Origin of the sequence: Amycolatopsis acidicola (assembly GCF_007713735.2) — a bacterium.
Lineage (GTDB): Bacteria > Actinomycetota > Actinomycetes > Mycobacteriales > Pseudonocardiaceae > Amycolatopsis_E > Amycolatopsis_E acidicola.
Map to the genome: position 1 here is coordinate 283496 of NZ_VMNW02000001.1, position 46798 is coordinate 330293.

General features: G+C 70.1%; 38 protein-coding genes and 1 tRNA gene (1 of these 39 only partly in view). 21 read left to right on the forward strand and 18 right to left on the reverse strand.

Going from position 1 to position 46798, the window contains the following annotated elements; genetic code table 11:
• On the forward strand, positions 1 to 619 hold the 3' portion of the coding sequence (locus FPZ12_RS01400) for a hypothetical protein (protein ID WP_144746422.1). 1013 nt of this gene lie to the left of the window's left edge; 619 of the gene's 1632 nt are visible here — the last part of the coding sequence; the start codon falls outside the window, past its left edge; its stop codon occupies positions 617 to 619.
• A 20-nt stretch (positions 620 to 639) separates the two neighbouring features.
• Here the strand turns inward: FPZ12_RS01400 and FPZ12_RS01405 are convergent, their stop codons facing one another.
• Entirely contained in the window at positions 640 to 1197 is a 558-nt protein-coding gene (locus tag FPZ12_RS01405; protein WP_144746424.1) for a bacterial proteasome activator family protein, read from the reverse strand.
• 131 nt (positions 1198 to 1328) lie between these two features.
• On the opposite strand from FPZ12_RS01405, the gene FPZ12_RS01410 reads away from it, so the two are divergent.
• Complete coding sequence (locus tag FPZ12_RS01410) at positions 1329 to 2528, forward strand: cysteine desulfurase-like protein (RefSeq protein WP_144746426.1); 1200 nt, start codon at positions 1329 to 1331, stop codon at positions 2526 to 2528.
• A 49-nt stretch (positions 2529 to 2577) separates the two neighbouring features.
• Here the strand turns inward: FPZ12_RS01410 and FPZ12_RS01415 are convergent, their stop codons facing one another.
• Together FPZ12_RS01415 and ypfJ are read right to left on the reverse strand one after the other, a co-directional pair.
• On the reverse strand, positions 2578 to 3555 hold the full coding sequence (locus FPZ12_RS01415) for an NAD(P)H-quinone oxidoreductase (RefSeq protein WP_144746428.1): 978 nt from the start codon (positions 3553 to 3555) through the stop codon (positions 2578 to 2580).
• 59 nt (positions 3556 to 3614) lie between these two features.
• Positions 3615 to 4535: a KPN_02809 family neutral zinc metallopeptidase gene (ypfJ, locus tag FPZ12_RS01420; protein WP_150980163.1), complete on the reverse strand. Its 921-nt coding sequence runs from the start codon at positions 4533 to 4535 to the stop codon at positions 3615 to 3617.
• Positions 4536 to 5013: 478 nt separating this feature from the next.
• Between ypfJ and FPZ12_RS01425 the strand changes: the two genes are divergently transcribed.
• Both FPZ12_RS01425 and FPZ12_RS01430 read left to right on the forward strand, forming a co-directional pair.
• Positions 5014 to 5472 (forward strand): MarR family winged helix-turn-helix transcriptional regulator, encoded by a 459-nt coding sequence (locus FPZ12_RS01425; protein WP_144746432.1) that lies wholly within the window; start codon positions 5014 to 5016, stop codon positions 5470 to 5472.
• Positions 5473 to 5492: 20 nt separating this feature from the next.
• Positions 5493 to 5577, forward strand: a tRNA-Ser gene (locus tag FPZ12_RS01430).
• A gap of 33 nt (positions 5578 to 5610) precedes the next feature.
• On the opposite strand, the gene FPZ12_RS01435 is transcribed toward FPZ12_RS01430, so the two are convergent.
• Both FPZ12_RS01435 and FPZ12_RS01440 read right to left on the reverse strand, forming a co-directional pair.
• On the reverse strand, positions 5611 to 6471 hold the full coding sequence (locus FPZ12_RS01435; protein WP_144746434.1) for a 5-oxoprolinase subunit C family protein: 861 nt from the start codon (positions 6469 to 6471) through the stop codon (positions 5611 to 5613).
• Positions 6471 to 7076: a 5-oxoprolinase subunit B family protein gene (locus FPZ12_RS01440; RefSeq protein WP_144746436.1), complete on the reverse strand. Its 606-nt coding sequence runs from the start codon at positions 7074 to 7076 to the stop codon at positions 6471 to 6473. The genes FPZ12_RS01435 and FPZ12_RS01440 overlap by 1 nt, the downstream gene beginning before the upstream one ends.
• Positions 7077 to 7202: 126 nt before the next feature.
• Between FPZ12_RS01440 and FPZ12_RS01445 the strand changes: the two genes are divergently transcribed.
• Positions 7203 to 7901 carry a GntR family transcriptional regulator gene (locus FPZ12_RS01445; RefSeq protein WP_144746438.1) on the forward strand — a complete coding sequence of 233 codons (699 nt, stop codon included), beginning with the start codon at positions 7203 to 7205 and terminating at the stop codon, positions 7899 to 7901.
• On the opposite strand, the gene FPZ12_RS01450 is transcribed toward FPZ12_RS01445, so the two are convergent.
• Complete coding sequence (locus FPZ12_RS01450) at positions 7891 to 8160, reverse strand: hypothetical protein (protein ID WP_144746440.1); 270 nt, start codon at positions 8158 to 8160, stop codon at positions 7891 to 7893. The genes FPZ12_RS01445 and FPZ12_RS01450 overlap by 11 nt on opposite strands.
• Positions 8161 to 8379: 219 nt before the next feature.
• Here FPZ12_RS01450 and FPZ12_RS01455 point away from each other — a divergent pair, with 219 nt between their 5' ends.
• Positions 8380 to 9261: a hypothetical protein gene (locus FPZ12_RS01455; protein ID WP_144746442.1), complete on the forward strand. Its 882-nt coding sequence runs from the start codon at positions 8380 to 8382 to the stop codon at positions 9259 to 9261.
• Positions 9262 to 9275: 14 nt separating this feature from the next.
• On the opposite strand, the gene FPZ12_RS01460 is transcribed toward FPZ12_RS01455, so the two are convergent.
• Entirely contained in the window at positions 9276 to 10223 is a 948-nt protein-coding gene (locus FPZ12_RS01460; protein WP_243769613.1) for a sigma-70 family RNA polymerase sigma factor, read from the reverse strand.
• Positions 10224 to 10465: 242 nt separating this feature from the next.
• Here FPZ12_RS01460 and FPZ12_RS01465 point away from each other — a divergent pair, with 242 nt between their 5' ends.
• The gene (locus tag FPZ12_RS01465; protein WP_243769614.1) at positions 10466 to 11611 is read left to right on the forward strand and encodes a type VII secretion protein EccE; all 1146 of its coding nucleotides are present in this window, start codon (positions 10466 to 10468) and stop codon (positions 11609 to 11611) included.
• Positions 11608 to 12657 (forward strand): hypothetical protein, encoded by a 1050-nt coding sequence (locus FPZ12_RS01470; protein ID WP_144746444.1) that lies wholly within the window; start codon positions 11608 to 11610, stop codon positions 12655 to 12657. Before FPZ12_RS01465 ends, FPZ12_RS01470 begins: the two co-directional genes overlap by 4 nt.
• A 21-nt stretch (positions 12658 to 12678) precedes the next feature.
• On the opposite strand, the gene FPZ12_RS01475 is transcribed toward FPZ12_RS01470, so the two are convergent.
• Entirely contained in the window at positions 12679 to 13002 is a 324-nt protein-coding gene (locus tag FPZ12_RS01475) for a hypothetical protein (RefSeq protein WP_144746446.1), read from the reverse strand.
• On the reverse strand, positions 13003 to 16983 hold the full coding sequence (gene eccCa, locus FPZ12_RS01480; RefSeq protein ID WP_144746448.1) for a type VII secretion protein EccCa: 3981 nt from the start codon (positions 16981 to 16983) through the stop codon (positions 13003 to 13005).
• Between the two features lie 122 nt (positions 16984 to 17105).
• On the opposite strand from eccCa, the gene eccD reads away from it, so the two are divergent.
• Both eccD and eccB read left to right on the forward strand, forming a co-directional pair.
• Positions 17106 to 18506 (forward strand): type VII secretion integral membrane protein EccD, encoded by a 1401-nt coding sequence (gene eccD / locus FPZ12_RS01485; RefSeq protein WP_144746450.1) that lies wholly within the window; start codon positions 17106 to 17108, stop codon positions 18504 to 18506.
• Positions 18507 to 18516: 10 nt separating this feature from the next.
• Positions 18517 to 19914, forward strand: coding sequence for a type VII secretion protein EccB (eccB, locus tag FPZ12_RS01490; protein WP_144746452.1), 1398 nt, complete (start codon positions 18517 to 18519; stop codon positions 19912 to 19914).
• A gap of 371 nt (positions 19915 to 20285) precedes the next feature.
• Here eccB and FPZ12_RS01495 read toward each other — a convergent pair whose 3' ends face one another.
• Positions 20286 to 21965, reverse strand: coding sequence for a right-handed parallel beta-helix repeat-containing protein (locus FPZ12_RS01495; RefSeq protein WP_144746454.1), 1680 nt, complete (start codon positions 21963 to 21965; stop codon positions 20286 to 20288).
• A 36-nt stretch (positions 21966 to 22001) separates the two neighbouring features.
• On the opposite strand from FPZ12_RS01495, the gene FPZ12_RS01500 reads away from it, so the two are divergent.
• The 4 genes from FPZ12_RS01500 to FPZ12_RS01515 all read left to right on the forward strand — a co-directional run bounded on the left by FPZ12_RS01500 (position 22002) and on the right by FPZ12_RS01515 (position 30193).
• The gene (locus FPZ12_RS01500) at positions 22002 to 22868 is read left to right on the forward strand and encodes an SseB family protein (RefSeq protein ID WP_144746456.1); all 867 of its coding nucleotides are present in this window, start codon (positions 22002 to 22004) and stop codon (positions 22866 to 22868) included.
• Between the two features lie 116 nt (positions 22869 to 22984).
• Positions 22985 to 25771, forward strand: a complete 2787-nt coding sequence (locus FPZ12_RS01505) for an AfsR/SARP family transcriptional regulator (RefSeq protein ID WP_144746458.1) — start codon at positions 22985 to 22987, stop codon at positions 25769 to 25771.
• 173 nt (positions 25772 to 25944) lie between these two features.
• Entirely contained in the window at positions 25945 to 29235 is a 3291-nt protein-coding gene (locus tag FPZ12_RS01510) for a tetratricopeptide repeat protein (protein ID WP_144746460.1), read from the forward strand.
• A 703-nt stretch (positions 29236 to 29938) separates the two neighbouring features.
• A complete protein-coding gene (locus tag FPZ12_RS01515; protein ID WP_243769615.1) occupies positions 29939 to 30193 on the forward strand; it encodes a hypothetical protein in 255 nt (84 codons plus the stop codon).
• Positions 30194 to 30289: 96 nt separating this feature from the next.
• Here the strand turns inward: FPZ12_RS01515 and FPZ12_RS01520 are convergent, their stop codons facing one another.
• Complete coding sequence (locus tag FPZ12_RS01520; RefSeq protein WP_243769616.1) at positions 30290 to 31480, reverse strand: hypothetical protein; 1191 nt, start codon at positions 31478 to 31480, stop codon at positions 30290 to 30292.
• 113 nt (positions 31481 to 31593) lie between these two features.
• Positions 31594 to 32367 (reverse strand): FadR/GntR family transcriptional regulator, encoded by a 774-nt coding sequence (locus tag FPZ12_RS01525; RefSeq protein WP_144758341.1) that lies wholly within the window; start codon positions 32365 to 32367, stop codon positions 31594 to 31596.
• Positions 32368 to 32565: 198 nt separating this feature from the next.
• Between FPZ12_RS01525 and FPZ12_RS45430 the strand changes: the two genes are divergently transcribed.
• The 4 genes from FPZ12_RS45430 (at position 32566) to FPZ12_RS01540 (ending at position 34643) form a co-directional block, all read left to right on the forward strand.
• The gene (locus tag FPZ12_RS45430; protein ID WP_166462513.1) at positions 32566 to 32724 is read left to right on the forward strand and encodes a hypothetical protein; all 159 of its coding nucleotides are present in this window, start codon (positions 32566 to 32568) and stop codon (positions 32722 to 32724) included.
• Between the two features lie 151 nt (positions 32725 to 32875).
• A complete protein-coding gene (locus tag FPZ12_RS01530; protein WP_144758339.1) occupies positions 32876 to 34117 on the forward strand; it encodes an aKG-HExxH-type peptide beta-hydroxylase in 1242 nt (413 codons plus the stop codon).
• Between the two features lie 43 nt (positions 34118 to 34160).
• Complete coding sequence (locus FPZ12_RS01535; RefSeq protein ID WP_144758337.1) at positions 34161 to 34361, forward strand: hypothetical protein; 201 nt, start codon at positions 34161 to 34163, stop codon at positions 34359 to 34361.
• 93 nt (positions 34362 to 34454) lie between these two features.
• The gene (locus FPZ12_RS01540) at positions 34455 to 34643 is read left to right on the forward strand and encodes a hypothetical protein (protein ID WP_144758335.1); all 189 of its coding nucleotides are present in this window, start codon (positions 34455 to 34457) and stop codon (positions 34641 to 34643) included.
• Here FPZ12_RS01540 and FPZ12_RS01545 read toward each other — a convergent pair.
• From FPZ12_RS01545 to FPZ12_RS01560, 4 genes are all read right to left on the reverse strand, one after another.
• Complete coding sequence (locus FPZ12_RS01545; RefSeq protein ID WP_144758333.1) at positions 34618 to 34851, reverse strand: hypothetical protein; 234 nt, start codon at positions 34849 to 34851, stop codon at positions 34618 to 34620. The genes FPZ12_RS01540 and FPZ12_RS01545 overlap by 26 nt on opposite strands.
• Before the next feature lie 64 nt (positions 34852 to 34915).
• The gene (locus FPZ12_RS01550) at positions 34916 to 36172 is read right to left on the reverse strand and encodes a hypothetical protein (RefSeq protein ID WP_144758331.1); all 1257 of its coding nucleotides are present in this window, start codon (positions 36170 to 36172) and stop codon (positions 34916 to 34918) included.
• Positions 36169 to 37965 carry a dynamin family protein gene (locus tag FPZ12_RS01555; protein WP_424923564.1) on the reverse strand — a complete coding sequence of 599 codons (1797 nt, stop codon included), beginning with the start codon at positions 37963 to 37965 and terminating at the stop codon, positions 36169 to 36171. Before FPZ12_RS01555 ends, FPZ12_RS01550 begins: the two co-directional genes overlap by 4 nt.
• Positions 37966 to 38108: 143 nt before the next feature.
• The gene (locus FPZ12_RS01560; RefSeq protein WP_144758328.1) at positions 38109 to 39809 is read right to left on the reverse strand and encodes an IniB N-terminal domain-containing protein; all 1701 of its coding nucleotides are present in this window, start codon (positions 39807 to 39809) and stop codon (positions 38109 to 38111) included.
• Between the two features lie 212 nt (positions 39810 to 40021).
• Between FPZ12_RS01560 and FPZ12_RS01565 the strand changes: the two genes are divergently transcribed.
• Together FPZ12_RS01565 and FPZ12_RS01570 are read left to right on the forward strand one after the other, a co-directional pair.
• A complete protein-coding gene (locus FPZ12_RS01565; RefSeq protein WP_144758326.1) occupies positions 40022 to 41152 on the forward strand; it encodes an Hsp70 family protein in 1131 nt (376 codons plus the stop codon).
• A complete protein-coding gene (locus tag FPZ12_RS01570; RefSeq protein WP_144758324.1) occupies positions 41149 to 43386 on the forward strand; it encodes a helix-turn-helix transcriptional regulator in 2238 nt (745 codons plus the stop codon). Before FPZ12_RS01565 ends, FPZ12_RS01570 begins: the two co-directional genes overlap by 4 nt.
• Here the strand turns inward: FPZ12_RS01570 and FPZ12_RS01575 are convergent.
• The gene (locus FPZ12_RS01575; RefSeq protein WP_243769617.1) at positions 43371 to 43880 is read right to left on the reverse strand and encodes a L,D-transpeptidase; all 510 of its coding nucleotides are present in this window, start codon (positions 43878 to 43880) and stop codon (positions 43371 to 43373) included. The genes FPZ12_RS01570 and FPZ12_RS01575 overlap by 16 nt on opposite strands.
• A gap of 255 nt (positions 43881 to 44135) precedes the next feature.
• On the opposite strand from FPZ12_RS01575, the gene FPZ12_RS46805 reads away from it, so the two are divergent.
• A complete protein-coding gene (locus FPZ12_RS46805; protein ID WP_166462514.1) occupies positions 44136 to 46280 on the forward strand; it encodes a rhodanese-like domain-containing protein in 2145 nt (714 codons plus the stop codon).
• A gap of 5 nt (positions 46281 to 46285) precedes the next feature.
• On the opposite strand, the gene FPZ12_RS01590 is transcribed toward FPZ12_RS46805, so the two are convergent.
• On the reverse strand, positions 46286 to 46798 hold a 513-nt coding region (locus FPZ12_RS01590; protein ID WP_208025696.1), incomplete at its 5' end, for a cytosine permease.

Consider the following 46798-nt stretch of genomic DNA (forward strand, 5'->3'; position numbering starts at 1 on the left):
CGGGGTGGCGCCGTGGGTGGCGGCCCAGCCGGAGGAGTGGCGGCACGCGCACCAGGCCCCGGCCTACTGGGTGCTCGGCGGTGTCGTCCTGCTCGGCTGCGTCCTGGCCGCGGTCGAGCCCGCGCGGGCCGGCGGCAGGCCGATGCTCGTGGTGCCCGCGCTGGTGACCGTGGCCGCGCTGTCCGTGCAGGTTTGGCCCAGCAGCCCGTATTCCTTCGACTTCAGCGCCGCCGACAGCCGCAACACCGACCGCGTCAACATGACCACCCGGCTCGCCGGGCAGCTCCCGGCGATCCGTGACCGGATCGGCGCCGACACGGAAGTGCTGTACCTGGCCTTCGGTGATGTGCCGTACTTCCTCGGCAACCCGACGCCCTGCCGCTACCCGTCACCGACGTTCCTCGCGCGCAGCACACAGCTTCCGGAGCTGCGTGGCCTCGAAAGCTACGCCGAGAACGCCGCCTGCCTGACCGATCCGCGCGTGCGCTACCTGGTGTGGGTGCGCGGCTGGCTCGACGTCGACAAGCTGGAACCCCGGCTCGCCCAAGCGATCCGGGACATCTACGACTGTTCGCACCCGCTGCGGACCGACGACGTCGAGGTGTGCCCGCACCGCTGACCGTCCCGTGTGGACGTTCGCTACAGGTACTGGCCGGTGCCGCTGATCCCCGGCGTCGGGGCTTCGCCACGGGCCGCGGAGGCGCCAGGCGGGAGGCCGCGGCGCATCTGCTCCAGCTGCACCCTGGCCGCCATCTGCTGGGCGAACAGCGCCGTCTGGATGCCGTGGAACAGGCCTTCGAGCCAGCCGACGAGCTGGGCCTGCGCTATCCGCAGCTCCGCGTCCGACGGGGTGGAGTCCTCCGTGAACGGGCGCACGAGGCGCTCCAGCTCGCTCTGCAGCTCCGGCGCGAGCGCCTGCTCCAGCTCCTTCACCGACGTCTGGTGGATCTCGCGCAGCCGGGCCCGGCTCGCGTCGTCCAGCGGGGCGGCGCGCACCTCCTCCAGCAGCTGCTTGATCATCGTGCCGATGCGCATCACCTTGGCGGGCTCTTCGACCAGGTCACCGACCGACTCCTGCTGCTCGTCGGAGTCCGAACCGATCCGTGCCGTGCCCACCGGGGAACCATCGGGGCCGACGACCACGACGTGGTCCGGCTGCTCGTCCGAGTGGTTGCTGTTGTAGTTCGGCTGGGTCATTGCTCCATCCTGGCCTGGTCGGCGTCACAAGGGTCTGACGAGTCCGAGCCTAGCCTGATTCGCGGGGTCACCGCCGCGCGCACGCCAACCCCGAACGCGCAGCGAAATTACCCCTCCGTACGGTGTCTCACATGGCGTTCGACGTCGCTCGAATTCGTGGGTTGTTCCCCGCGCTGGGTGACGGCTGGATCCACTTCGACGGCCCTGCCGGAATGCTGGTACCCGAACAGGTGGCCTCAGCCGTGTCCACGGCGATGCGTGCCCCGGTTTCCGGACCTGGCGGCGCGTTTCCGGCATCCCAGCGTGCGGAGAGCATCGTGACCGCGGCACGGCGCGCGGTGGCGGATCTCGTCGGCACCGACCCGGCGGGTGTCGTGCTCGGGTCGAGCGCGGCCGTGTTGCTGCGCCGCCTCGTCGACGCGATGTCCGAGCGCTGGCAGCTGGCCGACGAGGTCGTGGTGTCCAGACTGGACGAGAACGCCAACCTGGCCCCGTGGCGGCACGCGGCGAAGCGGATCGGCGCCATCGTGCGCTGGGGCGAGATCGACATCGAGACGTGCGAACTGCCGGCGTGGCAGTACGAAAACCTGGTCGGACCACGCACGAAAGCCGTCGCCATCACCGCGGCGTCGGGTTCCGTCGGCACCAGGCCGGACGTGCCGACGGTGGCCGAGTTCGCGAAGCGGGTCGGCGCGATGGTGGTCGTCGACGCCAGCTACGCGGCCCCCTTCATTCCGCTCGACGCGCAGGCGCTCGGCGCCGACGTGGTCGTGGTGTCCGCGCAGGCATGGGGTGGTCCCGCGGTCGGCGCGCTGGCCTTCCGCGACCCGGAGATGTTGGAGCGACTGCCTTCCGTGTCGCTGGAGCCGAACGCCCGTGGCCCCGCGAGGCTCGAGCTCGGCCCGCACGCGTACCCGTTGCTCGCCGGCCTCATCGCCTCGATCGACTACCTCGCCGGGCTCGACGACGCCGCGACGGGCTCCCGTCGCGAGCGCCTGGTGACCTCGCTCGGGTCCGCGAAGTCGTACCACGCGGGACTGTTGCAGCAGCTGACGACGGAACTTCGGTCGCTGCCGCACGTGATGGTGATCGGTGACGCCATGCGACGGATCCCCGCGCTGGCGTTCGCGGTGGCGGGCAAGAAGGCGTTCGAGGTGGCGGATTACCTGGCGTCCCAAGGCCTGTGTGCGTTCGCCGACGACGGCACCGACGGCGTGTTCGAGGCGCTCGGGGTGGGCGAGGTCGGCGGCGCGGTGCGCATCGGCCTCGCCCACTACTCGAACGTCTTCGAGATCAACCAGCTCGTCCGCGTACTGGAGGAACTCCGCTAATCCCACCCGCCGGCCCGACCACCACCCCTGACGGACACGCTGCGCGCGGCTAGCCCCCCGCCGTAAGCAGAACCTTCCCGAACACTCCGCCTTCATCCAGTGCGCGGTGCGCGTCGGCGGCCTCGGCGAGCGGGATGGCCTGGCCGATCACCGGCTGCACGGAGCCTTCCTTGACCAAGGGCCACAGCCGTTCCCGCACGTCCGCGACGATCCGGCCCTTGTCGTCCACCGGGCGGGCGCGCAACGTGGTCGCGCCGACGCGGCCGCGTTTGCCGATCAGCTTGGCGATGTTCAGCTCGGCCTTGATCCCGCCCTGCATCCCGATGATCGCGAGCCTGCCGTTGGTCGCGAGCGCGTCGATGTTGCGGTCGAGGTACGCGGCGCCCATGTTGTCGAGGATGACGTCCGCGCCGCCGGTCTCCTTCTGCAGCTCGGCGACGAAGTCCTGTTCGCGGTAGTTGATCGCGATGTCGGCGCCGAGCTGGCGGCAACGCTCCAGCCGTTCCGCCGAACCCGCCGTGACGGCCACCGTCGCGCCGAGCGCCTTGCCGACCTGGATGGCGTGTGTGCCGATGCCGCCCGCGCCGCCGTGCACCAGCAGCACTTCGCCCTCGCGCAGGCCCGCTTCCATCACGACGTTCGACCAGACAGTGCAGGCCACCTCGGGCAACGCCGCGGAAGCGACGAGGCTTACTTCGCCGGGCACCGGCAGTAGTTGCACCGCGGGAACCGCGACCTTCTCCGCGTACCCGCCACCCGCGAGCAGCGCGCACACCTCGTCGCCGACCTGCCAGCCCTCGACGCCTTCGCCGAGCTCCGCGATCGTGCCCGAACACTCGAGGCCCAGGATGTCGCTGGCGCCCTTCGGCGGCGGGTATTTGCCTTGCCGCTGCATCAGATCCGCCCTGTTGACAGCACTGGCGGCGACGTTCAGCAGCACCTCGCCCGTGCCGGGGACCGGATCGGGCACCTCGGTCCACTCGAGGTTTTCGGGGCCGCCGGGTTCACGAATGGTGATCGCACGCATGGGCCCGACCCTATCCGCGGCCCGCGTCCGACCGCAGTCTTGACGTCCAGCAGTGGCTGTCAGCCCAGGTTCTTCGCGTTGAAGGTGTCGCATTTGGTGGGATCGCCTGTGGAGAACCCGGTGTTGAACCACTTCTCGCGCTGCGCGGACGTGCCGTGGGTGAACTGCGAGGTGTCCACCTTGCCGTTGCCGAGGTTCTTCTGGATGTAGTCGTCGCCGATGCGGGAGGCGGTGTCGAGGGCCCGCTGCACGTCGTCCTGGGTGACGTCGGTGATCAGCGGTTTGCCGCTGGACGACGGGGTTGTGGTGGCGTGATTGCCCCACACCCCGGCGTAGCAGTCGGCCTGCAGCTCGAGCCGGACCGAGCCGGACGTCGGCCCGGAGCCGCTGCCCGCGCGGTTCGAGGTGCCCAGGAGGTTCTGGATGTGGTGGCCGTACTCGTGGGCGAGCACGTAGGCCTCGGCGAAGGGACCGCCATCGGCGCCGAAGCGGGTCTGCAGTTCCTGGAAGAACGACAGGTCGATGTAGACCTCGGAGTCGGCGGGGCAGTAGAAGGGGCCGGTGTCGGAGGTGGCGCTGCCACAGCCCGTGCGGACGCCGCCGTTGAAGAAGTTGGTGGTGGCCTTGCGGTAGGTGCGCCCGGAGCGGGCGAACTGGCCGTCCCAGTAGTCCTGGATCGAGTTGATCATGGCGACCACGGCGCAGTCGTGGTTGCGGTTGGCGTCGGCGCCGGTGCGGCATTCGGAGGCGAGCGAGCTGTTGCTGACCTGCTGGCCGGAGCCGAGCTGGCTGAGCCCGGCGGCGTTGCTGGACGGGCCGATGCCGCCGACCTGGCTGAGCACGAAGTAGATGATCACGCCGACCACGCCGAGCCCGCCGCCACCCAGTACGACCCGGCCGCCGATACCCCCGCCACCTCCGCCGCCGCGGAGATCGGAGACCTCGGATGCGTCGAGCCCTGCGTCGTCGTCGAACCTCACGAGGCGGGAGCATACCGACACGACCCTGGGTGCGGTCCACGTCGGAACCGCACCCAGGTTTCTTCGAGGTTGTCATCGTGTTCGGCGGTTGGCTGCCTCTCGGGCCGGCGACTCGCATTGCCGGTGCGTGCACGGAGACAGCACCTGGAGGCAGGCTAGAACGTCGCCGTTGATGCGCGAGAGGTTGATCGAGCGCATGGCGTTGACACCCGTGCTGCTCGCATTCGCGACCGGGCTGGACTCACCCCATCCCGGCCGTGGGTACACAGCCGGCAGTCAACCGCGAGGGATCATTCGCCATTGAATCACCTGGCCTCTCCCGGTGGACGGCCCCGCGCGGCACACCTCGGTGATGCGCCCCTGTCCTGGGGTCGATCCTTCCGTTGTCAACCAGGATGCGCCTTCTCTCGGCGAGTCTCAACCATTCCGTTATCCCTCTTCCGGGCCTATTCTGGGTCGGCGGATAGGGTTCCCTGTCATGGGCGATGTGCGCTGGTTGAGCGAGCCGGAGATGCGCGCCTGGCGGTCCTACATCGTGGCGACGATGGGGTTGCGCCAGCGGCTGCACCGCGAGATGAGCGAATCCCACGACATCTCACTGACCGACTACGAGGTGCTCGTCGTGCTCGATGAGGGCGGGCGCGTGCGGATGTCGGAACTGGCGAGCCTGCTCGGCTCCACGAAGAGCAGGCTGTCGCACCAGATCGGCCGGATGGAAGACGCCGGCTACGTACGCCGCGTCGCCGACCCTGAGGACAAGCGCGGGGTGGCCGCCGAACTGACCGACACCGGGCACGCCATGCTGGAAAAATGCGCCCCCACCCACGTCGAAGGCGTGCGGACACACCTGATCGACCTGCTGACCACCGAGGAACAGACGCTGCTGGCGAAGGCCTTCCACCGGGTCGAGGAACACCTGCACCAGCTGGACGAGTGACGGGCTACCCTGCACTTTAGGGAAGCGTGGCAGAGCGGCCGAATGCACTCGCCTTGAAAGCGAGCGTCGGGCAACCGACCGGGGGTTCAAATCCCTCCGCTTCCGCTTTTCTTACGGCTCTACATGGGCCGCCGCGCATCAGTTCATGGCGAAGTGGATCACCATCCCCGGCCGAGCTTGCGCGGCGCGGTCGACGTCGGTGGACAGGACTACTCCGATGACCGGGTAGCCGCCCGTGACGGGGTGGTCCGCGAGGAACAGCGTGGGCTGGCCGGAGGGCGGCACCTGTAGCGAGCCGAGCACAATGCCTTCGCTCGGCATCTCTTCGCAGCGGGTGCGGCTGAGTACCTTGCCGGACAAGCGGATGCCGATCCGGTTGCTCTCCGACGTCACGGCGTACGGCTCGGACACCAGCGTCCGCAGGGCGTCCTCGGTGAAGAAGTCGGCGCGAGGGCCCGGCGTGATTCGCACGGTTAGCTCGTCCGCGGGCGGCGGGGCCACGGGGGCGATGCCGACAGGGGACCACAGGCCGGCGGTCCGCCCGACGGGCAGGACATCGTTGCGGCGCAACGGCGGCGGGCCGAGGCCGGACAGCAGATCCGTGGACCGCGAGCCCAGCACGGGCTCGACATCGAAACCGCCGTGGGCGGCCAGGTACGTGCGCAGGCCGGTGTGTGGCGTGCCGAGGCGCAGGACGGCGCCGGCGGGGAGACGCAGTACCGAGTTCATCGCGCCGCTGCGCTCGTCGACGGTGATCGGGCACGGCGCGCCCGTGATGGCGACCGTCGTGTCGTGCAGGGCGCGTGCGGTGAAACCGCCGAAGGTGATTTCGACGGCGGCCAGCCCTTCTTCGTTGCCTGCCAAGCGATTCGCGAGCCGGAACGACGCGCGGTCCGCCGCGCCGGAGGTGCTCACGCCGACATCGGCATAGCCGGGCCTGCCCAGATCCTGCACTGTCGCAAGTGGACCGGTGTCGACGATCTCCAGACCAGCACGCATCAAACGGTCTCCTGGAACCGCACCCGCACCCCGGGCCGCAGCAGCGCGGGCGGATCGCGGTCGGTCCGCCAGACCTCCAGGTCGGTGTGCCCGATCAGCTGCCACCCGCCGGGCGTGTCCCTCGGATAGATCCCGCTGAAAGTTCCGTTCAACGCGACCGATCCGGCGGGCACCCTGGTCCGCGCCACCGTGCGGCGGGGCACGTCCAGCCTTGCGCGATCTCCTGACAGGTAACCGAAACCCGGGACGAAGCCGCCGAAACTGACTGTCCACTCTGTACTCGTGTGCGCGTCGACGACCTCGAACTCCGTCAGCCCGGTCAACTGGGCGACCGCGCGCAGATCCTCGCCGTCATAGGCCACCGGCACGCTCACCAGCTCCCGCTCGGCCGCCCGCCTGCCGGGCAGCGCGCGGACCAGCGCCTCGATCTTCTCGATGTCGGCGTGCTCCGGATCGAGCCGCAGCAACAACGACCGCGCGGCGGGGACGAGTTCGGTCACGCCCTTCGGCAGTTCGGCGGTCAGCGCGGCGTGCATGGCCAGCACCTCGGGCAGCTCGCCGAACTCGACGAGCAATCCTGAATCGGCGCAGCGCAAGAGCTTCATCGCCGATCACCGCCTTCCATGGCGCGGGGCTCCGGTGACCAGGGCCACCCTAGCTAATTGTTGAACAATCCTGCAAGGATCTTGTGCAACTTTCTTGTTAAACTCGCCCCGACGAGTGGAGGCCCGATGACCACGGCGGAAGATCCCTGGGCGGATCTGCTGGCAGGCGACCGCGCGCTCCTCGACCGGACGAGTACGGCCGAGCGGGTGGCGGATGTGCTGCGACAGCGCATCATCGACGGCGTGCTCCTGCCAGGGACACGGCTGTCGGAAGAGAGTGTCGGGCGCGCGCTCGCGGTCTCCCGCAACACGCTCCGCGAGGCGTTTCGCCTGCTGGTGCACGAAAGGCTGCTGGTGCACGAGTTCCACCGCGGCGTGTTCGTGCGGGTGCTCTCGGCGGAGGACGTCGTGGACCTTTACCGCATCCGGCGGATGCTGGAGACCTCCGCGGTGCGCTACGCCGAAGGGGCCTCGGCCGAGCTGGTCAGCGCGGTGGGGGAAGCGGTGACGGTCGGCGAGGAGGCCGCGAAACGGGAGAGCTGGCTCGAAGTCGGCACAGCGAACATGCGGTTCCACGAAGCGCTCGCGGCACTGGCCCGCAGCCCCCGCGTGGACGAGATCATGCGGCAGCTGCTGGCCGAGTTGCGCCTTGCGTTCCATGTGATGTCGCGACCGCGTGAGTTCCACGAGCCCTACCTCGGGCTCAACCGGTCCATCGCCGATCTGATCGCGGCCGGACAGCTCGCCGACGCGGAGCGCCGGCTCGACGAGTACTTCGACGGTGCGGAAGAGCAGTTGGTGCAGGCCTACCAGCTCACGCGCTGATCCTGGTGCCGCGCGACTTGCCGCGCAGCCAAGCCTCGACGAGACGGGTGCGACGGCGGGCCGGGGTGCGCTTCTTCTCGACGCCACGGCGGCGGTTCTGGCGCAGCGGCGTCACCGGCACGCCGCGGTCACGGCACGCGTCGCAGTCGACAACCCGCGAAGAGATCAGTCCGGTCTCGTGGTCGAACACCGGCTCCACGAACCAGCCGTCCGCGCCGGTCCCGCCGCACAGGGCACAGGAAGTGGAAGTCTCGGGCATAGTTCAGCCGTCCATTCCCCCCAGAATGGTTTTCCCTCGTGCGGGTCCGATTCTGCCGGGGCGCACTGACCGATCGACTACCGTGAGCTGACCGCGCTCCGACCCGGAAATCGCAGGTCAGCGACCAGGTACGGGAGCCGGTACGGGTGCCCGTACGGAACACTGTCCAGAGTGGACACCCCAGGTACGGGGATTGACACGCGTTTGTAGCTTTGGGGCGTGGACACACTCGACCCCACCCGCAACTTCATCATCTTCCTCCGCGGTGACGACCTGGACGACGCGCTGCACGTGGACACCTACGCGCAGGACGAGACAGCCGTCCGGAATTCGTGGCGGGAGCTGGGGGAGCGCGTGGGAGCGGGCGAGATCACCGGGATCTTCGCGCTCTGGAAGCCGTCCGCGATCGACGAGGTCTTCATCCGCGACACCTTCGCCGACATCGAGGTGCGCCACCAGTTCGACCGGCCGCGCGCGGGAAACTGGGAGGCCGCGTTCGCGCACGCGCGTGAAGTGCTGGAAGCCCAGCAGGCGGAAGCGGAACTGCCGCGGCGCGGCGAGGAACTGCCGGTCCTGCGCAGCGCTTCCCTGCCGGACAGCGCCACGATCAAGGAACTGATGCCGTGGGTCCCGGTCGTCGGCGACCACATCTACGCCACGCTCGCGCAGGTCGGGCCGACGCCGCACGGCACCATCGGCATGCATCACCTGCTGCGCAACCAGCTCGCCGGCCCGGACGAGTTCCCAAGGCGGATGGCCGACGCCGTGCACGCGGTCCGGACCGGGCTCCGGTTCGAGCGCTCGGACAGCGAGCACGGCCCGTTCACGCGCATCAGTCGCCAGGACGGGATCAACGCCGCGGCCGCCATCATGCTGCCCGATTTCCCCGCCTGGATCGAAAAGATGACCGGCGGGTGGACCGATCTCGCCGTCTGCATCCCGTCGCCGGACTTCGCGCTGATCGAGCAGACCGGCTCGTTCCGGGCGCGCAGGATGGAGCAGGAGATCCGCGAGAGCGGACCGGTCGCGGAGCTGCTGCCCAGCCTGCTGCGGATCACCGCCGACGGCATCGAGCTGATCGCCGAGGGCAGGCTCCGGTAATCCACTGTGGACGGTCAGGAAACGTAGGCCTGTAACCGGGCCACCCGCGAGGGATCGCGCAGTTTGAGCAGCGTGCGGCGTTCGATCTGCCGGATCCGTTCCCTCGTGACGCCGAGTTCGCGGCCCACTTCGTCGAGCGTCCGCTGCCTGCCGTCGTCGAGCCCGCAGCGCAGCCGGATCACCTGCTGTTCGCGTTCGCTGAGCGTGGTGTCCAGCAGCGAGTCGATCTCGTGCCGGAGCACCTGCCTGGCGACCACCTCGCCGGACCGGGCGTACGGCGTGCTGTAGCGCAGGAAATCCGCGAGGACACTGCGCCCGTCACTGCCGACGGCCTGGTCGAGGCTGACCGGTTCCTGGTTGTAGGAAAGGAGTTCGATCACCTGGAACGTGGACAGGCCGAGCTCCTCGGCGGTCTCCTCGTGCCGTGGTTCGCGGCCGAGCCGCAGCGAAAGCTCGCGGCGGGCACGGCTGACCTTGTTGACCTGCTCGGCCAGCCGGACCGGGATCCGGATGGTGCGGGACTGGTCGGCCAGCGCGCGGCTGATCGCCTGCCGGATCCACCACGTCGCGTACGTGGAGAACTTGAAACCCGGGGTGTAGTCGTATTTTTCGACCGCGTGGATGAGGCCGAGGTTGCCCTCCTGGATGAGGTCGAGCAGCGACATCCCGCGGTTCGTGTAGCGCTTGGCGATGCTCACGACCAGCCGCAGGTTCGCTTCCAGCAAGTGGTTCTTGGCCGCCCGGCCCTCTCCGGCGATGACGCGGAGATCGGCGCGGCGGCTGGGTTCGACATCGGGGTTTTCGGCGAGCAGATGCTCCGCGTACAACCCGGCCTCGATCTTGCGGGCCAGGTCCACTTCCTGCTCGACCGTGAGCAGCGCGGTGCGGCTGATTCCGTTCAGGTACGCGCGGACCAGATCCGTCGTGCCGTCCGGCTCGATGTCGACGAGTGGTGGCGCCACCTTTCCTTGCCCCTCCGGAGGAACTGCTACGGCCAGATTGCCCCCTCAGCGTGACCGACGACGCTGGCACCCGGCCGACGGTTTTCCGGAGGTGAAAACGGGGTGAACACCCTGGTCGAGAGCGCCGGGCGGGTAAGGGGGTGCGGACGGGTGCGGGTGGACTACGGGAGCACCGGCTTCCGCGGTGTTTTCCCGCGGATCGAGCATGGGCGTTCGCCGGGTGAATCGTTTAGTTTGAGCGAGTGGTTACCCCCATGATGTCGGGCCAGCTCCCGCAGGCCGCCACGCAGTTCAAGGCGCCCGAAGCGCCGCGTGGCCGCCCCCGTGGTGCCGCCTGGTTCCGGCCTCGCCGCAACCCGGGCAGGCTCGGCGTGCTCAGCCTCGCGAGGCTGCTCGTGTTCGAGATCGTCCTGGTCGTCGTGTTCTTCGTGCTGTTCCAGGAAATCTGGTCGATGATCCTCGGCGGGGTGCTCGGGCTGGTCGCGTTGGTCCTCGTGTTCGGCCGGGCAGGCGGGCGCTGGTGGACGGAGAGTTTCCTGCTGTGGCTGGGATTCCGCGCGCGCGACGGGTCCGCGGGCGAGTCGCGGGACGATCCGCGGCTGACCGCGTTGTCCGAGCTGGCCCCGGATCTGGTCGTGGAGAACGTGGCCGGCCCCGGGGATTCCGAGCTGGGCATGGGAAGTGACGGCGCGGGCTGGTTCGCCGTGCTCGAGGTCGCCGTCTCCGGTCCGCTCCCGCCGGTGCCGCTGAGCGCGTTGTCCGCGATCGCGGCGGAGGCGGAGCAGGCGGGCGTGGTGATTCAGGTCGTCTCGCACCGGGATCCGCGCGGGAACGTGCTGTGGGTCGCGGTGCGGTTGGACGCGCGTCAGGTCGCCGAGTCGATGATCGACCGGCCGGGCGACGACGTCGACGTGCCCGTGGTGCTCGCCGAAGTGACCAGACGCGCGGAAAGGGCGTTGCGCCGCCGGGGTTTGCAGGCCACGGTGCTGGACGCGGACGGGGTGGTGGAAGCGCTTTCCCGATCCTGTGACCTCGTGCCGGGCGCGCGGATCAGGGAGAACTGGCAGGCCTGGCATTCCGCCCGGCTCGCGCACGGATGCTTCTGGGTCGAGGCGTGGCCCGACTCCGAGCGCGGCACCAGCCTGCTCGCCGCGTTCCTCGAAGTGCCCGCGGCGCTGGTGAGTGTGGCGCTGCTGTTGGAGCCGGCGGACGAGGGCACGAGCCTGCGCTGCCTGGTCCGCACGGCCATCCGGCCGGACCGCTACAAGCAGCTGAGCGAACTGGTCACGCAGATCGCCGTGCGCGCCGGCGCGCGGCTGTCCCGTTTGGACGGTCAGCACGCGCCGGCCGTCTACGCGTCGGCGCCCAGTGGAGGAGGTGCGCGATGAACCAGCCCAACCAGCCGCCCGCACGTCCGATGCCGCCGGGCCCGGCAGCCGCGGCGCCCCCGCCGCCGCAACAACAACCCGTACAGCAGCCTCAGCAGCAGCCGTATCCGCCGCAACAGCCGATGCCGCAGGGCAGGCCGGTACTGGGCGCGCCGTATCAGGGGTACGCACCGCCGACCACCGCTGTCGCGCCGCCTCCGGCGCAGCATCGTCAGCAGGCCGCCGCGCAGGCAGTGGCCACGGTGGAAACCGCGCGCCCGCTCGGGCTTTCCGTTGCCGCGCCGCCTGCTCCGCCCGGGCACCGGCCGAACGGTGGTGGCCCGCCGCCAGTCGTTCCCGAGCAGCGCGAGTGGCGGCAGCGCAGGCACAGGTCGATCCCGCGGCTGCGGATCGGCTGGCACCAGGCGTCGCCGACGGACCTGGACAGGCTGCAGGTCGCCGGTGCTTCGTTCGGACTTCGCCTGGGCCGCAACCAATCCGGCTTCCCGGTGGCGCTCGCGCTGTTCCAGCCGGAACCGACGACGGTGTCGCTCATCGGCGGTTCGTGGGCCGCGCGCCTGCTCGCGTACCGCGCGCTGGGCTACGGCGCACGTGTGCGCGTGCTGACGTCGCATCCGGCGGGCTGGTCCGACCTCGGCCGCTGCGCGACCGGACGGACGGACCGGGTCGCCGTGCTGCCGCCCGGATCCCCAGTGGAGACAACGGCTTCCGCGGACGCGCCGGTGCTCGTCCTCCACGACACCGACCAGCCGCCGTCGGCGACGGAACCGGTGGCGTGGGAGACGAGGCTGACGGTGTTGCGGCGGCTGACGCCGGACCGCGTGGCCGCCATGCCGCACGCGAGCATCGTGATGATGCAGCGGCTCACCCCGAACGAGGCGCAGATCCTCGCGTCCGCCCTGCGGCTCACCCCGCGCACTTCGCAGCAGCTGCCGATGCTGCGCGACGACATGATGGCGATCATGTCCGACACGGGGAACCACTACGTGTGGCTCGGCCCCGGCAAGGCCGAACTGGACCTGCTCGGGCGCCCCGGCCGGTACTGAACCCGGCCGGGGCCGCCCGGCTCAGTGCGTGAGCGCGACGATCAGCGCGCCGACGCCGGCGAGCGAGGCGATCGGGCCGCAGTACTGCATGGGAATCCAGAAGAACCGGTGCCGGTTGCGCACCTCGGTGGGCCGACCGTCGAGCGGGCTCGCGACCGTCACCGGCCGGTTCAGCCGTTGGCCGACGAACCAGATCACCACCCCGGCCAGCATCAGCCCGATCCCCGTGCCGACGTTCGCGTGGTCGCTCGGGCCGCCGAACGCGACGCCGATCCCGCTGCCACCGCCGCCACCGGCGGCCGCGATCAGCAGCGTGAGAAATCCCAGACCGGACCAGACGATCACTTACCGGGCCTCCATTTCGGACTGTGGCAGGTGTGCCAGCTGCACGAGCCGCGCGCCCTTGTTGCGGGTGACGAGCCAACCCCGGCCCGGCGGCAGCTGCTGCGGGCGCAGGTTGCCCAGCAGCGGGCCCTCTTCCCGGTTGCCGGACATCAGGATGCCCGGCGAGGCGAGGTCCCGGACGCGCGAGAGCACCGGGTCGAACAGCGCGCGGCCGGCGCCGCCGGTGCGCCGGGTGATGATCAGGTGCAGGCCGATGTCCCGGCCCTGCGTCATGAACTCCAGCAACGGCGCCAGCGGGTTCTGGTGCGCGTTCGGTGCCACCAGGTCGAAATCGTCGACGAGGAGGAACAGTTCGGGCCCGCTCCACCAGCTGCGCGTGCGGATCTCCTCGGGCGTGATGTTCGGACCGGGCAGCCGTTTCGTCATCGCGTCGACGGTCAGCTCGACCATCTCCTTCGCCGCCGAGGACGTCGCGGCGTAGCCGATGAGATACTCGTCGGGGACCAGCCCGAGCAGGCTGCGCCGGTAGTCGATCACCGCGAGCTGCACCTCGTCCGCCCGGTAGCGCGCCATCAGGCTCGCCGCGGTCGCGCGCAGGAAGGAGCTCTTCCCGCTCTCGACGTCGCCGAGCAGCAACAGGTGCGGTTCGGCGGTGAAGTCGAGGTGCACCGGCTGCAGGTCCTCCTCCGAGATGCCGATCGCGATCCCGCGCGGGTCCACCCGGTTCACCGGCGGCAATGCCCGGTACGGCAGCTCCGGCGGCAGCAGCCGGACCGCGGGCGCGGCTTGGCCGGGCCACGCGTCGTTGACAGCCTTGATGAACTCCGCGACACCCTCGGCCAGATCCACGTCGGTCTGCCGTCCGTCGATCCGCGGCACACCGGCGAGGAACTGCATCGCGTCCGGGGAAAGCCCGCGCCCGGGAGACTGCTCGGGCACGGTCGCGGCCTGGCGGCGGCCGAACACCGAGTCGGCAGGGTCGCCGAGCCGCAGCTCCACCCGGCTGCCGAACATGTCCCGCACCGTCATCCGCAGGTCCATCCACCGGTTCGCGGCGCCGACCACGTGCACGCCGAACGCGAGCCCGCGGTTGACCAGCTCGATCACCTTCGGTTCGAGGTCCTCGAACTCGGTGCGCAGCGTGGACCAGCCGTCGATCACGACGAAAAGGTCGCCGAACCGGTCCTCCGGGAAATGCCCTTCCCGCAACAGTTTCCGGTAGCCGGCCATGCCGTCGACGCCGTGTTCGGAGAACCGCTGCTCGCGTTCGGTGAGCAGGTTGTGCGCTTCGCTGATCGTGCGCCGCACCTGGTTCACGTCGCGCCGCGTGGCGACGCCGCCGACGTGCGCGAGGTCCCGCATCGCGGTGAGCCCGCCGCCGCCGAAGTCCAGGCAGAAGAACTGCACTTCACGCGGGGTGTGGGTGAGCGCGAGACTGCCGATGAGCGTGCGCAGCACGGTGCTCTTGCCGCTGTGCGGCCCGCCGATGACGGCGACGTTCCCGCCCGCGCCGGCGAGATCCACCCAGCACACGTCGCGGCGTTGTTCGGCGGGGCGGTCGATGATGCCCGTCGCGGCCCGGAGCGCGCCGCGGTGCTCGACCGCCTCGGTGGTGAGCCCGCGCTCGGGGTCGACGACCAGCGTGGACACGAGGTCTTCGAGCGTGGGCGGTTCCGCGAGCGGCGGCAGCCACACCCGGTGTGCCGGCGCGCCCTTGCCCTCCATCCGGTCGACGAGGACGTCGAGCAGGGTTTCCGCGAGCTCGTCCGGGGTTTCCTCCTGCTGCGGCAACGCTTCCGCGAGCCTTGGCCGCAGGTAGCGCGTCGAGTAGTCCTGCACCGGGTCGATCTGGCGGCCCTCGTCGTCGGTGCGGCGGACCGACCCGCGCCGGTGCACGCCGGAGACGTAGGCGGCCTTGAACCGCACCAGGTCCTCGGTTCCGGTGCGCAGGTAACCGTTTCCGGGCGCGCGCGGCAGCTGGTACGCGTCCGGCGAACCGAGCACCACGCGGCTTTCCATCGCGGAGAACGTACGCAGCCCGACGCGGTAGGACAGGTGTGAATCCAGGCCGCGCAGCCTGCCCTCTTCGAGCCGTTGCGAGGCGAGCAGCAGGTGCACGCCGAGCGACCGGCCGACTCGTCCTATTTGGACGAACATGTCGATGAAGTCCGGCCGTGCGGTGAGCAGTTCGGAGAACTCGTCGACGATCACCAGCAACGCGGGCAGCGGATCCAGCGGGGCGCCCGCGATGCGGGCCTTCTCGTAGTCGCGCTGGGAACCGTAGTTGCCCGCCTTGCGCAGCAGTTCCTGGCGCCGCAGCAGTTCGCCCTGGATCGCGTCGAGCATCCGGTCCACGAGGTGCAGCTCGTCGGCGAGGTTCGTGATCACCGCGCTGGTGTGCGGCAGCCGGTCCAGTTTGGTGAACGTGGCGCCACCCTTGAAGTCCACCAGCACGAAGTTGAGGATCTCCGAGTCGTGCGTGACGGCGAGCGCGAGCACGAGCGTGCGCAGCAGCTCCGACTTGCCCGAACCGGTCGCGCCGACGAGCAGGCCGTGCGGGCCCATGCCGTCCTGCGCGGACTCCTTGAGGTCCAGTTCCATCGGCCTGCCCTCGGCGTTGATGCCGATCGGCACCCGCAGCCGGTCGCGGTTGGACCGGGCGGCCCAGCTCTTGGTCAGGTCGAACTCGTACGGATCGCCGAGGCCGAGCAGATCGGTCAGCTCCAGCGAGCCCGAGAGCGGCTGTTCCGTGGAGGACACGTTCGACAGGCGCATCGGCGCCAGCGCGCGGGCGAGGCCGAGCATCCCGGCTCCGTCGAAGGAATCCGCGGTGCCGACGCTGCCGCCGCCGTCCATCGTGCGGCTGGTCATCGCGCCGTTTTCGTCGATGTCGAGCACCAGCGTCACGGGGTCTAGTACGCGCGGCGGTTCGTCGGCGAGGTTGATCAGGGTGACGCCCTCGACGCCGCCCTCGATCATCAGGTGCTCGGAGCTGCGGGTGTCGCCGCCGTCGAGGAACACCACGAGGTGCGTGGAACCCTCCGTGGGCACGGCGCCGGGGTTGAACCGCGGCCGGTTGGCGACGACGTCGTCCAGCATCGCTTCGAGCGCGGTCACGCTGTTGGCCACCAGGCGGATCGGGCCGACGGCGTCCACTTTGGTCGGATGCAGCGCCTGCGGCAGCCATTTCGCCCATTCCCAGATCTTCCGGTCCTGGTCCGGCACGCAGCAGGCCATGAGCACGTCACCGGGGGCGTGGAAGGTGCCGAGCTGGGCGGCCATCGCGCGTGCCAGCGCGCGGGCGCGCTCGCGGTCGCCGGCCAGGTAGATCTGCGAGAACCCGCGCAACGCCACCGCGACCGGCAGGTCCGGCACCGTCGAGTAGGTGGTGACGAACTTCCGCAATGCCATGGCGCACAACGGTTCCAGCTCGTCGATCGGTTTGGTCTCCGGTGGCACCAGCCGGGTCGCCAGCTCCTGCGGGCCGAGCCCGATCCGCACCACCGTGTAGTCCCAGTCGCCGGGCCGCCGTTCCCACAGGCGCGCGCTGTGAGCCGTCGACCACAGGCGGGCGGGATCGGGGTGGCGATAGAACATCGCGTGCCGCTGGGCCTCGATCGTGCCGCGAACCTGCGCGCGCAGCTGGGAAAGCCGCCGCATGTACTGCCGCCTGCTGGCGATCATCTCCTGTTTGCTGGCGCCCTGCCCGCTCTGGCTGAGGATCTGGAACAGGATCATGCCCAGCACGGCGACGCCGTAGAGCCCACCGGCGACGTACATCAGCGGGCCCGACGCGCGGCCGCCGCCGATGAGCAGCGCCATCCCGCCGGTGCCCGCCACCATCGGCAGGATCATCAGGACACGGGTCCAGTTCTTGCCGCTGGGCGGCGGGTTCTCCGGCGGCGGGTCCAACATCAGCTCGCCGGACGGCAGTTCCGGCGCGGGCCTCCGCAGCGGACGCTTGACTACGATCGTGCCCAAGATCCGACCCCTCCCCGAAACTCCGCCGGGCGAAGCGCGCTCAGCACTGGCGCGGTGGTGCTTGTATTGGTGCGCAGGGCGATCATGATCGGAACCGCCCCGGCGAAAGGGGAGCACCCGCGATGACATCCGCGATGGGCATGGCGCTGGCCAAGGTCACCATCACCACGCCGAAACGCGGGATCGACGTGGCGCTGCCGGAAAATGTCACTGTCGCCGAACTCCTGCCCTACCTGCTCCGCCATGCCGGTGACGACGCACCGGACGCCGGCGAGAGCCACGGTGGCTGGGCACTGCGGCGGCCCACCGGCGAGCAACTGGACCCCAAGCAAACACTCGGCGGTCAAGGGGTCCGCGACGGCGAAGTGCTGCACCTCGTGCCGGGGCAGGTGGAATGGCCCGAGATCGAGTACGACGACCTGGTGGAGGCGATCGCCAGCGGTGCGCGCCGGTACGGGCGCAGCTGGGGCAAGGTCGCCACGAGGCGGTGCGGGCTCGCCGTCGGTGCCGCGGTGCTCAGCGGCAGCGCGCTTTTCGCGTTGTTCTTCCGGCCGCCGTGGCTGGTGCCCGGTCTGGTCCTGCTCGGCGCGGCGCTGGTGCTGTCGGCGCTCGGGATCGTGATCGCCAGGACGGTGCCGGACGCGCAGGCGGGCGCGGTGTTCGCCGGTTCCGCGCTGCCGCACGCGTTCGTCGGCGGCCTGCTGCTCACCGCGCCCACGGCCGGTGGGTACGGCGCTTTCGGTGCGCCACAACTACTTCTGGCCTCGGTCGCGCTGCTGGTGTTCGGGATCGCGGGCTACCTCGGCGTGACCGTGCTGGGCCGGGTGTTCATCGCCGCGGTGATGGCCGGGCTGCTCGGTGTGATCGGCGCGCTGGTCGGCGGTCCGCTGGAGCCGGACAGCGCGGCGGCGCTCGTGCTCGTGATCGGGATCGGCCTGCTGCCGGCGTATCCGCTGCTGGCGATCCGGCTCGGCCGCCTTCCGTTGCCGCAGCTCCCGCAGCGCGCGGCGGATCTACTCGGTGACGACCCGTCCCCGGCGGCGCCCGCTGTGTTCGCCGCGACGGCCCGCGCGGACGAGATCCTCTCCGGCCTGCTGCTCGGGGTGGCGGCCACCGCGGTGTTCGCCTCGATGTTCGTGGCCGGGCCCGGCGAGGTCGCCGAGCTGATCATGCTGACGCTGGTGGCGTTCTCGCTGCTGCTGCGCGCCCGCCTGTTCCCGGTCGCGCGGCAGCGGATCCCGTTGCTGGTGGCGGGTCTCGTGGTGGCCGCGACGCTGGCCGAGCAGTTCACCACGGGTGCGGCGGGGAACCTGGGCCCGGCGCTCGCGCTCGGTGCGGTGGCCTCGGTCGGCGCGCTCATCGCGGTGAGCGGAATGGTCTACAGCCGCAAGAACCCGACGCCGTGGTTCGGCCGGATCGCCGACGTGGTCGACGTGCTCGCGATCCTCGCGCTGATCCCGTTCGCCGGGTACATCACCGGGTTCTTCGCGTACGTGCAGGGCCTCATGGCCTCGGTCGGCTGAAGGGGAGCTCGTGCCAACCCGTCGGGATCAACTGCAGGCCTACCAGTTCATGATGCAGCGCGTGACGTCCGCGCTGATCGTGCACGAGACGGACCCGGAGGTCACCCCGCTGCGCCGCGGCGTCGGCGCGGTGTTCGCCGGAGTGATGATCGCGGTGCTCGTCGCCGCGGGGTTCGGGGTGTACGGCGTGTTCACCGGGGTCGGCGGCACGTCGTGGAAGTCCGACGGCGCGGTGATCATCGAGCGGGAGACCGGGGCCACCTACGTCTACCGGTCCGGCACGCTTCAACCGGCGTTGAACTACGCGAGCGCGCGGTTGCTCAGCGGCGAAAGCACGGTCACCACCTACCGGGTTTCGGGGGAGGACCTCGCCGGCCTGCCGCGCAAGGCGACCGTAGGCATCCCCGGCGCACCGCAGTCCCTGCCCGAGTCGGACCGGCTCACCGGCACGCCGTGGACGATGTGCTCGGTGCTGAGCACGAGCTCGGCCGGCACCCAGACCACGACCACCACTTTGCTGGTGGGGCAGGACCTTTCCGGCGGCCGCGCGCTGAACGACCAGGCGCTGCTGGTGCGCGACGATCTCGACGGCACGAACTACCTGCTGTGGAACGACCACCGGTACCGGATCACCGACGCGAACGCGACCCGCTCGCTGTTCGGCGCCGGGGTGAGCCCGGTGGCGGTGGGCTCGGCGTGGCTGAACGGGTTGCCAGCGGGGCAGGACATCGGGGCCATCGACGTGCCCGGCCGCGGCAGCCCTTCCGCGCTGTTGAGCGGGTTTTCGGTCGGCGACATCGTGTACTACCCGATCAACCAGGGCCTGCAGTACTACCTTGTGCGCACTGACGGGCTAGCGTCGTTGAGCGAGCTGCAGGTGCGGATCCTGCAGGGGCAGTATTCGGTGCAGCCCAAGCAGATCCCGGCCTCGGCCGCCAACGCCGCGCCGGTCAGCACGGCGCTGGCCCCGGCTGCGGGCGAAGCCGCACCGCCCACGCGGCCGCCCGCGCTGACCAGCTCGGACACCACCACGCTGTGCGCCCGCACCGGCGATGCCCGTACCGCGCCGGTGATCTCGGTCGGCGGGAACAACGGCCAGCTGGCCGCCGGCATCCAGACCACGCAGCAGAGCGGGGCGGGCACGAAACTGGCCGACCGGGTGCTGGTGCCGCCGGGCGGGGTCGCCGTCGTGCGGGCGCTGCCTTCGGAAACCGCGACCGCCGGGGCGTACAACCTGGTGACCGACCTCGGCCTGCGGTACCCGGTGCCGTCGGCGAAGGCGCTGGAGGCGCTCGGCTACTCGGAGTCGCAGGCCGTGGACATGCCCGCCGCGCTGGTACAACGGATCCCGCAGGGCCCGACACTGGACTTCGCCCCCGCCGCGATGCCCGCCACGCCCCAGTCCTGACTGTCCGTTGTGGATAGGCACGCGGCCTCCGCCCGTATTGGCCACCCGCGTCGGTGTGTTGGCCGGTGGTGTACGTGTGTTGGCTGCCCGCGTTGGTGTGTTGGCCGGTGGTGTACGTGTGTTGGCCGCCCGCGTTGGTGTGTTGGCTGGCGGGGTCTGTGCGTTGCCCGCTATCGGCGACGAACCCGCCCGCGAAGGGCCAACACGCTCGCGGGAGGGGCGAACACGCTCGCGGGAGGGGCCAACGCGCCCGCGTGGGGCGCCAACACGTCTGCATGGGGCGCCAACACACCTGCGGGAGGCGCCAACACGCTCGCGGGAGGCGCCAACACGCGCGCGGGAGGGGCCAACACGCCGTCCGTTGTGGACTGTCAGTCCTTGATGGCGTCCAGGAGGTCGTCGAGGACGAGGGTGCGGAGGTCTTCGCGGCCGGGGCGCCTGCCGAGCAGCCGCAGCCGCGAGGACTGCGACTTCCGCATCCGCTCCAGTAGCTTGCGGGCCTCGCGCGCGTTGCCGAAGTTCGCGTCCCGGTCGACCTGCGTGAACCACTCCAGCAGCGCCAGGTCCAGGTTCTCGCCGAGCTGGTAGTCGTCGCCCCGAGCCATCCGGACGCTGATCTGCACCAGCTCCTCGGGCGAGTAGTTCTCGAACTCCAGCGTCTTGGCGAACCGGGACGCCAGACCGGGGTTGGCGTCCATGAAGTCCAGCATTTCCTTGGTGTAGCCCGCGACGATCACGGCGACCTCGTCGCGGTGGTCCTCCATCAGCTTCACCAGCGTGTCGATGGCTTCCTGGCCGAAGTCCGAGCTGCCGCTACCGGTGGAACGGGACAGCGTGTACGCCTCGTCGATGAACAGCACGCCACCGCGCGCCTCGTCGAACGCCGACGCGGCCTTCTCCGCCGTGTGGCCGATGTACTGCCCGACGAGATCACGCCGCGAGACCTCCTTGAACCGGCCGTTCGGCAGGATGCCCAGCGCCTGCAGCAGCTGCCCGTAGATGCGCGCGACCGTCGTCTTGCCGGTACCGGGCGCGCCGGCGAAAACGAGGTGATTGCTCGCCGCGCCAACGGAAAGCCCCTCGCCGCGGCGCCACTCGTTGACCTGGATCTCGTCGATCAGCGCCCGGACTTCGTCCTTGACCCCGGCCAGCCCGATCATCCCGTCCAGCTCGCCGAGCAGCCGTTCCACCGTCTCGAGGTCCTGGTGGTTGCGCGTGCTCTCGACCGCGCCGACGAGCGGCTTTCCCTTACCGGACACGGGTTCCCGCACCTCCGCTGTCGCACCTTCGGCGAGCAGCACGCCAGGGGCGGCGGTGTTCTCCACGCGGCATTCGTCGACCAGCCCACCGCAGCCGCGTCCGATCGTGACGCCGTTGCCCTGCGTGTCGTGCACCCAGCACGAGCTGAGCGTGGGCGAAGTCTGGTCCGCCACGGCGATCCCGGCGTCGCCGGTCTGCGAGATGTCGCAGCGCTCCACCGCGGAATTCCCGGCCTGGTACATGTAGACGCCGCGGAAACCGCAGCGGGCGATCGTCGTGTTGCGCACGGTCACCTGCGCGCCGAGGCGCAGGATCACCCCGTCGTCGGCGATGTCCTTGACCTCACAGCGATCCATCAGCCCGTCGGAGTCCTCGATCACCACGCCGTACTGCGCGCCGTTGATCTTCACGTTGTGCAGTTCGACGTTCGCGCCGTCGGAAACGCTGATGGCGGCGGCGAAACCGGCCTCCGCCGCGCAGTCGCTGACTTTCACCCGGCCCCCGCTGACGCGCACGGCGGAGTTCTCCGTCGAGCGCACGGCCAGCCCGATGAGCTCGACGTGTGCCTGCACGAGCGAGATCGTCGGCTGTTCGGGGAACGGGGAACTCAGCGTCACCGTTCCGGCTTCCCGCGCGCTGATCGCCAGCTTCCGCCGCTGGATGACCAGTGGCTCCTCGTAGTCGCCGGGCGCCAGCGAGATCACCGCACCCTCGTCCGCGAGTTCCAGAGCGTCCCGGATGGACGGAAGCGCGCCGCGTTGCCCGGGCGCCACCAGCAGAGTGCGTGCCATACCTCCATTTAAGCCCCATCAGGCTAGTGTTCGGACATGCAACCGGGATGGCAGCCAGCGAACGAACTCGAGCGCGGACTCCTCGCCGCCACCGAAGGGGAGGACGGGCGCGAGTACGCCCGGCTGGTTTCGACCGCCCCCTTGTACGTCCCCGAACTCCCGCCGCGGGGCAGCGAGGACTGGCGTGTGCTGGCCGAGCAGATCCCGGCGGAGGAGGAGTGGTTCGTCCTCGCGTACACGTCGCCCGAGGCGCTGGCGGCCGGGCTCGGCCGATTCGCCCGTGGGCACGTGGCCATGAGTTTTTCCGCGCTGCGTGACCGTTTTCCGGGCGCGGAACGGCTTTTGTTCCTGGACCCCGGGCTGCCGATCGGCGCCACGCTGCCGCTGGCGCAGGTGGTGGACATCGCCGAGGGCAAGCAGCCGCTGCTGTCCGACGAGGAAATGGGCGAGATGCAGCGCGAGGCGGTGCACGAGAAGGTCCGGGAGATCTGTCTCGACGCGCTGGGCCCCCCTGACTGGGCCCCGGGTTCGGAGTTGGAGAACGAACTCGTGCGCGCCTCGGGGGAGCAAAACGGGCAGGCGTTCCTGGCGGCGTTGATGGACGCGGAGCTGCTCGTGCTCACCACGAGGCCGGACGCGGATCCGCTCGGCGAAGGGTTCCCGTGGCACGTGCTCGGCCCGCCCGGGCTCCCGGTGATCGTCGCGGCGACCGCCCCTGAGCTGCTGAAGAGCGCCGACTCACACGTGGTGCGGATGCCGTTCGTGCTGCTGCTCGCGAACTGGCCGGGCGAGGAGTTCGTGCTGGCGGTCAACCCCGGCACCCGGACGGAGCTGATCCTGCCCGGCGACATCGTGCTGGAGCTGATGTCGGACGTCGCCGAGGTGATCGCCGGAGACGGCTGACCGGCGTTTTACCGCGACGTAAATTCTCCACCCCTATTGGTTTGCGATCGTTGCCTTTGCCTGGCACAGTCGGAAATCCTTGACCCAGGCCCGTTGGCGACCGGAAGGGCTCGCGAGTGCACTATCACCTACTGGGGCCGGTCGAGTTGTCCGGGCCGAGTGGGCCGGTGCGCCTCGGCGGGCCGAAGCAGCGCTCCGTGCTGGCGGCGCTGCTGCTCGACGCGAACAGGGTGGTGCCGGACGAGCGGCTGATCTCGCTGGTCTGGGGCAGCGATCCGCCGGCGAGCGTGCGCGGGCAGGTGCAGGTCTACGTGTCCGAGCTGCGCAAGCTCATCGGCCGCAACGTGATCATCCGCCAGTCGCCGGGCTACCTGATCGAAGTCGCCCCGGGCGAGCTGGACGTGCACGCCTTCGACGAAGCGGTCGCCTCCGCCCGCGCGGATCTCGCGGCGGGCCTCGCCGACTCGGCGGCCGATCGATTCCGCGCCGCGCTCGCGCTGTGGCGTGGCCCGGCGCTCGGCGGGGTCACCGAAGCGCTGGCCGCCAGGGAGAGCGCCGGGTTGCACGAGCGGCAGCTCGCCGCGCTGGAGGACTACTTCGACGCACTGCTCACTTCCGGTCAGCACGTCGCGGCCGTGCGTGAGCTTTTGCAGGCGGCGGAGGAGAACCCGTTCCGCGAACGCCTCCAGGCGCAGTTGATGTTGGCGCTGCACCGATCCGGCCGCACTTCCGAAGCGCTCGACGTGTATGGCGTGACGCGAGCGCGGCTGGTGTCGGAGCTGGGGGTGGAGCCGGGAAGGCTGCTGCGGGACATCCAGTTGCAGCTGCTGCGCGCGGACGACAGGAGCCAGCCCGCCGCCCCGGAAGTCGTCACGACGGTGCCGCGCCAGCTGCCCGCGGACATGCCGCAGTTCGCCGGCCGGGCCAAGGATCTCGCGCTGCTGAACGGATTGCTGGCCGACGGGAACCCGCGGACGGCCACCACGGTCATGGTGTCGGGCGGCGCGGGTGTCGGCAAGACGACGTTCGCGGTGCATTGGGCGCATCAGGTCCGTGACAGGTTCCCCGATGGACAGCTGTACGTGAACCTGCGCGCCTTCGATTCCAGCGGCGCCATGGTCACGCCGGAGGAAGCGGTGCGCGGCTTCCTCGACGCGCTCGACGTGTCCGCCCAAGTGCGCACGGCAGGACCGGCGGCACAGTTCGAGCTGTACCGGAGTCTGTTGGCGGACAAGCGAATGCTGATCGTGCTCGACAACGCGGGCAGCGCCGCGCAGGTGCTCCCGCTGCTGCCGCACGCGCCCGGCTGCATGACCATCGTGACGAGCCGGAACCATTTGACGGGCCTCGTCTCGGACGGCGGCGCCTACCCGGTGAACCTGGATCTCCTGCCGCCGGAGGAAGTCGGCGACCTGCTCGCCCGCCGGCTCGGCAGGTGTCGCGTCGAGGCCGAACCCCAAGCGGTCCAAGAAATCAGCGAACTGTGCGCGCGCCTCCCGCTCGCGCTGGCGATCGTGGCCGCCCGCGCGGCGACGAACCCGGGCTTCTCGATGGCCGCGCTCGCGGACGAGCTGCGCGCCGCGCGCGGTGGCCTGGATGCTTTCGACGGCGGAGATCCGAAAACGGACGTGCGCGCGGTTTTCTCCTGGTCGTACCAGGCGGTCAGCCCGGAGGCGGCGCGGCTGTTCCGCCTGCTCGGCCTGCACCCCGGCCCGCACGTGAGCACCCCGGCGGCCGCGAGCCTGCTCGGCGTGCCGACCCGCGAGGTGCACGCGCCACTGGCCGAGCTGACCAGGGCGAACCTGCTCGTGGAGCGCAGCCCCGGCCGGTACACCTTCCACGATCTGCTGCGCAGTTACGCCATCGAGCTGACCCAGGCGTACGACGCCGAGCCGGAGCGGTACGACGCCACCCGCCGGATGCTCGACCACTACCTGCAGACGGCGCACACCGCGGCGAGGGTGCTCAGCCCGCAGCGCGAGCCGATCGTGCTCGAACCGGCGTGGCCGGGCGTGCATTCCGAGCCGATGACGGACGAGCAGGCAGGAGTTTGGTTCGCGGCCGAGTACCCGGTGCTGCTCGCGCTCGTCTCGCACGCGGTGGAGCAGGGCTTCGACGCGCACGCCTGGCAGCTGGCCTGCGCGCTCACCAACACGTTCCACCACCAGGGCGGCCACTGGCTCGGCGAGCTGAGCACGTACCAGGCGGCGCTGCACGGCGCGCTGCGCCAGGGCGATCCCACCGGCGAAGCGCACAGCCATCGCGGGCTCGCGGTGTACTACCTGGCGGTGGACCGCACCGAAGACGCGCTGGCCCAGCTGACCCGCGCGCTGGACCTGTTCGTGCAGCTCGGGGACAGGGTGTACCGCGGCGACGTGCACCAGATCATCGGCTGGATCCACGACCGGGAGAACCGTCCCGAGCAGTGCCTGCACCACATGCTGAGCGCGCTCGAACTGTTCCGCAGCACCGGGCACAGGCTGGGCGAGGCGAGCGCGCTGAACAACGCCGGCTGGACGTACGCACGCCTCGGGCGGTACGAGCAGGCGATCGAACACTGCGAGTTGTCGCTCACGATCGCGGAGACGCTCGACTACGTCATCGGGCAGGCGATGACCTGGGACAGCCTCGGGTTCGCGCACCACGAACTGGGGCGGTACGAGCGAGCCGTCGAGTGCTACCAAAAGGCGATCAGTCGTTACCGCCGGGTACGCAGCCGGTTCTACGAGGCCCGCACGCTCGGCAGGCTCGCGGAAACCCAGCTGGCGATGGAAGATGCCACGACGGCGCGGCGCACGTGGCGGGAAGCGTTGCGGATACTGGAAGATCTGCGCGCCCCCGGCGCGCGGGAGATCCGCGACCGGCTGGAGACTGCCGGAGAACCGGTTCGTCCGGTAGGCTGACATCACGTTCCGCGCTCGATCGTGAGCGTCGCGTGTGGACGTTCCACGCTTCGGCTCGCGTCGCGAAGCCCTCGAAGCGCTTTCGAAGTGTTTTCGAAGTTCGTGCTGACAGCATGGTTTGCCTGGGGACTACCAAGCTCGAATTTCGGTTGTCACTGAGAAGGTGATTGGTTGTGGCGGACGGTTCACGTGGCCGGTTGGGTGGCCTCGTCCAGAACTTTCGCCGTCGTGCCGGGTTGACCCAGCGCGAAGTGGCGGAGCTCGCCGGGCTGAGTGTGGCGGGGCTGCGCGACGTCGAACAGGGGCGCGTCGTGCGCCCACGCGCGTCCACGCTGCGCAAGCTCGGCGATGTGCTCGGCCTGTCGCGGGTCGAGCTCGGCGAGCTGATGCGCGAAGCGGGCGGTGACCACGGAGCGGCCGGCGGCCTGCGGGTGGAGGTACTCGGCCCGCTGCGGGTGTCGGTCGACGGGGCGGTGGTGGACCCGGGTTCGGAGACGCAGCGCGTGCTGCTCGGGCTGCTCGCCCTGTCGCCGAACGTGCCGGTGGTGCGGGATGCGCTCGTGGAAGCTGTGTGGGGGGCGAGCCCCGCCTACGGCACGGTGGATCTGTTGCAGTCCAGGGTTTCCCGGCTGCGCCGTCGTCTGCAGGCCGGTACGGGGGACGGCGAGGGTTCCCAGCCGTTGATCGCTTCGCGCGGTGGTTACCAGCTCACGGTCGCCGATGGCCAGCACGACCTTCTCGTGTTCCGGCGGCTCGTGTCGCGGGCGCGTCAGGTCCGGGACGAAGCGGAGCTGACCGAAGCCTGCGGGCTGTTCGCCGAGGCCGTCGGGCTGTGGCGCGGGGATCCGCTGGAGGGGCTGTCCGCGCTGCAGTCGCATCCCACCGTCGTCGCGCTCGGCCGCGAGTATCGCGCGGTGGTCGTGGAGTACGCGGCCGCGGCCTCGGATCTCGGCCGCTACCAAGAGGTACTGCCGTTGTTGCAGCGCGTGGCCGAGGCGGATCCGTTGCACGAGGCGGTGCACGCGGGGTTGATGATCGCGCTCGCGGGCAGTGGCCAGCAGGCAGCGGCGCTCGACGTGTTCGACACGTTGCGCCGCCGTCTTGTCGGCGAACTGGGCGCGGACCCCGGGCCGGAGCTCGTGGCGGCGTACCAGCGGGTGCTGCGCCAGGAGGTGAACAGGCCGGAGTTCGCGCCGGTGAGCGCACACAGGCAGCTGCCGCCGGACATCGCGGACTTCAGCGGCCGTGAGGACGAGCTGCGCCAGGTGCTCGACGGGGTTTCCGGCGCGGGCCGCGGCACGGCGGTGAACCTCGCGCTGATCGAGGGGATGGGCGGCGTCGGCAAGACGAGGCTCGCGATCCACGCGGCGCACCAGCTGCTGGCCGAGGGGCGCTACCGGGATTGTCAGCTGTACGTGGATTTGTGGGGGCACGCGGATCAGCCACCGGCCGACCCGTCCGCTGCGCTCGCCTCGTTCCTGCGCCTGCTCGGTGTGCCGGGGGACCAGATCCCGCCGAGCCTTGACGAGCGCGCCACCCTGTACCGCGACAGGTTGTACGGCAAGAACGCCTTGGTAGTGCTGGACAATGCGGCCTCCGAGGATCAGGTCCTCCCGCTGTTGCCTGCCGATTCGGCGAATCTGGTGCTGATCACCAGCCGTCGTGCGCTGGCACTCGACGGCGCGCGAACGCTGCCGCTGGAGGTGTTCACCCCCGCCGAGGGCCGCGACCTGCTAGTGCGGGTCGTCGGCGCTAAGCGGGTCGAGGCGGAGCCCGACGCGGCGCGACGCGTGGTGGAGTTGTGCGGCAGGCTGCCGCTCGCGGTGGCGCTGGCGGCGCGTCGGCTGCAGTCCCGTCCTGCTTGGACAGTCGAGGATCTGGCCGCGCGGCTCGCCGAAGCGGGAGACAGGCTGAGTGAGCTGGCGGCGGGAAGTCGTCGGTTGCGCGCGGTCTTCGAGCTTTCGTACCAGGCGCTCAGCGAAGACGAGCGCAGGATGTTCCGGCTGCTGGGCCTGCACCCCGGCGACGATTTCACGGCGGATTCGGCGGCGGCGCTGGCGGAGCTGACGCCGTTGCAGGCGCGGCATCTGCTGGACAGGCTGGTCGACGAGAACCTCGCGACGGTGGTCACCAGGAACAGGTTCCGGCTGCACAATCTGCTGCGTGAGTACGCCCGTTCCGTGGTCCGCGACGAGGAGCCGGAGGAGCAGCGGCGCGCGGGGATCACCAGGGTGCTCGATTTTTACTTGCACACCACGGCATACGCGACGTTCCGGCTGCAACCGCACCCGTGGACGAAGGACCTCGTCGGCACCGAACCGAAGCACCGCCCGGAGCTGGCGAACCGGGACGAGGCGCGGCACTGGCTCGACGCGGAGCGCGCCTGCCTGCTCGCCGCGGTGAGCCTGGCGGCGGGACAGGGCTGGCCGACGCACGCGTGGCAGCTGACGAGGTCGTTGCGCGCGTACCTGAACCTGTACGGCTACAGCAACGATCACGACTGGGTGCGCACGCACGAAGCCGCGTTGTCGGCGGCCATCGCGGCCGGGGACAAGGCGGGGGAGGCGCACACCCGCAACGACCTCGCGTCGGCGTACCTGAACCAGGGCCGCGCCACCGACGCGCGCGAGCACCTGTACCGCGCGCTGGACTTCCATCGCGAAGTCGGTGACGGGACGCTGGAGGCGATAACGCTCGGCCTGCTCGGCGTCGTGTGTTACCGGCTCGGCCAGTTTTCCGAGGCGCTGCACCATTTCCGGCAGGGCGTGGCCGTCTCCGCCGCGCGGCCGTACCTCGAGGGCCAGATGTACGGGTACATCGGGAGTGTGCTCAGTACGCTCGGTTATCACGAGAAGGCGGCGGAGAATTTCGAGCGTGGGCTGGTCCTGTCGCGGCAGGCGCACAACCCGGACGGCGAGGCGGGCATACTGGCCGGCCTCGGTGAGCTGCACGGCAGGCAGGGCCGGTATCCGGAGGCGATCGACCAGCTGAAGCAGAGCCTTTCCCTTGCCACGCAGCATGATCTGGCTCCGAAGATCGCGTATGCGCGGCACCGGCTGGGCAATGTCTACCGCGTCCTCGGCCGCTTCGACGATGCGCTGGCGCACCTGAGCGAGGCGCTGCGGATCGTGCGGACGGTGAGCGGCCCGGAGACGGAAAGCGAGCTGGTGATCGACCTCGGCGTGGCGAACCGCGACATCGGCGGTCTGTCCGCGGCCTACGACCTGCTGGACCAGGGCTTGCGGTTGGCCATCAACCGCGGTGAGCGGTACCAGCGGGCGCGGGCGCTCAACGAACTGGCCGAGCTGCACCGCAGCGCCGCACGCGCCGAACTCGCGCAGAACCATTGGCGCCGCGCGCAGGCGCTGTTCGAGGAGCTGGAGACGCCGGAAGCGGGCCGTATCCGCGAGTTCACCGGTGACGCCAGCCACTGGGACGCGACCGGCGCGGACTCGGTCGCCTGACCCGTGGCGGGCGGCGCCGGTGTGGCGCCACCGTCCCGCCCGCCACGGATCCTTTTAGGACGGTTCAGGCGCGTTGCCGCAGTGGGCCCCGCAGCTCTCGGCCCTGGCTGCCCACTGCGTGCGCTCGGTGGCTACGTCGGCGTGCGATCTCGGCGGTAGGTCAGCGCAGTCCGCCTCGCGGCGGCTCGCCCCCGCCGGAGCCCGCCGCATCGAGGTGCGATTCCAGCGTTCGGCCAGCGCAGCCCGGCTCGCCGCGCCGCCGTGCGACCTCGGCGGTAAGCCCGTTGCAGCCCGCCTCACCCGAGCCAACCTCGCGCCGCCGCACCCGGAAAGCGCTTTCTGGCTGGCGTGGCGCTCGGTGCTCGCCTGCTCGCCTGAAGTCTGCTCGGTGCCTGCCGCGCCGCGCGCGACGCCCCACCCCGTGCCCGGCGAGCCTCGGCCCCTCGCGGCCCCCAGCCTGCCCACCGCGCGAGCGCGCAACGCACCCCACATCCGGGTCAACTTCCTTACCGCACAACGAATTTGGTGGCGGGACAGCGCCCGGTGCTCTCCCGCCACCAGAACCCGGCTCGGTGCCTTGCAACCCGCACCGGCCACCCCACACGCTACCTTTCGTTCAACAATAAGGCAATGCATTGCCGTATTGTTGAACAACTGCTACCGTCGTCGCTATCGGTCCGGGCAACCCGAAAGGATCCGAAAAGTGACCGTCACCGAGCTGCCTCGCACGCTTTCCCATCGTGACCGCGTTTTCCTCAAGGCCGTCGCGGCCGGCCGGGTCGAGCTGACCTGTGGCCACGAGCCCGAGATCTTCGTCGACGGCCTGTCCTGGTGCGACCCGTTCGCCGCCCGCGCGCTCGTGCACACCGGCCTGGTCCGAAGTGGACAGTCCGGCCCGCACGGCGCCAGGGTGCGGGCCGAGCTCACCCCGCTGGGTCGCGCCGAAGCCGGCCTCTGATCCCGTTCAACTCCACCCCGCGCACCCCCGAAACCACGGAAGGAGCCGGAAAATGAACGTCACCCGCTCGTAGTCAGTCCACAGAGGACAGCTCGGTCAATAGGCCCTGCCGCCGGCGTCGCGCCACAGCAGCGCGACGCCGTGGCCGGGCAGCAGCCAGGAGCGCATCTCCAGCTCCGGCAGGTCCTCGGCCTTGAGCCAGCCCACGTTGATCGTGTTGGAGCGGAACGTGAACGGCGCGATGTTGAACAGGAAAGCGTCGCCGCGCGCGACGTCCAGTTCCTTCACCTCGAACGTGATCCGGTTGACGTAACAGGGATAGGGCGCCTGCCAGTAGCAGAACCCGTCGTCGATCCGCTGCAGCGTGGTGGCCCGCACGGAAAGCCGTTCGATCGCGCTGACCACGTGGTCGTCCCCGGCGATGGCGCTCAGGTCGCATTCGAAGATCCGCAGATCGGCGAGGTGGTCCCGGGTGTTCTGTCGGGGCAGCGCACCCATGTCCGCGCGGAAGAACGACAGGTAGTCCGCCCAGTTCCCGTACTTCACCTCGGTCAGCCGCAGCTTGCTGGACTCGGCGAACCGGTGTTTGCCGTCCGAGTCCACGTACTCGATCCCCAGCTGCACCGAGGGCAGCATGTCGTTGACGCGGCTCTGGAACTCGTCCGCGTCGGGCACGAACCACAGGTCGAACAACGGCAGTTCGCAGCCCGCGACGATCGAGTCCCGCAGCAGCGAGTCGCATGTGGCGAACACGATGAACCGGTCCACCCGCACGTTCTTCTTGAAGCTGTAGGTGGTGCCCGTGGTCAGGTGGTAGTGCTCGAAATCCACCGCCCGCAGCCCGAAGGTCACCTCGGTGTGCGTGCTGATCGTCAGGTCACCGCCGAACGGCTGCCTGCCCTGACCACCGAGCACCCCGGTCATCACGTCCCGGTTCGCCTCGTTGCGCCCGTAGATCGACTCGAGGAAAACCTCCATCACCTGTTGCGGCAACAGGGCTTCGACGATGCGCGGCCCGGAAATCCTGGCCAGCTCCGAGGACAGCCAGCGGCGGGTGAAATGCTCGTAGCCCGCCAGCCCGGCGGCGGCCAGCAGCAGGACCGGGAAGGTCAGCTCGCACAGCCTGTGCAGCACCGACTCCCAGCCCGAAAGTGGTTCCCAGAGCACCGCGAGCACCAGCATGCCGAGGCCGAGCACGCACAGGACCGAGGCTGCGAGCTGCACGCGCCGGTTGGGATCCGGATGCCGCCCGGCTTCGCCCGGCCGCGTGTTTTCCCCAGCGTTCACTGCCTCTCCGCCCGGTAGAGAACTCCCATGATCCGTGGCGCGAAGAGGAGGACGATAGGTCCGTTCGGATTATTCTGCCGATCGTTATCAATCCGGCCGGCAGGCTCGGTGCGTCAGCGCTCGTGCCAGCGCGGCTCTTCCTCCATGACGTAGGTGTTGAGCTCGGCCCGTTTGCTCGCCGGCGTGCCGGACTGCGCGGCGAGGTCGTTGTAGAGCCCGAGCAGGTGCGTCGTCATCGCCGTCCGGGCGCCGCCCTCGTCGTGCCGCTTGAGAAACCACGCCACCTGGAGGTGATCGTTCGCGGACCGGACGTGGACTTCCGGGCTGCCGTAGCTGTTCCGGCGGTACGGCCGCAGTTTCGGCACCAGCGAGCGGTAGAGCTGCTCGAGCAGTTCGTTGTGGCTGGCCTTGACCACCGCGGTGTGGAACTCCTCGTCGGAGCGCAGCAGCTCGTCCTTGTCCTCGATCGAGGCCGTCTGGTGGTCGCGAGCTCGTTTCTCGATCTCGTCCAGCTCACCTTCGTCCGCGCGCATGGCGGCCAGACTCGCGGCGGTGGCTTCGAGCGCGATGCGGACCTCCATGAGATCCGAATCGTCGATGCGGCCGTCCAGTACCAGCGCGTCGTCACGGTCGCTCACGTCGGTGGAGCGCACATACCAGCCGCGGCCGCGCACGACCTCGACGATTCCTTGCAGCTGAAGGCGTTGCAGCGCGGTGCGGAGCGAGCTGCGCGCGACGGCGAGCTTCTGCGCCAGCTCCGGTTCCGTCGGCAGCCGGTCACCCGAACGGAAGCGGCCGCTCTCGATGAGCTGGCGGAGCTTCTCCTCGATCAACTCTGGCAGGGGCTTGCGAGTGTCTGGTGAGAGCGACCAGCTCTCCTCGTCCATTTTCCGCCTCATTCACGCCGGCTCGGCCCCCAGACCATCCGGCTGAGCGTACCAGAGGACAGACAACAGAAGCAAGTTGTCTGTCAGCAGGTTGTTACTTGACCGACAACAGACATCAGGGGATCCTATTTACACCGAGGTGGCGATGAAAATGGGCACCCCATCCCGGCGTTCACCTCGGGTGAAGGAGGTGTCGACGTGAGCTCGCAAAACCTGCTGATTGTCATCTTCCTTGTCGCGATCGCCGTGGCCATGATCGGATGGCGGACGGTTCTCGTGATGACCCTGACCGCGGGCGTCACACTCGCCGTGCTGGGTCTGGTCGAGATCGTGACGTTGCTCGGCTCGGCGGCATAGGGGCGGTAACGCCCGGCCGGGGGTATGCCGATCTGACTGATGTCAGACATGTCCCATGACATGCCCCCGGTGAGGTGGACGAGATCGATCGGGTTTACCTTTGCGCGGTCCCGAGGTCGCTCTCTTCTCCTCCTAGACGGAAGCCGCGCAGATGAGCCTCAGATCCGACTGGCCGGACGCCACCACCGTGCACGCGGCACTCGCCCCGGCGAGCGCACTGCTGGCCGAGCGCCGGACCCTGTACCAACTGGCCGTCGAGGTGCTCGCGCCGGGACGGCCCCGGCTTTCCGCGGAGGAGCTGGACAATCCGCTCTTCCGGTTCCAGGTCGGCGAAGCTCTGGCCGGCCGGGCCTCCTTCGATCCCGGCGCCGAGTTCGGGCTCACCGACGTCACCACCGAACTCGGTTCCGGGCAGGCCCGGCTGAAACTGGTCAGCGGCGCCGCGGCGAGCGAACGATTCGCTGCGGGCATGAAGGTGATCCACGCGCAGGGTGGTCAGCCAGGTCCGCCGCCGCGGCTGCTCACCGAGGAAGCCGGAAAGCCTTTTCACGACTCGCTTCGCATCGCGGAAGCAGGGCTGGCCAAGGCGCGCGAGATCAGCCCCGCGCTGGCCGAAGACCTGTTGCCGCACACCGATCTGCTCGCCGTACTGGACCCGTCGACTTCGGGCGGCCTGGTTTCGGCGTCCTCCCGGCTGTTCCCCGGGCTGATCCTGATCGACCGGCCCGAGTGCCCCTACGACGTCGCCGAAGCGCTGATCCACGAGGGCGCGCACCAGAAGTTCTTCGATCTCGCCATCACGCACGATTTCCTCGGCGCCGACATCGCGCGCGACCGGATCTTCCACCCGTCGTGGTCCGGCGCGAAGTGGCCCGTGGAACAGGTCATCGCGGCCTTCCACGCCTACGCGTGCCTCGCGCAGTTCGCCGAGGATGTCGCCCGTTCCGGCGAAACCTCCGAACTCGGCGCCAACTCGCTGCTGCGCACGGCTCGTGAGCGCGAAACGGAGATCGGCCGCTGGCTGCTCGACGCCGAGGACGCGCTGGAAATCGACGCCCGGTGGCTGCTGCGCACCTTTTTACGGGAGGACACGGAGTCCATTCGACCGAAAGCATCAGCGGATATGGCCCCCAATGGTCGCTATGTGTTGAACCCATTGGTGAAAATGGCCCGGATGGCTGGCACCGGAAGGGTGTTGCTCGCCCAGCCCGGCAACCCGCCGTCGCTTCACTGGATCGACGGCGAAGCGGTGGACGTGGTCGACCGCCTCGAAGCTCACCCGCTTTCCCCCGCGGAACTCGATCCCGGCCTCGCCTCCGTGCTGGCCGGCCTCGTCGATTCCGCGCTGGTTTGCCGGGTGCCGGAAAGCGCTGTGGAAAGCACAGCGGAGTAGTGTCCTCTTCGGACGAAATCCACTCTTTCCTCTAAGGAGAACAATGGCAGCCCAGTGGGACCCTCGCGGGAGAACCGGCCACCGGCCCGGTGAGTCGGCCGTGCAGCCTTCGCAGGGCATCGATTCACAGAATGTGCTTTCCGGCCGTAAGCCTTACGGTCAGCCGATCACCCGTGTGGATTTCTTCCGCCGCATGCCCACGGGCGGCGCCACGGCTTACTTCAAGCCGACGCAGGAGAAGTAGTTTTTCGCGCGGCAAAGCGCTCGTCGCCTTGCCGCGCTCCTCAAAGAGTGCGATCCCCGTCCCTTTGTGCTGCCCTCGTGAAGGGAGCGCGCCGTGCCTGCCGCACCCGATCGTCAACCGGGCTTCGCCGCGGTGATCGTGGTCTATTCGGTCGCAGACACAGGGCTGGTCTTTTCGATCACCGTGGGGTCTGGCGGCACGGCCGCCGCGACATTGGCGCTCGGCTCGAAGAAGATCGGCGAGGTGCTCGGCCGGATCAAGCGGCCGAAAGCAGGCGAGTAACGGCGGCCCGCAGGGCGAGCCCGGCGGCCGCACTGCCGAAGATCGTTGCGACAGCGACGAAAGCGGCTGTCAGCGGGCTGCCGCGGTCGAGGACCGTTGCCGCGAGTAGAACCGCGGCCAGCATCACGAGACCGCAGATGGCCATCCCGCAGGCCACCAGCAGCGCACGCCGTACCAGGGCACTTCGGGATTCGTCTCGGCGCCGCACCGCCAGGACACTACACCTGACCGGCTCCCACACCCGGCGACGCCGGAAACCCTTGCCGCGCTCCTCAAATCCCGCCGTTGGCCATCTCTTCGCAGCTGCGCAGCACGGCCGCTGCCACGCGGCGGTCCCCCGCGCCGCAAGCCGGATCTTCCGCGTACTCCCGCCATTTCCGCAACGCGTCGAAGATCGTGCGCTGCAGGCTCGTGCCGTCCCCGCCCACACGGTCGGCGAGCCCGACGCCCTGCCCGCCGAGTAGCCGGATCGCCTCCGCGCGCAGTTCCGGTGGCAACCCCGTCCGGCCGCCGCGCAGTGACGCGAGCAGCCGCAGTTCACGGAAGTCGTGCGCGCTCGCGAGAATCCGTTCGAGCTCCCCGGCGAGCCCTGCCGCGTGCGGGTGCGGCTCCATCCGCAACACCACGTCCAGCCCCAGCAAAGCCGAGCGCGCCTTCAGGATTGCTTGGCGCGCCATGAAGTTCTGCTCCACCGAGTCCCGCAGCTCGGCCAGCCCGCTGCGTGGCACGAGTTGTGCCGCGAGCGCCGGGAGAGTGTGCGCCCCGCGCCGGATCAAGGTCACCGCGAGCCGCACCCCGAAGAGCCCGAACCGTTCCAGCAGCGGCGCACGCACGGCGGCGTCCTGCGCGAGCAACCGGTGGACCGAAAGCAGGTGCGGTTCCAGCTCCGTGCGTGACACCGCGGCGAGCCGGGCAAGCGCCTCGAACTCGTCCTCCCGCATCGTCCGGCCGGCCGCGGCGAGTAGCCCGGCCACCGGCACGACGTCTTGGCACAGCTCGCTTGTCTCCGGCTCTCGCCGATAGCGCCGCGCGACCTGCCGCGCCGAGATGAGCGCGTCCACCCGGCCTCCGCCGAGCTCGTCCGCACGGGACAACACGATGATCGAGTTGACCGCGGCCGCCCGCGCGATCGGATGGTCCTGCAAGGTGTGCAGGAAGCTCAGGTCCGCGTTGCGCGGATGCCGCACCAGGAACAGCACGGCGTCGGCCTCCATGCAGATTCCTTCGACGGTCTTGGGTCCCGCGTCCGCGTCGATCGCGGGGGTGTCGAGCAGCACCAGTTCGCTCTGCGACCGGCTCGGCGCGGTGCGGAACCAGGCCAGCCCTTCGCCTTCCTTCGCGAACTCCTCACCACCGATGGCGTTGACCATCGTCGATTTCCCGGACTGCCGCGCGCCGACAATGGCCAGCCGCACCGGATCGTCGAACCGGTCGAGGTGCCGCCGCAGCCAGTTCACCGCCCGGGGGCTGTCCCGGTATGCCTCCAGCGCCCGCTCGAGCAGCGAACGCGTCCGTGCCGCCAGGCTCACGCCGGGAGCCCCCGGAGCGTGGGCTGCGGCCGGGTCGCGGCGAGGGCCTGCGCGCGCCGCCGCAGCAGGGAAAGCTCTTCCACGTCGCGCCGGATCTGGTTCGCCCGCGCGGTCCGGCCCGCGGTTTCCTCGTCGATCACCTTTTTGATCGACTTCGCCGATTCGGTGATCTCGGCGCGTAGTTCGTCCGCCACGGCAGTCAGCCTGTCGCGCAGCGTGCGATGGATCTGCCGCGCGGTGTCCTTGCTGTGCTTGCCGTACGTGAGGAAGAAGTCGTCGACATAGCGGTGCGCCGCCGTCTTCGCCGAAGCCTGCCTGCGCTTGAGCCGGTTGCCGCGTTCCTCGAACACGCTCTTCGCGCCGAACGCGACACCGGCGCTCAGCGAGATCGGGTTGATCAGGTTCAGTCCCGCGACCGTCGTGGCGAGGCCGAACATCAGCACCCCGCTGTAGGATCCGCGCAACCCGACGAACAGCTTCTGCCCGACCCCGAAACGGTCCACCCTCGGCATCCGCATCTCACCGACCGCATCGGTGGGGACCTCTCGCGGCAGCGTGTCCGGGAGCGCGCCGGGACGGTGCGGCGCGACCTGCCTGCCGACCTTGCGGGCGGTCCACTCGAACCGGTCGAGCAGCCATTCCGAGTTCGTTTCGGCGACCGCCGCGAGGTTCGCCCGCAGCCACTCCGCGAACTCTTCCCAATGCCGCTGCGGGTCGGCCGAGTCGAAGTAGTCGTCCGCCTCGACCAGTACCCGCCGCGTGCGGTCGCGCAGATCGAACTCGATGTCGGACAGCAGATCCGAAACCTCGTCGGACAGCAATGTCTGCCAGCGCGCCGAATCCCGCTGCAGCCGCTCCATCCGGGCGCCCTGCGCGTGCCAGCGGGTCACGACCTCGTCGTTGCCCGGCTGCTGCGTGCTCGCGAACTCCTCCTGCAGCGGACCGAGCAGTTCGTCGACAGCGTGGGAAGACGTTGCCGAAACAGTGCGTTTGGCGAGTAGTTCGGCCTGCCCGAGCAGATCGTGGTGCAGAAAGCGGATCAGGTCGCCGAAGCCGGACTCCGCGTTGAGCACCTTGTCGCCGGTGCGCGCGGCGGCCAGCCGCAGCGTGGCCGACACCGGGATGACCGTGGCGAGAAACCCGCATTCGTGCAGCCGCGCGCGGTTGCGTTCGGCGACCGTACGCCAGCGGGGCGCGATGTCGATCTTCGTCAGCGCCAGGATGATCGTCGGGCACAGCCGCGCGACCTTTTCCAGCAACCGGAGTTCGGTGGGCGAAAGCTCGCTCGTGGCGTCGCTGGCCAACATGACCACGTCGGCCGACATCGACTGCACGACGTCCACGGCCGCGGGCGCCGGCGTGTCCACGAACGCCAGGCCATCCGCCAGAAGAGTGCGCGGCAAACCGATTTCGGTGCGCACGATCGCGGCGCCGGAACGGGCTTCGCGGTTCGCGTCTGCCGTGACGGATTCGACTGCGGGAGGCTCACTCGCGGGGCCTTCGATCGCGGCCGGGCCCCTCGTGATCATCGCCGCGCGCGGGGCTTCGGAGTGCTCGATGACCGCGGGCACGGCAGTCGTCCCGTCGTCGCCGACCGCGCACACCGGCGCGTTCAGCAACGCGTTGATCAACTGGCTCTTGCCCTGTCCGGACTCGCCGATGACCACTACGCGCAGTTTCGGGTCCAGTAGCCGGTTTCTGCGTTCACGCAGGCGTTCGGCCAGGTCCGGGCGCCGGTGGGTGGCGCAGGCCCGGACGGTGTCGTCGAGCACTTCGAGCCAGGGCGGTGCCATCACCTGGAGGAGTGTGCCTTGTCAGGTCACGGATAGGAAACGGCGGGGGCCTGTCCGTGAGGACAGACCCCCGCCGTTGTACGACCTTCAAACGGCCTACCTGCCTTGAAAGGCAGACAAGCCGCCCGGATCACTGGGCGCGGTCAGTGTCCGGCGAGGGGCAGGTCGCTGTGCAGGCTGTCGAGACCGTCGGTCTGCGGCAGCGCGTTGTGGTCGAGGGAACCGGCGGCGTCGGACAGCGGGCTGTGCGACACGGCTTCGGTCACCGGGTGGGCGGCGTCGGCCACCGGGTTGTGGGTGACGGCCTGCTCCAGGCCGTGGGTGTCCGGCAGCGGGTTCGCGACCGGCAGGTGCGGAAGCGCCTGGGGCAGCTCGGCCGTGGCGTGCACCGGCAGGTCGGACGGGAGGTGCGAGCTGACGTCCGTCGGCAGCGCCGGGGCGGGCAGCGACTGGACGGGCGTCACGTCGGCGACGTGCGAGGAGGCCAGGTCGGCGCCCTGCGATACGTGCTCGGAGGCGTCCTCGCCACCGGCGGCGACGGCGTTGGCCGCCTCGCCGTTGACACCCGTCAGGTAGTTGCCGAGGGTGGTCGCGCCATCGGCAATCTGGCTGGACAGCAGCTCGCCGCCGCTCGAGACGTAACCGGCGAGGGTGCCGGCGGCCGAGTCGCCCTTGGCCAGCGCGTCGGAGTCGAGGCTCTGGCCGAGGTCGTTGACCGAGTCGAAGCTCGGCGCCGAAGCCGGCACGCCGTTCGTGCTGAGCCCGTAGGTGCCCAGCGGGGACTCGCTCTGGAAGCCGCCCTCGTAGCCCTCGGGGGTCACGGTGCCGAAGCCCGCGACCGAGCTGAGGGCGGAGTCGCTCTGGAAGCCGCCGTCGAAGCCGTCGGAGGTGACGGTGTTGCTGGTGGCCGTCGTGCCGAGCTCCGAGTCGGTGGCGCCGGCGAACGCGGCGCCCTCGGGGCCGACAGCGCTGGTGCCGGCGCCGGCGAACTCGTCACTGACGTAGCCGACGGAGCCACCGAAGCCGTCCGCGGAGCCGCTGGACGCGGTCTGGAAGGAGCCCAGCGAAGGCTCACCCAGCTCCGGGGCCGAAACCGGCAGACCGCCGAGGGGCAGCTGGTCGGCGCCGGGGAGCTGGTCGAGGCTCGGCGTGCCGAGCGGCAGGCCCGCCGGGGCGGCCTGCAGCGCGTCGGTGGCCGTCTGCACGTCGTCCGTGGAGACCGGCAGCGCGTCGGTGCCCGTCGGCAGGTCGGCGCGGGCGGGCACGGCGTCGGCGCCGAGCGGAAGGGCGTCCGCGGAAACCGGGAGGGCGTCGGTGCCCAGCGGCAGGTCGGAGGGGTGGACCGGGAGAGCGTCGGCCGAAAGCGGCAGCTCCGAAAGGTTCACCGGCAGGGCGTCGGGCGAAACCGGCAGCGCGCCCGTGCTCAGGGGCAGCTCGGAAGCGTTCACCGGGAGGGCGTCGGTGCCCAGCGGCAGGTCGCCGCGCACCGGCTCGGTCAGCGACGGGGCCGAAACCGGCAGCGACGGCGCGCCGGGAAGCGACGGCGCCGCAACGGGCAGCGCGTTCGCGGCGTCGGCCACGGCCTGCAGGTGGGCGATAGCGCCCTCCAGGCCGGAGTTACCGGTCGGCAGCGTGGAGACCACGGACTCGAGGGCGTCCGCGACCGGGGCCGGCGCGTAGTCGGCGACCAGCGGGGCCACTTCCTGGATGTCCTGCGGGGTTACATCACTCAGGCCGGCACCGGCGAGCGCATCGGTGGGGTTCGCGGCGAAGGCCGAGCGGGCGGCGTCGTCGGTCAGCAGGTTCAGCACGAAGTCGTGCAAGGTTTGGGCGGGGAGGGACAACGAAAACTCCGCAATCTCGGGGGATGGAATGCAGCGTCCGGCGCATCAGCCGACCGCCTCGACCAAACCTAGGGATGGCCACAGGCCGTGGCATCGGGGATCGTGCCGAACGCGGACCCCCGGGTTGCCGCGAGCACGGTTAGGGGGTTAGGGGATGAGACCCCAATGCCGGGCTTTGGTACGAAAGACCGAACCCCTAGGAGGCGGCACGAATGCGTTACGTCCTGGGCGTCGACATCGGCGGCACTCGCGTCAAGGCCGCGGTTTGCCGTCGCCCCGAAGAGCTGTGGGCCGATCCGGAAGTGGTGCTGCGGGCCGAATCCGCACTTCACGTCGCTGCCGATGCCACTGTGCTGGTCGGCACGGATGCGCGCCGCGCCGCGCTGGCGGAGCCGGAACGCCTCGCCCGCGGCTACGTCCGCCGCGTCGGCGACGACGTGCCCTTGTTGCTCGGTGACGAGCTGTACCGGCCGGAGTCACTCACCGCTGTCGTCGTCGGCTGGGTGGCCGATCAGGTCGCGGAAGCAGAAGGCAGCGAAGCCGACCGGGTCGCCGTGACGCACCCGCCCGGTTGGGGCGCGTACCGACGCAACCTGTTGCGCGAGGCGCTCAGCGCGGCCGGTTTCCCCAGCGCGGTACTGCTGCCCGGCCCGGTCGCCGCGGCCGAGAGCCACCTCATGCGCGAGCGGGTCGAGCCGGGCACGGTGCTCGGCGTCGCCCGGTTCGGCGGCGAGTACGTGGATACAGCGCTGCTGCGCCGTGGCGCCGCCACCTTCGAGACCATCGCGCACGACGAGCAGGCCGCGCCCGCGATCGACGACGTGCTGAGCGAGCGCGTCCAGGAGCGGTTCACCGGCCGTCCTGCCGAACTGCGCGCGGCGTGCTTGCAGGCCAAGGAACTTCTCTCCACGAACACCGAAGTCGACCTGCTGACCCGCGCCGAGTTCGAGCAGTTGATCCGGCCGCTGATCACGATCGCACTGGCTCCGCTGAGCCGGTACGAACAGCTCTCGGCCGCGCTGCTGGTCGGTGGCACAGCGCGGATCCCGCTGGTGAAAGCGCTTGCGGAGGAGGCATTGAGCTGCCGGGTGGTGGTCGACTCCGACCCCGGCACCGCCGCCTGCCGAGGCGCGGCGCTCGCTGCCCGGCCCCCGGCCGAGGCGCCGCTGGAGTCGACGACTCTGGTGCCGCGGATCACGGGCTACCCGGAGCTCGACCCGGACGAGGTCTACGATTCCGAGCCCGCGCCACCACGACCGCCGGTCGTGGTGACCCCGCTCGAACCGCCCAAGCGGCGGTTCGTCCCGTCCCGGCGCGGCTCCCGAAACGAGGACGACGAGTGATCCTGCTGGACGAGCCCACCGAGCGGCTCCGCGCGGCCATCGTGACCGGTGAGCTCGCGCCCGTCCGGCTCGCCATCGTCGCGCCCGGTGGATACGGGAAAACCGCTGTACTGGAAGACCTCGCGCGCGCCGAGGGCGTGCGTCTGGTCGATGACGCCCATCTGCTCGGCGAGGCCGAGTTGGCGGAACTGTTGCGGTATCTCGACGACGAACAGGCCGGGCTGGTGATCGCGGCGCGTCCATATCCGCGTCCGGAAGGGCTGAGCCAGGTGCTCGGCCGCCTACGCGGGCAGATCGTGCTACGCCCGTTCGATCTTGCGCGCACGGCGAAGTTCCTGGGGAGCGAGGAGCGCGCCGAAGCCGTCTACGCCGAGACAGGCGGAGTGCCGGGCTTGGTGCGTGCCGCGGGTGAGTTGACGTTGCTGCGGCACGAGCTCGACCAAGCGGGCGACGATGTCGTCCGGTTCCTGCTCGCGGCAGAGGCCGGGATGGGGCCGGACCTCGTGCACGGGCAGATCGAGGTCGCCCACGCGACGGGGCTGGTGGCCGGCGACGGCCGTTTGCTGCCGATCGCGGCGCGCGCGTTGCGCGAGCTGATCCCGCGAGACAGGCAGACGGCGCTTCGTCGGCAGTTGGTGGAGATGCAGCTGGAACGCGAGGGGCCGGTGCTGCCGTTGGTGCGCCCGCTCTTGGGCGCCGGCCTGACCGGCACCGAAATCGGCGCGGCCTTCGAAGCCGCGGCGGAGGAGGCTGCGGCGGAACCCGCGCTGGCCGCGAAGCTTTACGAAGCGGCCGTGAAGGCGGGGCGCCGCATCGGTGCGCAATGGGCTGAAGCCGTTGCCAGGACAGGTGATTTCGACGAAGCACTTCGCCTGGCGGACGACGTCATCGCGACTGAAGGCGCGCCGGACCGCGCGGACGCCGCGCGCGTGGCCGCCACGGCGCTGGCGCACCGCGGTCAGCTCGCGCGCAGCGCCGAGCTCTTCCAGTGGTCGGACACCGGCGACTCGTCCTGCTTCGCCGCGATAGCGCTGACGGGGACGGGGCGGCTCGAGGAAGCCGGGGAATCGCTGGAGAAATGCCGCGCCGGTGGGCCGCCGACCCTGCTGTCGGGTGCCGTTTCGGCCACCGCGCGCGGCGTCCTGGAGTCGGTGACGGGCCAGCCCGCGATGGCACTGTCCACTTTGGTCCGTGCGGCGGAGATGCTGGAGCCGGTGTCGGCGCGTCTGCTGTTGCCCGACAGCCCGGCCGCGCTCGCGGCGCTGGTCGCGTTGCACAGCGGCGAGGCGGTCATCGCGGAACCGTTGCTGGAGCGGGCGATCGAGACGGGCACCCTCGTCACCCGGCATCGGCTGCTGCGCGCGTGGATAGCGATGTTGCGCGGCGACGAAGAAGCGGCGTCCGAAGGACTTCGTGCTGCCGGCGACGATTTGTCCCCGCGTGACTGGCTTTTCGCTGTCGGACTTCGTGTCGGGCTGGCCCGGCGTGCCAGCGACCTCACGGCGTTGCGGCGGATCTGGGGCCAGGCAAGGGAAGTCGTGATGCGGCATCCGGTGGATCTGTTCACCTTCCTGCCGTTCGGGGAGTTCGAGGTCGCCGCGGCGCGCCTCGGGGAACGGGCGCGGCTGGCCCCGCACTTGCGACAGGCGCGGCAATTGCTGGCGGCGCTGGGGAATCCGCCGTTGTGGGCGACCGCGCTGCACTGGAGCGGGCTGCACGCCGCGATCCTCGACGAGCGTCCCGACGAGGCGGCCGAGCACGCGGGCGCTCTCGCGGCAGGCGTCGGCCCGTACTTCGAGGTGATGGCCGAAGCGGCAGGGTGCTGGCTGAAAGTGCTGAGCGGCGACGTCGAGCCCGAGGCGGTGGAAGCGGCCGCGCGCGGGCTGCACGGCGTCGGCCTGTGCTGGGACGGGGCGCGGCTGGCCGGGCAGGCGGCCATCCGGACGTCGGACCGCAAGGCGATGGTGACGCTGTTGGACTGCGCGCGGGTGCTGCAGGGGCGCGAGCCGACCGTCGCGCCAGGGCCGGCACGGCTCAGCGACCGCGAACGTCAGGTGGCCGAGCTCGTGCTGGCGGGGCTGACTTACAAGCAGATCGGGGACCGGCTGTTCATCTCGGCGAAGACGGTCGAGCACCATGTGGCTCGCATGCGGCACCGGATCGGTGCCGGCAGCCGCAGCGAGCTACTGGCGGAACTGCGGGCCGAGCTGGAGCCGGATCAGGGCACGATCTGAACCGCGTCGCCGACGCTGAGGGTGTTGAAGAACTTCAGCGACGACGAGCTGGACAGGTGCACGCAGCCGTGCGACGGGGTCGACAGGCTGCCCTGGTGGAAGGCGTCACCGGGGTAGAAGAACACCGAGTTCGGCATCTCCGCGTTGTCGAACTCCTTGCTGTAGTGCATTTTTTCCTTGTAGAGCACGTGGAACATGCCGGTCGGCGTCGCGTAGCCCTTGCGCCCGGTGGTGATCGAGACCGGGCCGTAGACTACCTTGCCGCCGCTGAGCAGCCAGGCCTTCTTCGCCGAGACGTCCACGCAGGCGCCGTCGGTGATGGAGCACGGGGTGCCGGAGCTGGCGGCGGGTTTCGTCGTCGTGGTGGTCGACTTCTTCGTGGTGGTCGTGGAGGGAGCCGGCTGAGTGGTCGTGGTGACGGGCGGTGCCGTCGTCGTGGTCGTCGGCGCGGCGATGCTCGAAACCGGGGTGTTCTCCGCTGCCAGCGGCGTCACCGGTGCGGCACTAGTGGCGGAGCCGCAACCCGTGAGAGCGGCGGCCGCGGCCACGGCGGCTAGCGCCGGCCAGATGTTCTTCACGCGCACGGGGCCCTCCGGGGTCCGGTCTCGGTGTGTACGTCGTTCTAGACGTGGTTCGGGTGGGCGTGGTTGTGCTTGTCCTGGTCACGATCTTGTAGCGTCTCGGATAGTGATCGGCTGAACACGCTGCGGAGGCGGACGGCGGGGCACCGGTGATGATGAGATGGCGCCATGCGATACATCATCATCGGTGCGGGCGCGATCGGCTCGTCGGTCGCGGCGGAGCTGCACCTCGCCGGGGTTTCCGTCGTGTTGATCGCCCGCGGCGAGCACGGTGCGGTGATCCGCGAACGCGGTTTGAGGTACGTCCGCCCCAGCGGTGAGCGAACGGTGCGGGTGCCGGTGGCCGCCGGGCCGTCCGAGGTCGAGCTGACGAGCGATGACGTGCTGGTCATCGCGACGAAGGGCCAGCACACCGAGGCCGTGCTGCAGGAGTGGTCGTGGCTGCCTGCGGGTGACGGGGTTGCCGCCGATCTGCCTGTGTTGTGCCTGCAGAACGGGTTGGACAACGAGCGTGCGGCGCTGCGCCGGTTCCGCACCGTGTTCGGTGTCGCGCTCTGGCATCCGGTCAGTTACGTGGACCCGGGCGAGGTGGTGGCGCGCGGCGCCGAGAAGCCGGGCCTGTGGTGGATCGGGAGGTACCCGAGCGGCGGGGATCCCGCGCTGCCCGCGATCGCCGGAGATTTTCGCAAGGCGGGTTTCGCGGTTCAGGAGGTGCCGGATGTGCAGCGGTGGAAGGCGGGCAAGCTGCTGAGCAATGTCGGTAATGCCGTGAATGCCTTGTACGGGAACGACGAGAGGGCCATCGCCGCCGTCCGCGCTGAGACCGAGCGTGTGTTCAAGGCGGCGGGCATCGACGCGGCTGATCTGGCGGCGGAGTCCGAAGTGGACATTTCGGTCGCGGCCCCGGTCGCTGTGCCTGGGCACACTGGGGCCGGAGGTTCCACGTGGCAGAGCCTGGCCCGCGCGACCGGCACCATCGAGGGCGATTACCTGAACGGGGAGATCGTGCTGCTGGGCCGGCTGCACGGGGTGGCGACGCCGGTCAACGAAGCTCTCCAACGTCGCCTCGCGATCGCCGCCGCGCGCGGTGAGGCGCCGGGGAGCGCGAACGTCGAGGAGTTGAAGTTGTCGGCTGCACCGGTCCTGATCACCGCGAACGAGTTGGCGCGGCAACTGGGGGCGCCCGAGCCGCCGGTGTTGCTGGATGTGCGGTGGGCGCTGGGCGATCCGGATGGGCACAAGCATTACCTGGACGGGCACATCCCCGGCGCGGTCTTCGTCGACCTGGAGACGGAGCTCGCCGCGCCGCCCATCCCGACCGAAGGCAGGCACCCGCTGCCGACGATCGAAGCCCTGCAAGCGGCGGCCCGCCGTTGGGGCGTGCGCGCGGGTTCGCGGGTCGTGGCCTACGACAACAGCGGAAACCTCGCGGCCGCCCGCGCGTGGTGGCTGCTGAAGTGGGCTGGCGTCGAGACGGTGCAGTTGCTCGACGGTGGCCTCGCCGCCTGGGACGGTCCGCTGGAAACGGGCTTCGGCAAGTCCCCCGAGCCGGGCGACGTGGTCCTCCGGCCGGGCAACATGCCGGTGATCGACATGGACGAGGCCGCCTCCTTCGACGGCACCCTGCTGGACGCCCGCGCCCCGGAGCGCTACCGAGGCGAACAGGAACCCGTCGACCCACGCGCCGGCCACATCCCGGGAGCCATCAACGCGCCCACCGCGGAGAACCTGCGCCCGGACGGCCGTTTTCTCCCACCGACCGAACTCGCGGCCCGTTTCTCCGGGGCCTTTGGGGCCGGGGCTGGAGTTGGTGCCGTGGCTGGCCCGTCTGGAGCTGGACCACTCGGGGCGGTTGCGGATGGGGCAGCGGGCGCCGGGCAGACGGCTGCCGCCGGGCAGGCCGGCGTGGCTGGGCATTCGGACGAGCCTGCGCAGACCGCTGCGACTGGATCAGCCGTCGGGGCAACGAGCGCAGGGGCAACGAGCGCCGGCCAGGCGAGCGCAGGGGCAACGAGCGCAGGGGAGACGAGCGCCGGCCAGGCGAGCGCTGAAGGGCCGTCCGGCTCAGCGAAGGTCGCCGGGCAAGCGGACGTTGGCGATCCGTGCGCCTCGACAAAGGCCGTCGGGCAGGCGGCGACCGGTGCGTCGCCCGCCGCACCAAAGGTCGCCGTCTACTGCGGCTCAGGCGTGACCGCCGCCCACGAGATCGCCGCCTTGGCCGTCGCGGGCATCGACGCTGCCTTGTACCCGGGCTCGTGGTCCCAGTGGTCGAATCATCCCGACCGCCCCGCCGCCACCGGACCCACCCCGTGAATCCCTCATACCCCGGCCGCGCGCTGAGATCCGGGCCGCACCACCATCCTGAGCAGCGCGTAGACGACCCCGGACACGACCAGACCCACGTAGTAGGCAAGGTCCGCACCGTGCGCCGCCGCCGCGACGGGGCCCGTGTACAGGCTGGTGTTCATGAAGGGCACCGCCGCATCACAGCCCACGACGAACGCCACCAGCGCCGGCCAGCCCCGCTGCGGCATCGCGACCTCGGAAACCACGTCGAACCGCCGCTTGTGCCGTGTCCGGGCCCACCAGTCGATCGTCACGACCCCGACGAACGGCGGCACCCAATACCCGATCACCAGCAGGACGTCCTCGAACTTCGACGCCAGGTCCCCGCTGTGCATCCAGAGGATCAGCGCGAACGCGACCACCGTGACGACCACCGCCGAAACGGGACGCCGCAGTCGCACCCCCACGGTCTGCAAGGCCAACGAGCCGCTGTAGTCGTTCATCGCGTTCGAGGACACAGCCGTCAACGTGATCACCAGCAGCGC

Bases quoted from the DNA above. Each gene is read 5' to 3' on its own strand.
- FPZ12_RS01500 (WP_144746456.1), top strand. From the start codon at position 22,002: ATGCAACCGGGATGGCAGCCAGCGAACGAACTCGAGCGCGGACTCCTC.
- FPZ12_RS01425 (WP_144746432.1), top strand. From the start codon at position 5,014: ATGGGCGATGTGCGCTGGTTGAGCGAGCCGGAGATGCGCGCCTGGCGG.
- FPZ12_RS01440 (WP_144746436.1), bottom strand. From the start codon at position 7,076: ATGAAGCTCTTGCGCTGCGCCGATTCAGGATTGCTCGTCGAGTTCGGC.
- FPZ12_RS01415 (WP_144746428.1), bottom strand. From the start codon at position 3,555: ATGCGTGCGATCACCATTCGTGAACCCGGCGGCCCCGAAAACCTCGAG.
- FPZ12_RS01450 (WP_144746440.1), bottom strand. From the start codon at position 8,160: ATGCCCGAGACTTCCACTTCCTGTGCCCTGTGCGGCGGGACCGGCGCG.
- FPZ12_RS01445 (WP_144746438.1), top strand. From the start codon at position 7,203: ATGACCACGGCGGAAGATCCCTGGGCGGATCTGCTGGCAGGCGACCGC.
- FPZ12_RS01410 (WP_144746426.1), top strand. From the start codon at position 1,329: ATGGCGTTCGACGTCGCTCGAATTCGTGGGTTGTTCCCCGCGCTGGGT.
- FPZ12_RS01535 (WP_144758337.1), top strand. From the start codon at position 34,161: ATGGCAGCCCAGTGGGACCCTCGCGGGAGAACCGGCCACCGGCCCGGT.
- FPZ12_RS01470 (WP_144746444.1), top strand. From the start codon at position 11,608: ATGAACCAGCCCAACCAGCCGCCCGCACGTCCGATGCCGCCGGGCCCG.
- FPZ12_RS01555 (WP_424923564.1), bottom strand. From the start codon at position 37,965: ATGGCACCGCCCTGGCTCGAAGTGCTCGACGACACCGTCCGGGCCTGC.
- FPZ12_RS01565 (WP_144758326.1), top strand. From the start codon at position 40,022: ATGCGTTACGTCCTGGGCGTCGACATCGGCGGCACTCGCGTCAAGGCC.
- FPZ12_RS01530 (WP_144758339.1), top strand. From the start codon at position 32,876: ATGAGCCTCAGATCCGACTGGCCGGACGCCACCACCGTGCACGCGGCA.
- FPZ12_RS01405 (WP_144746424.1), bottom strand. From the start codon at position 1,197: ATGACCCAGCCGAACTACAACAGCAACCACTCGGACGAGCAGCCGGAC.
- FPZ12_RS01525 (WP_144758341.1), bottom strand. From the start codon at position 32,367: ATGGACGAGGAGAGCTGGTCGCTCTCACCAGACACTCGCAAGCCCCTG.
- FPZ12_RS46805 (WP_166462514.1), top strand. From the start codon at position 44,136: ATGCGATACATCATCATCGGTGCGGGCGCGATCGGCTCGTCGGTCGCG.
- FPZ12_RS01435 (WP_144746434.1), bottom strand. From the start codon at position 6,471: ATGCGTGCTGGTCTGGAGATCGTCGACACCGGTCCACTTGCGACAGTG.
- FPZ12_RS01495 (WP_144746454.1), bottom strand. From the start codon at position 21,965: ATGGCACGCACTCTGCTGGTGGCGCCCGGGCAACGCGGCGCGCTTCCG.
- eccD (WP_144746450.1), top strand. From the start codon at position 17,106: ATGACATCCGCGATGGGCATGGCGCTGGCCAAGGTCACCATCACCACG.